Here is a 57,410-nt window from a genome sequence, read left to right as displayed (position 1 = left end):
AGGACAACGACGACGAGCAGTGGCACCGGGTCCTGGACGTCAACGTCCTCGGCATGGTCCGTACGGCCCGCGCCGCCCTGCCCCGGCTGCGGCAATCCGCGCACGCGGCCATCGTGAACACCTGCTCCATCGCCGCCACCGCCGGGCTGCCCCAGCGCGCCCTGTACTCCGCCTCCAAGGGCGCCGTCCTCTCCCTCACCCTCGCCATGGCCGCCGACCACGTACGCGAGGGCATCCGCGTGAACTGCGTGAACCCCGGCACGGTCGACACACCGTGGGTCGGCCGGCTGCTCGACGCGGCCCCCGACCCGGCCGCCGAGCGCGCCGCGCTGGAGGCCCGCCAGCCCACCGGTCGCCTCGTCTCGGCAGCCGAAGTCGCGGGCGCCATCGCCTATTTGGCGAGCCCACTGTCCGGCGCGACCACCGGCACGGCGCTCGCCGTCGACGGCGGGATGCAGGGACTGCGCCTGCGCCCGGTGGGCCAGTGAGCACGCTCGGCAGCAGCGGCGTCGAGGTCAGCGAACTGTCCTTCGGCGCCGCGGGCATCGGCAACCTCTTCACCGCGGTCACCGACGAGCAGGCGTACGAGGCGGTCGACGCGGCCTGGGCGGGCGGCATCCGCTCCTTCGACACCGCACCGCACTACGGCATCGGCCTTTCCGAGCGACGCCTCGGCGCGGCCCTGCGCGAGCGGCCCCGCGCCGAGTACACGGTCTCCACCAAGGTGGGCCGCCTGCTGGAGCCCACGGACGCGGGCGGCGACGACCTGGCCGACGGCTTCGCCGTGCCCGCCACGCACCGCCGCGTCTGGGACTTCAGCGCGGACGGCGTACGACGCAGCCTGGACGCCAGCCTCGAACGGCTCGGCCTCGACCGCGTGGACGTCGTCTACCTGCACGATCCGGACGACCACGCCGAGCAGGCCTTCCGCGAGGGCTACCCCGCCCTGGAGAAGCTGCGCTCGCAAGGCGTCGTCGGCGCGATCGGCGCGGGCATGAACCAGGCCGAGATGCTCACCCGCTTCGTCCGCGAGACGGACGTCGACGTGGTGCTGTGCGCCGGCCGCTACACGCTGCTCGACCACCAGGCGCTGACCGAACTGCTGCCCGCCGCCCAGGACCGCGGCACGTCCGTCGTCATCGGCGGCGCCTTCAACTCCGGTCTGCTGGCCGACCCGCGGCCGGGAGCGACGTACAACTACACGACCGCACCGGCCGAGTTGCTGGACCGCGCCCTGCGCCTGAAGGCCGTCGCCGAGCGGCACGGCATCACGCTGCGCGCCGCCGCCCTGACCTTCCCGGCCGCCCACCCGGCCGTCGCGAGCGTCCTGGTCGGCGCCCGCTCGGCGGACGAAGTCCACGACTGTGTACGGCAGTTCGCGACCCCCGTGCCCTTGGAGTTCTGGAGGGAACTGATCGCGGAAGGACTGCTGCCCGCCACTGCCCCCGTACCCGTACAGGAGCCGTCATGAGAGTCGCGCTGCACACCAAGGTCCGCGCGGACCGCGTCGCCGCGTACGAGGCCGCGCACCGCGAGGTGCCGGCCGAGCTGACCGCCGCGATCCGCGCGGCCGGAGCCAGCTCCTGGACCATCTGGCGCAGCGGCACCGACCTGTTCCACGTCCTGGAGTGCGAGGACTACGGGCGGATGTTCGCCGAACTGGAGAAGCTGCCGGCCAACATCGCCTGGCAGGCCCGTATGGCCGAACTCCTCGACGTCGTCCACGACTACTCCGACGAGGGCGCGGGCGCCGGCCTGCCCGTCGTGTGGGAGCTGCCGTGAGCGTGGACGCGCACCACCATGTGTGGGATCTCTCCGTCCGCGACCAGGACTGGATCACGGGACCCGAACTCCAGCCGCTGCGACGGAACTTCACCCTGGCCGATCTCGAACCGGAGGCGCGGGCCGCCGGGTTCGACCGCACGATCCTGGTGCAGACGATCACCGTGCCGGAGGAGACCCCCGAGTTCCTCGCCCTCGCGGAGGAGAGCGAACTGGTGGCGGGAGTCGTGGGGTGGACCGACCTGACCCGACCGGACGTGGCCGACGAACTGGCGCGGCTGCGGGAGCTGCCGGGCGGCCGGTACCTCAAGGGCATCCGTCACCAGGTCCAGGGCGAGCCCGACCCCGAGTGGCTGCTGCGCGCGGATGTGCGCCGGGGGCTGGCCGCCGTGGCCGAGGCAGGGCTCGTCTACGACCTGGTGGTCGTGCCGCACCAGCTGACGGCCTGCGTCAAGGCGGCTGCGAGCCTGCCCGAACTCACCTTCGTCCTGGACCACTTGGGCAAGCCGCCGATCGCTTCGGGCGAACGCGAACCGTGGGCGTCCGACGTCCGGGCGCTCGCCGCGCTCCCCAACACCGTCTGCAAACTCTCGGGCATGGTCACCGAGGCCGCCCCCGCCGCATGGACGACCGACACACTGCGCCCGTACGCCGACACGGTCCTGGAGGCCTTCGGTCCCGGCCGCCTGATGTTCGGCTCCGACTGGCCCGTGTGCACGCTGGCTGCGACATACGGCCAAGTCGCCGCCATCGCGGGGGAGTTGACGGCAGGTCTCGGCTCCGGCGAGAGCGAGGCCGTCTTCTCCGGCACCGCCGCCCGCGTCTACGGGATCTGCCCCACGCCTCCCTCGGGCCCCAGCCGTGTCGCACGTGCTGGGGGCGGCGGCGCGCCGTGAGGCGGCGCGTGCACCGGGTCACTCCGCACGCCCGCGCGCCGGGGCTGGCTCCGGTGCGGCAGGGCGGATTGAGTGAACCATGCCCTTCACCACAGGCACAGCTCCCGGAGCGGTTCCCGGCCTGGGCCACATATGGCCCCTGATGCGCGGCCCCATCGACTTTCTGACCTCGCTGCCCGAGCACGGCGACCTCGTGGCGATCAGACTCGGGACGACCCGGGTGTACGTGCCGTGCCACCCCGAACTGCTCCGGCAGACCCTGACCGACGACCGCACCTTCGACAAGGGGGGCAAGTACTACGACCGGGCCCGTGCGATGGCGGGAAACGGAGTGGCCACCTGCGCTCACAAGGACCACCGCCGACAGCGCCGCATGCTGCAACCCGCCTTCCAGCACACGCAGTTGGAACACTACGGGGCGGCGATGGAGGAGGAGATCGCCGCCGTGACCGACTCCTGGGGCGACACCCAGGTGATCGACGCGTACAGCTCGCTCTACGCCCTGGCTCTGCGCACCGTGACCCGTACGCTCTTCGCGGCCCGGGTCGACGAGGAGGTCGTGGAGGGCGTCCGGCACTCCTTCGACGTCGCGTTCAGCGGTTTCTTCCGGCAGATGTTCCTGCCGCGCGGCGTCCTGAACCTGCCGTTGCCGGCCAACCGCCGCCACCAGCGGGCACTGCGGCACCTCAACGACACCGTGGAACGGGTCGTCGCGGACTTCCGGCGCGATGAGCACGACGAGCGCGATGGACGTGAGCAGGCGGACGAGCGGAACCTGCTGTCGGCGCTCCTGGCCGCCGACCCGGAGGATCAGGAGATCCACGACCAGGTCATCACCGTGCTGGCCGCCGGCAGCGAAACCGTGGCCTCCACGCTCACCTGGGCCCTCTACCTGCTGTCCCAGAACCCGGCGCAGGAACTCCGACTCCAGCAGGAGGTCGACACCGTCCTCGACGGCCGACCGGGCGGCTGGAGCGACATCCCGCGCCTGCCCGGCGTCCACCGGGCCGTCAACGAGACCATCCGTCTGTATCCCCCGGGCTGGCTGTTCACCCGTGTGACGACGTGCGACGTGGAGCTCGCGGGAACGCGGCTCAAGGCGGGCACCACCGTCGTGATCACTCCCGTTCCGGTGCACCGCAACACCGGCATCTATCGGCATGCCTCGGACTTCGACCCCGAGCGCTGGCTCCCGGACCGTGCCGCCTCGCTGCCGCGCGGCGCCTTCGCGGGCTTCGGCACGGGACCGCGCAAGTGCCCGGGCGACGACTTCGGCGTGGGCGAATGCGTCCTCGCGCTCGCGGCGATCGTGAGCCGGTGGCACATCCGGTGCGAGCCGGACGCGGACACCCGACCGGTACCCCTCGCGGCCTTCTACCGCCCCCGCAGACTTTCCCTGCGACTGACCCGGCGGGAGGCGCGCCATGCCTGACCGCAGGCGCGCGGTGGTCGTGGGCGGCGGCTACGCCGGACTGGTCACCGCCCGCGTCCTCGCCGACCGCTTCGACGAAGTGACCGTCATCGAACGGGACAGCGTCGCCCAGAGCCCGAACCCGGCCCACCGCAAAGGAACTCCGCAGAGTCGCCACCCCCACGCGCTGCTGGCCCGTGGCGCGCGGATCCTCCAAGAGCTGTTTCCCGGGCTGCGCGAGGAGTTGTCCGAGGCAGGCGCACCCCTGTCGGACTTCGGGTGCTTTCCGATGCTCTACCCCACGGGCTGGTCACCGAGCGTCCGCACGGCACTGGCTCTGCAGACCTTCAGCCGGCCCTTGCTGGAAGCCGCGCTGTGCCGCCGGGTGATGGCTCGTCCGACGGTCACCGTGCTCGACGAGACCCAGGTGGAAGGACTGGTCCTCGACCAGCGGCACCGATGCGTCACCGGAGTACGGATCAGTGGGCACACCGTGCGCTCCGCCGATCTCGTGGTCATTGCCACCGGCCGCCATGGGCGTGCGCCCACCTGGCTGACGGACGTCGGGCTGCCCGAGCCCGACATCCTCGGCGTCGACGGGAAACTGTCGTACACCTCCCGCGTGTACCGACGGGATCCGGTCGCCCGGCCGGACCTGCGGGCGTCGGTACAGGCCACCCTCGCGCCGACGGCGCGGCGCGGAGGCGCCGTCACCGCGATCGAGGGCGACCGATGGCTGGTCTGCCTGTTCGGGGCGGACGGCGAGGCGGCCCCCACGGATCCGGAGGGCTTCGGCGCCTACGCCGACTCCCTGGCCAACCCCCATGTCCGCCATGTCGTCCGGGAGTGCGAACCGCTCGGCGAGCTCTACCGATACGGCGGACTCGGGGGACGGTGGCACCGCTACGACCGACTGCGCCCCTGGCCGGGCGGACTCGTCGTACTCGGTGACGCGCTGTGCAGCCTCAACCCCCTGTACGGGCACGGTATGACCGTCGCCGCACTCCAGGCGCAGCTGCTGGCCCGGGCACTCGACGCCGGTGGACACGACCGCCGTGGACTGGACCGGGCCTGCGCGGCCTTCCAGCGCCGCTCGCCCCGCACGCTGCTCCTGCCCTGGTACCTGTCCACCAGCCTCGACCTGGGCTGGCGGACCGGAGACGTACCCCTCGCCGCCGACCTTGCCCGCCGGTACCTGCACCACCTCCTGCGACGGATCCCGGACGATCCCGAGCTGTACCGGAGGTTCCTGAACGTCCAGCACATGGTGGCCACACCGCTCACCCTGCTCGCACCGCCCGTCCGTCTCCGGCGAAGGGGTGCCCGACCATGACCGGCCGTCTCGACGACCTCGACGTACTGGACACCCGCCCCGACCCGGGCCACATCCTCTATGCCTTGCCGTTCCGCGACGCCACCGATCATCAGATACTCGATGTCCTGGCGATCAACTGGGCCGACGGACAAGGTCTGTTGGAGGACCCCGGGGCGCGCGAGCGACTCAGCGGCGCCCGTGTGGGCGACCTGATCGCCCGCTCCTATCCCGGGCTTCGCACGGACCGGGCGGCCACGCTCGCGGGCTGGTTCGCCTGGCTCTTCGTCATCGACGACTACCACGACAGGAGCGAGGACCTGGCACGGAACGACCAGGAAGAGCGCACCCGGCTGTCACGAGGACTCGCGCACCTCTGGCATGGGGTCGCGCCACGGCAGAGCTCATGGTGGCGTACTCGGTTCCTCTCCCATGTCGGGGATTTCCTCACGGCTTTCCGGTACGAGGACATCAACCGGCGCAAAGGATGCGTACCGTCACTCGGCGCATACATGCAGCTGCGCCGTGCGTCGGGCGGCATCACGCCATGTCTCGACCTTCTGGAATACGCCACCGGCCTGGAAGTTCCGCCGGCCCTCCATGACACCGGCATGCTGCGGACGATGTTCGACAACGCCGCCGACGTCGTCGTATGGGTCAACGACGTGGTGTCCCTGAAGAAGGAACTCGCCATGGGGGAGACGAACAACGGCGTACTCGTCGTCCAGCGAGAACTCGATCTGAGCCTGCAAGAGGCGGTGCGTCACGTCTATGGGCGCGTCGCCCGGGACATCCGGGAATTTCTGGAGGCGGAAAGGGAATTGCGGCGCGCCTGCGCGTATGGGGCGGAGGTCTCCGACGGCGAACGCGCCGCGCTCCTCTCGCTGATCATCGGAATGAAGGCATGGATGCGCGGCAATCTCGACTGGTCGACCCGTGCCGAGCGGTACGCGAACCCATAGGGCCGTCTAGCCTCGATCTTGCGTGAGGGTCCCTGGACGGAGTCGGTGGACCCTTTCGCCTTCCAGGGCAGGCCGGTGGCCCGGCTGTCGCGTCGGGTGGGCGCCGGGTTTCCACTGCTCGGGGTGGGGTGGTGCTGCCGTCGGGACGGGAGGTCTGCTGGTCAGCCCGGGTTGGGCAGGAGCGCGAGTCGTTCGAGGGCGGCTGTGATCTCGCCTGTCCAGGGCCAGTGGCGGGTGAAGCGGAGGATGCGGCGCCGGCCGGTGGTGACGAGCTGGGCGGCCGCGGAAAAGAGACGGAACCGCAGTCGGCGGGTTTCCCAGAGCCGGGCTGTGCAAGTCAGGGCGAGCATGGGCATCCGGGCCAGCAGGTCGAGTGCGATCTGAACGATCTCCAGCCAGACCCTGTTCTGCGCGGTGATGTGCAGGGGCAGGTTGCGCAGTCCGGTGGTCCTGGCGGCCCGGATCCGGTCTTCCGCTCGGGCGCGCAGCCGGTGACGGAGCTCGAGCTCAGCGATCGGCCGGTCAGGGGTGTTGGTCGCGAAGCAGGTGATCCGCATGCCGTCCGCGTCCGTGATCCTCAAGTGCCTCCGGCGGTGGCGGGAACAAGGGCCTCAGCAATCCTCATTCTCGCTGGTCAGAGGCACTTTCTGCTTTCTTGACCACCAGTCGGACAGCCCGCCTTGTGTAAGCGCGAGGCTAATTCAGCCGTCAGTTCTTCTTCAGCTCCTCGGCGAGCATCACAAGGATGCCGCTGGGACCGCGGAGGTACGTGAGCTTGTAGACGTCCTCATAGGTCGCCACACCGCGAAGCGGACGGCATCCGTGCTTTGCGGCTGTCTCAAGGGCTTTGTCGATGTCGTCGACTGAGAAGGCGACGCGATGCATGCCAATCTCGTTGGGACGAGTGGGCTTCGACTCGATCGCTTCGGGGTGGATGTACTCGAAGAGCTCAAGGCGACCGTGACCGTCTGGCGTCTGGAGCATCGCAATGTTGGCGTGATTGCCATCAAGGCCGACGGCGGTGTCGGTCCACTCACCACTGACCGTGTCACGGCCGACGACCGTGAGGCCGAGGTCGGTGAAAAAGGAGATCGTTGCTTCGAGGTCGCGAACGGCGATGCCGACGTTCTCGAGTTTGATGGCCATGCGTTGCATGCTACCGAGCCGGGCCGATCGGGTGCTGTGCCCTGGTACTCGGCTGCGTCCTTGCCGGACCTGTCCACCGGCGTCCGGAGCGTGGTTGCCCGCCAGCGACCAGACCCGGTTGCGCACCTCGGACCGTGCGGACCGGATGGCTTGCAGGGCCTTCTCGCCGGAGGCGGTAAGGACGTCGATCAGGGGGGAGACCGTCGGGTCGGAGGCGACCGGGCCGAAGACGGCCGGCTCGCACCGCAGCATCGCGACATCTGCGAGGCAGTCACCGCCGAGCGCGACCGCCAGGGCGACGTCCAGGAGGACCTTGTCCTGCGGACCGTCTCGACCAGCAGTACCGCACCGGCTTGCGAAACCACTCCGCGACCGCCGCCCTCGACGCGGACACGCGGGTGGGGCCCGATACGCTTCTTCATCTGGAAAGCGCCTGCGACGGTGGCGGGAACAAGGGCCTCAGCAATCCTCATTCTCGCTGGTCAGAGGCACTTTTTGCTTTCTTGACCACCAGTCGGAAAGCCCGCCTCGTGAAAGCGCGAGGCTAGGACCGGATGCGACGCTCGGCCTCCGTCTCCAACCGTATCGGCGGCAGGAAGTCACGCACATACGTCCGATGCCAGCACGCGCCGGTCTCCCGCAGCTCGCGCCAGGTCGTGTACCGGTAGCGGAAGAGACGGGCGCGGACGTAGTGGGGCGGGGTGTCGGCGGGGAACGGGGAGCGGCGCAGCAGGCGCAGCGTGTCGCGGTCGTTCTCCAGGAGCCGCTCCACCAGACCCGTGAACCACAAACCGGCGTACGCGGGGGACAGCGCCGCGAACCACATCAGCCAGTCGAGCCGCAGATGGTAGGGCGCGAACTGGCGCGGCCAGTACCGTGGATCGCCCGGCTTGCCCTTGAACTCGTACTCCCGCCACTCCGCCTCCTCGTACGGCATGGCGTCCGTGGTGCCCTCGACGACCACCTCGTAGCGCACCCGGCTGACGCTGCCGAACGCGCCGTAGGTGTTGACCAGATGGAGTGGGTCGAAGGAGCGGTTCATGACCTGGCGCCGGGAGAGCAGATTGCGCGCCGGGCGGTAGCTGAGGGCCAGCAGACCCGTGGCCACGGCGAGGACCACGACCTCGTACCAGAGCGGCGGAGCGGCCACGTGCGGGGGAGTGGTGGGGAACTCGACCGCCGACAGGGCCACCACGATGGTGATCCAGTTCAGCCAGGAGAAGTTGCCGGACAGGACCAGCCACAGCTGGGTGAGGATCATCAGCGAGGCGGCGGCCGTCGCGATGGGCCGCGGCGTGAACAGCAGGACGGGCACCACGAGTTGGGTGAAGTGATTGGCGGCTACCTCGACCCGGTGGAACGGCTTCGGGAGATGGTGGAAGAACCAGCTCAGCGGCCCGGGCATCGGCTGCGTTTCGTGGTGGTAGTACAGACAGGTCAGCTTCCGCCAGCAGGCGTCGCCCCGCATCTTGATCATCCCGGCGCCGAACTCGACGCGGAACAGCACCCAGCGCAGCAGGAACAGCACGACAATCGGCGGAGCCACCTCGTCGTTGCCGAGGAACACCGCGAGGAAGCCCACCTCCAGGAGCAGGGACTCCCAGCCGAAGGAGTACCAGGTCTGGCCGACGTTGACGATCGACAGATACAGCGCCCACGGCACGAGCCACAGCACCATCGCGCTCCACAGCGGCAGTTGCGCGTCCAGGCCGGCGATCAGCGCCACCGACACCGCGCAGCCCGTCCACGCCCAGGCCGCGTAGAAGCGGTCCGAGTAGTGCAGATGGAACACGCTCGGCGCGTCGCGGAACCGCACGCGCGCCACGAAGCGGGGGACCGGCAGCATCCCGCGCTCCCCGGTCAGCGCACGGAACTGCAGCGCCGCGCCCAGGAACGCGACGAGATACACGACGGCCAGCGCCCGCTGGAAGACCAGCCGGCTCAGCCAGTACTCGGGGGCGATGAACCATTCCATGGCGAGTCGCTCCTCTCCCTTCCATTGTGACGCTGGGTGACCGCCTCCGCTTGCGTCAGCCATCTGGCCGACGCAGACAATGGTGGGCGAATTGCCCGGGATGAACGGGAGAACGTGGTGCACAAACCCACCAGAACCCTAGTCACGGCCTGTGTGCTCTCGGCGGCGCTCCTCGTCGCCGGGTGCGGAGGCGACAACCAGAAGGACCAGGTGGCCTCCGGCGGATCCGGCGGTGAGCTCTTCCTCCAGCCCGTCGCCGCCCAGGGCCCCGACCCCTTCACCGAGTCCACGGCGACTACGCCACCCGTCACCCGAATGCCGCAACCGAAGTCCACCGGCGCCGCCCCCGACGCGCGTTCCTTCTCGGGCGCCACGCCGGGCCTCTACGGCGGTACCCAGAACGTCGGCAGCTGCGATGTCGAGAAGCAGATCGGGTTCCTCACCGCGGACCGGAGCAAGGCCCGTGCCTTCGCCCAGGCCTCGGGGATATCCGAGGCCGCCGTCCCGGGCTTCCTGCGCGGTCTGACCTCGGTCGTGCTGCGCGCCGACACGCGGGTCACCGACCACGGGTTCAGGGACGGACGGGCGACCAGCTTCCAGTCCGTGCTCCAGGCAGGCACCGCCGTCCTCGTCGACAACCGGGGCGTACCCCGGGTCCGCTGCGCCTGCGGCAACCCGCTGAACCCGCCCGCCGCGCTCCGGGGGAACCCGGGCACTCAGGGCGAGTCCTGGTCCGGATACCGGCCCGCCGAGGTCGTCGTGGTGACCCCGGCGCCCACCGTGATCACCAACATCACGATCATCAGCGTCGTCAACAACACCTGGATCGAGCGCAGGATCGGCGACGACGGCCACCACGACCACGTCGTCCCGCCGCCCGACGACGGGACGCGGACCCCACGCCCGCACGACTCGTCCTCCGGTGACTCCCCGCGCGAGGCGAGCCCGCGGCCCGACGACTCGGCGTCCGACTGCGCCACGCCCACGGAGACGGTGACCGGCACGCCGGGGGCGACCGAGAGCGCCCCCGGCGAGACCGCGGACTCCGACATCCCGCTGTCCGACACGGCGAGGCTCGAGTCCTCGGCCCACCCGTCGAGGGACTCGGCGGACGAGCCCTTGGCCCACCCGTCGAGGGGCCCGGCCGAAGAACCCTCGAAGTGCGCCACCGCCACCGTCACGGCCCCGCCGACGACGCAGCCCGGGGGCACGCCGGCCCCCTCGGACGGGACCCCGTCGAGCGAGCCCCCTTCGGCCGCGACTCCGTCGAACGAGCCGCCGTCAGCCCAGAGCACCGCTCCGGGGACCGACACGACCGCCCCGGGTGAGGACCGGTCCCCGTCCGGCGAGCCCGCGTCGCCGCTCGACCCGTCGGAGGGGTCGAGCGGCACCGGGAGCGAGGACATCGGCCCCGACACCGTCCCGGAGAGCCCCGACGTACCCGACGGCGGCGGTCTGATCCCCGACGACTCGGCCACCTCGGACAGCATCTTCGACGCCCCGACCGACGTCTTCGACAGCTGAGCTCACGCTCGGCGGGGAGCCCGGAGACGGGCTCCCCAGAAGTCGAATAATCGAGCAAACCCTGGCAAGGTAGCTCCATGGTTGATCGGGGAGCGAGTGCCCTGTCACTCCCGGACGACTGGCCCGCCCACCCGGATCCGATTCTGGCGCTCAACCGCATGGGCAGCTTCGACTGGGACCTGGACACCGGTCTGTTCCATATGGACGCCCTGGCCCACGAGATCTTCGACCTGCGTCGCGACGAATACGACGGTCACCCCGAGAGCCTGGCCGTGCGGGTGCCCCGGCCGGAGGGCTACCGACTCGACGCCGTGGTGTCCCAGGCCATGAAGGACGGCAGCGAGAACTACGGCGCCTACTTCCGCATCCGCCGCCGCGACGGATCCCTGCGCTGGACCCACACCCAGGGCTGCATCCGCCGCGACGAGACCGGCAGACCGCGCCGGATCATCGGCATCGTCCGCGACGCCACCGACGAGCTGAGCGAGAGCGCGGCGCGCCGCGAGCAGACCGCCCAGGCCGAGGCCCGGCGCCAGCAGACCAACGTCGTGCAGATCACCACGGCGGCGCTCGCGCACGCCCGCACCGTCCAGGACGTCATCGACGTCCTGGAGGACACCCACGGCCTGACCCACCTCGGGGCGACGAGCCTGGTCATGGGCCTGGTGGAGGCCGGCCGCATCCGCATGGTCGCCGCGGGCCCCGAGGACAGCTACGTACCCGGCACCCGGGTCACGCGCCTCGACGCGCAATACCCGATGAACGAGGTCGTACGGACCCTCGCGCCGCACTTCATCGAGTCGCCGGAGGAGTTCGCCGCGTCGTACCCCCTGCTGTGGCCGAACATCACCGACCTGCACATCACCTCGGCCGCGTATCTGCCGCTCATCGTGCAGGCCAGGCCCATCGGCGCGATAGGCCTGCTCTACAACGACCGGTACGGCTTCTCCGCGGAGGAGCGCAACGTCCTCGTCGCGCTCGGCAGCAGCATCGCGCAGAGCCTCCAGCGGGCCATGTTCTACGAGCAGGAGAAGGACCTCGCGCAGGGCCTCCAGCAGGCCATGCTGCCGCGCTCCATCCCCGGCGTGCCCGGCGCCGACATCGCCGTCCGCTACCGCTCCGCCTCCCTGGGCCGGGACATCGGCGGCGACTGGTACGACGTGATCCCGTTGCCCGGCGGCCGGGTCGGCGCCGTCATCGGTGACGTCCAGGGCCACGACACGCACGCCGCCGCCGTCATGGGCCAGCTGCGCATCGTGCTGCGCGCCTACGCCGCCGAGGGCCACACCCCCGCCACCGTGATGGCCCGCGCCTCGGTCTTCCTCGACGAACTCGACACCGACCGCTTCGCGACCTGCCTCTACGCGGAAGCCGACATGTCCACCGGAGTGGTCCAGCTCGTGCGCGCGGGCCACATCGACCCGCTGATCCGGCAGACCGACGGAAGCTGCCGCCGACTGGCTGTCGAGGGGGGACTGCCGCTCGGTCTGTCCGCCGAGTTCGACCGCCTCGAATACCCGGTCGACACCGTCGAGCTCGACCCCGACCAGATCCTGCTGTTGTTCACCGACGGCCTCGTCGAGCAGCCGGGCATCGACCTCGACGACGGCATGCACACGCTCAAGCAGCTCATCCGCTCCGGCCCGGACGACGTCCGCGACCTCGCCGACCGGCTCATCGACGTGGCCGAGGAGCGCGGTGGCGACGACGACGTCGCGCTGCTGCTTCTGCGCCGCTGCGGCCTCACCGACCAGCGGTCCGGCGGACGGCTCCAGCAGCACGTCGGCCCCGGCGACCCCGAGGCGCTCATCGAGGCCCGGCACATGATCCGTGCCGCGGTCCGTGCCTGGGGCGCCGGCGAGCGCGCCGACGAGATCGAGCTCGTCGCCGACGAACTGATCACCAACGCCCTGATGCACACCGAGGGCTCCGCCATCGTCACCCTGCGCGTCCTGGCCGGCCCCGACCGCAGGCTGCGCACCGAGGTCGAGGACTCCTCCAGCGCCCTGCCGCGCCGTCGCGAGGCCGGCGAGTCCGGGGTCTCGGGCCGCGGCCTCCTCCTCGTCGACCGGCTGACCGACGTCTGGGGCGTGGAGGCCCGCGGCGGTGGCAAGTGCGTGTGGTGCGAGTTCATCGTCCCGGACCGGGGCTGACCACCGGTGCACCGCGGGTGGTCGGTGGTGGGGGTGGTGTTGTCGGTGCCGGGTGGCACTCTGGACCTATGCCGGAACTGCCCGAGGTCGAGGCGCTCAAGGACTTCCTGACCGACCATCTCGTCGGCCGTGAGGTCGTGCGCGTGCTGCCCGTCGCCATCAGTGTCCTGAAGACGTACGACCCGCCCGTCACCGCCTTCGAGGGGCGCGAGGTCACCGCCGTGCACCGGCACGGCAAGTTCCTCGACATCGAGGCGGACGGCCTGCACTTCGTGACGCACCTGGCCCGCGCGGGCTGGCTGCACTGGAAGGACACGCTGCCCGACGGACCGCCCCGCCCCGGCAAGGGCCCCCTCGCGCTGCGCGTCGCGCTCGCGACCGGCGAGGGCTTCGACCTCACCGAGGCCGGCACCCAGAAGCGGCTCGCCGTGTACGTCGTACGGGACCCGGCGGAGATCCCCGGCGTCGCCCGCCTCGGCCCCGACCCGCTCGCCGACGACTTCGACGAGGTGCGGTTCGCCCAGCTGCTGGAGGGCGAGCGGCGCCACCTGAAGGGCGCTCTGCGCGACCAGAGCCTGATCGCGGGCGTGGGGAACGCGTACAGCGACGAGATCCTGCACGCCGCCAAGATGTCACCGTTCAAGCTCGCCTCCTCACTGACACCCGAGGAGACACGACGCCTGTACGAGGCGCTGCGCGCCACGCTCACCGAGGCCGTCGAGCGCTCCCACGGGCTGGCCGCCGGGCGACTGAAGGCGGAGAAGAAGAGCGGACTGCGGGTGCACGGCAGGGCGGGCGAGCCCTGCCCGGTGTGCGGCGACACCATCCGCGAGGTCTCCTTCAGCGACTCCGCGCTGCAGTACTGCCCGACCTGCCAGACGGGAGGGAAGCCACTCGCGGACCGCCGGATGTCCCGTTTGCTCAAGTAGCCGTGGATCACCGCGCTTTGAGCGTCACCAGGTGCTTGCCGTCCATCGTGCGGACCTCGAACCGGCTGATCTCGTCGGGCTGCAACGCGGCGCCGCCCTGCATGCTGGTGGCCTCGCCGTCGTGCGGGGGCTCCATCCAGCTGGTCACCGTCTGCTCGGAACCGTCCTTGCCGACCGCGACGAGCTGACAGGCATGCGGGCCTCCCGCGTCCTTGACCTGCACATCGACCTCGCTGCCCCAGACCCGGTCCTGCGTGGTGACCTGCGCCCACACGCCGGTCGAGGCGTCGGTCGCGGCGACCTGCGTCGACGCGGAGCCGTCCGCGGTGACGATCGCGATCGCGGGCCCGCCCGCCGCGAACACCACGGAGGCCGCCACCGCGTACAGCCAGCGCCTGCGCCCGGCCCGGTTCCGCGTGGCCACCTCACCGAGCAGCCGGTCGAGAAGCCGCGGCCCGGGGGCGGCGAAGGCGTGCACGGAGCGCGGCGTGGCCCGTCGGTACAGCATCAACTGCCGTGCGGCGGGCCGGAACTCACTCACGTGCGCCGTGCAGCGAGGGCACTCCATGAGGTGGTCCTCGAAGCGGAAGGCTTCCGCCTCGTCCAGCACGCCGAGCGCGTAGGCGCCGACGTCACGATGCCGTTCCAGGGACCTCATACCGAATACCGAATCCTCGTGGCGATGGTGCGGGGTGGGGGTGGTGTTGCTGTTGCCCACCGGTACGCACCAGACCGTCGAATCACTCAAGACCCGGTCGGAATAGCGGCCAAGACATTCGGAGCGGGAGGGCTCGCGGATTGGTGCGAGCACAAGAAAATTGCTCGGAGGCGTGGTTCGGACCTTCGGTCAGAACAGGTGGATCGCCAGATGCCCCAGCGGCAGCCCCAGCCGCCAGGCCGGCGTCCACACCTTCGGACCGTCGTCCTCGCCCGGAACCGGTCCGCCACCGGGCACCGCGTCCAGGTCGGGGGCGAGCAGCTCGGTCTCCTCCAGCCAGCGCCAGGCCGCCACCGCCAGCTCCAGGTCCGGAGCGGGAGCGCCGGATGCGGCGGCCTCGGCCGCGAGCCGCGCCATGTGCTCGCGCACCCAGTCCTGCCACGGCTGGTCGTACGCCGTCAGCGAAAGCCAGGTCTCCAACTGGGTGACGACCCGGATCCCGGAGAGTTCTCCGCCGCTGTCGGAGAGGAAGATGGTCAGCGCGAGGGCGTCGCGCCCGGCGCGGAACTCGAAGGACGTGGGCGGCATCAGGTCGCCGGTCCGCAGCAGCTCGTCGGCGATGTACTCGGCGTACAACCACGCCATGGGGACGGTGAGTTCCCCACCGCCGGTGCCGTCCGTGCTCTCTTGACCTCTGTGCAGCATCCCTTCCTGCCTTCCTCCGGTGCGTGCGCGTCGCCCGACCCCGGGCCCCCAGTCCGGAACACGGATGAGGCAAGCTGATTGCTCAACCATGGTCCTCAGCAAGGCGCTTTACGGAGGTTTGACTCGGCCTCCGGTTTCACCGCAGGTCGGCCGCGTATCCCGGAAGAACCCGGCGCAGGGCGCGCAGCGCGTAGTACGCGCGAGACTTCACGGTACCGGGCGGAATTCCGAGGGCCGCGGCGGCCTCCGCCACACTCGCCCCCTGGAAGTACACCTGCACCAGGACTTCACGGTGCTCGGGAGTGAGTGTCTTCACAGCCTCCCGTACATCGAGCATCGCCGCGGACCGTTCGGCGTGATCGGCACAGACGCGCGCGCTTTCCAGCACCGCGTCGCCGACCTCCGCGGGGCGCGCCTGGCGGGCCCGCCGCGCGTCGATCGCGAGCCGCCGACCGACGGTGAGCAGCCAGGGGCGTACGGAGTCGAAGTCATCGGCGCGCAGCGCCTCGGGATGCTGCCAGGCGCGGACGAACGTCTCCTGCACCAGGTCCTCGGCGCGCTGCCGGTCGCCGTCGGACAGGCGCAGCAGCAGCGCGAAGAGGGGCCGGCCGTGCTCGCGCTGCAGCGCGGCCAGCTCGTGCTCGGCGGTCGTCCCGTGCGTCATGGTGGTGGTTCCGGCCGTCATGGCGTGTATGCCAGCGGGTGCCGCTCCGCGGGGACAGGGGCGCGGCGCGGGTCTGCGGTGGGCGGTCGAAGCCGTCGGTGAACGGTGCGATGAACGGTCCGCCGGGGTGGGGTCCTCTGTCGCCGGGGGCTGTCCTCGTTCGCCCTAACGGGCTCGTCCTCGCACGCCGGACGGGCTAACGGTGTCGTTGCGCCTTGACTCTTGGCACCCCTTGTATGTGGATTTCTCCTGATTAATGGGAAAATCAGACCGCATTGGGGACCGCTGATGATCACACGCAGGCGACAGGCCAGCATCGCCCTCGCGGCCGTACTCATCGCGGCGGCCGCCTGCCAGGCCCAGGACCGGCCGGGGCCGTCCCGGCCCAGCGGACAGCCCGCCGCCCCCGCTCCTTCCGCCGCCCACGGCTTCACCCTCGTCGCCTCCGGCGACGTGCTGCCGAACAGCTCGATCATCGAGCGGGCGAAGTACGACGCGGGCGGCTACGGATACGACTTCCGGCCGATGTTCGCGGGGGTCCAGCCCCTGGTGTCCGGAGCCGACCTGGCGATCTGCCACATGGAGACCGTGTTCGGCGAGGTCGGCGACTACACTGGCTCCCCGGCCTTCAAGTCCCCGCCCCAGGTCGCCGATGGACTCGCCGCGACCGGCTACGACGCCTGCTCCACCGCCTCGAACCACGCCCTGGACGACGGCGCCTTCGGCATTCAGCGCACCCTCGACGCCCTCGACCGCGGCGGCGTGCGGCACGCGGGAGCGGCGCGCACGGTGGACGAGGCGAACGGCGTCAGCCTGATGCGCGTCGGCGCCGCCCAGGTCGCGCATCTCGCGTACACCTACGACACGAACGGGATCCCGCTTCCGCAGGGGCAGCCCTGGGCCGTCAACCTGATCGACCCCGACCGGATCGTCGCGGACGCCCGCGCCGCCCGGAAGGCGGGCGCCGATGTTGTCGTCGTATCCCTGCACTGGGGCACCGAATGGCAGGACAAGCCGAACGAGCAGCAGCTGCGGCTGAGCAAGCAGCTGACCGCCTCCCTGACGAACGGGCGGCCCGACATCGACCTGATCCTCGGCACCCACGCGCATGTCCCGCAGGCGTACGAGAAGGTCAACGGCACCTGGGTCGTCTACGGCATGGGCGACCAGATCGCCGGCGAGATGTTCAACCAGCAGGGCGTCCGGGACCTGCGCGGCAACGAGAGCACCGTCGGACGGTTCACCTTCGCCCCGCCCGCGCACCAGGGCGGGCGCTGGCAGGTGACGAAGGCCGAGTTCATTCCGCAGGCCTTCGACCTCGACGCCGGCCGGGTCGTCAATCTCAACGTCGCCCTCGACCAAGGGGCCGACGTCGTCGGCGCACGCGACCAGATCCGGAACGTCGTCTTCAGCCGGGGCGCGGCCAAGGACGGGCTCGTCATGGGGAAGTAGCCGTGGTGTCCTTCGCCAGCTGCGAGTGCTTGTACGCGTACCCGAAGTAGATGGCGCAACCGATCACGAACCACACCGCGAACCGCACCCACGTCTGCCACTGCAGGAACGTGATCAGCCAGATGGAGAAGACCACGCCCAGGGCGGGTACGAACGGCATCCACGGGGTGCGGAAGGTACGCGGCAGGTCCGGCTGCCGGTAGCGCAGCACGATCACCGCCACGCACACCACGGCGAACGCCAACAGGATCCCGATGTTGGTGAGTTCGGCCGCCTCGCCGATCGGCAGGAACCCGGCGACGGCGGCCGACGCGAACCCGACGATCCACGTCACACGCGTCGGTACGTGGCGCGTCGGGTGCGTCTTCGCGAACCACTTGGGGAGGAGCCCGTCCCGGCTCATGCTGAACCAGACGCGGGTGACGCCCAGCATGAACGTGAACATGACCGTGAGGATGCCGATGATCGCTCCCACCGCGATGACATCCGCGAGACCGCTCAGGCCCACCGACTTGAACGCCGTCGAGAACCCGCTCTCCTTGTCGATGTCCTTGTAGTCCTGCATGCCCGTCAGGACCAGACAGGCGGCCACGTACAGCACCATCGAGATCGCCAGGGAGTAGAGGATCGCCTTGGGCATGTGGCGCTGGGCGTCCTTCGACTCCTCGGCCGCCGTCGACATGGCGTCGTACCCGAAGACCGCGAAGAAGACGGTCGCCGCGCCCGTGAACGCCCCACTGATCCCGAAGGGGAAGAAGGGGGTGTAGTTGTCGGTGTTGATGTGGAAGACACCGACACCGATGACGAGCAGTACGACCAGCACCTTCAGGACGACGACGACCGTCTCGAAGCGGGCCGCGCTCTTGATGCCCAGGTTCAGCAGCCAGGCGATGAGCAGGCACAGCACCGCGGCGAACAGGTCGACCCGGTGGCCGTCGCCGGTGCCGGGCGCACCCAGCATCCAGTTCGGCAGGTCGGCGCCCATCTCGCCGATCAGGAAGCCGAAGTACCCGGAGATGCCGATGGCGACCACCGCCACGATCGCCGTGTACTCCAGGAGCAGGTCCCAGCCGATGAACCAGCCCGCGAACTCGCCGAGCACCGCGTAGCCGTAGGTGTAGGCCGAGCCGGCCTTCGGGATGAGGCCGGCGAACTCCGCGTACGACAGCGCGGCCGCGGCGCTCGCGACGCCCGCGATGAGGAACGACACGACGACCGCGGGCCCGGCCGTGCCGTTCGCGACCGTCCCGGCCAGCGTGAAGATGCCCGCGCCGATGATGCCGCCGACACCGATCGCGGTCAGTTGCCACAGGCCGAGCGATCGGTCGAGTCTCGTGCCCTCGGCGATCTCCGTCTCTTCGATGTGTTCGATGGGTTTGCGGCGGAGAATGCCTTCGCCCATTCGGAGCCCGGCCATGAGCCTCACCTCTTCGCAGACGGTAATCGGCTGACGGCGGATCATGATGGCGCAGAGGCGGTGGCGACGGAAGACGGCGCGCACACTCCGGGCGGCCGGGCTACGGCACGACAGGGACGGGCGGGGTGACGGCGCGATCCCGAGCGGCAGGGCTCGCGACCCTGAGCGGCCGGGCCAGGGGGCTTCTGCCCCTAGGGCACGACCGTGACCGGCCAGCGCCCCGCCTTCACCAGCCGGACCGCCACCGACCCGATGATCCGGTGTCCCGCCTGCTCGGAGGCGCCGACCACCACGGCGTCGGCCTTGAGCTCGTCCGCGGCCTTCACCAGACCGTTGTAGGGGTCGCCGCGGAAGGTGTGGAACTCCCAGCGCAGATCGAATATCCCCTTGACCCGCTCGGCCGCTTCCCGGATCTGCGCGACGAGGTCCTCGGCGATCTCGTCAGTCGTCTCGGCGACCGGCACCCCGAGCGCCGCCCCCGCCGCCATCACCGGCTGGACGTACACGACAGCGAGCAGCGCGTGCTGCCGCCGGGCCAGGCCGCCGGCATATGCCGCGGCGCGCAGCGAGGAGTCGGAGCCGTCCACCCCGACGACGATGACCTTGGGACCGTCCGTGCCCCGCTCGAACCCGTGCGAGTGCTGCTGTTCCGTCACGTCTGTGAGGCTATCGGAAACCGCAGGTCCGGCCCCCCGTGGGGGAGAGGGGAACCGCTCGACGGGCGGACACGCGCCGCTCTTCCTACAGTCGAAACCATGAGTGCCACCGTGGAGGCCCGCGCACCGAAGGACGTCACCGGCCCGATACGGCCGTCCCGGGGCGGCTTCCTCAGCAAGGTGCCCGAGGGCTTCGCGGCCTTCTTCGGCGCTCTCGGACTGCTCTGCGCCCTGCTGGCCTTCATCGAGCCCCTGCGGCGGCTGCTGCGCCCCGTCGTGCGCTTCCTGGACCTGCTGACCGTCCCCGTCAGCGCCAACCTCGCGTACGCCGTCTTCCTCTTCCTGCTCGCCGCTGCGACCGCCGCCCGCAAGAAGGTCGCCTGGTGGCTGGTCGTCGTCTACCTCGGTGTCCTCGTCCTCGGCGACATCCTCGGCGTCGCACTGGGGCTGTACGCCGAGTCGGTCCCGTCCCTCATCGTCTGCGCACTCGCGCTGGTGCTGCTGATCGTGGCCCGCAAGGAGTTCTACGCGGCCCACCGGCGCGGCGCCGTCTGGCGGTCCCTGGCCGTGCTGCTCGCCGGGCTCGGCGTGGCGATTCTGGTCGGCTGGGGCCTGGTCGAGCTGTTCCCGGGCACGCTGCCGCCCGGCCAGCGGCTGCTGTGGGCGGCCAACCGGGTCTGCGGCGGCCTGGTCTCCGGGCGCTCCTTCGACGGGCGCCCGCCGCGTGCCCTGTCCTTCGTCCTCGGCCTGTTCGGCGCCCTCGCCCTGCTCAACGCCGCCGCCACGCTCTTCCGCTCCCAGCGCATGGAGGCGGCCCTGCACGGCGACGAGGAGCCCCGCATCCGCGCCCTGCTCCAGGCGTACGGCGCCGACGACTCCCTCGGCTACTTCGCCACCCGCCGCGACAAGGCCGTCGTCTTCTCGCCCAGCGGCAAGGCCGCCGTCACCTACCGCGTCGAGGCCGGTGTCTGCCTCGCCAGCGGCGATCCGGTCGGCGACCGGGAAGCCTGGCCGCACGCCATCGGCGCCTGGCTGGACGTGGCCCGCCGCCACGCCTGGGCGCCCGCCGTGATGGGCGCCTCGGAGGACGGCGCGAAGGCGTTCGCGCGCTCCGGGCTCGGCGCGCTCCAACTCGGCGACGAGGCGATCCTGTATGTCGCCGGCTTCGACCTGGACGGCCGCGACATGCGCGTCACCCGCCAGGCCGTCCACCGTGTCAGGCGCATCGGCGCCACCTGCCGCGTACGCCGCCACGCCACCCTCACCGACGAGGAGATGGAGGAGATCGTCGCCCGAGCAGACGCCTGGCGCGACACCGAGACCGAGCGCGGCTTCTCGATGGCCCTCGACCGGCTGGGCGATCCCGAGGACGGCGACTGCCTCCTGGTCCAGGCGATGGGCGCCGACGGCAAGCTCCTCGCCCTGCTCTCCTTCGTGCCCTGGGGCCAGGACGGCATCTCGCTGGACCTGATGCGCCGTGACCGCAGCGCCCCCAACGGGGTCATGGAGTTCATGGTCGCGGAGCTGTGCGCGGTCGCCGGGAAGTTCGGCGTACGGCGCATCTCGCTCAACTTCGCGGTGTTCCGCTCGGTCTTCGAGGAAGGCGCGCGCATCGGCGCCGGGCCGGTGCTCAGGCTCTGGCGCCGGCTGCTGCTGTTCTTCTCCCGGTGGTGGCAGTTGGAGGCCCTGTACCGGTCCAACGCCAAGTACCACCCCGAGTGGTTCCCGCGCTTCATCTGCTACGGCGAGACCGGCTCCCTCGCCCGCATCGGCCTCGCGTCCGGCATCGCCGAGGGCTTCGTCTCCGTCCCCTCGCTGCGCAAGCTCTGGGGCAAGGGTCACGCGAAGAGCGGACCCAAACCCGCCAGTACCGAGGGCCTGCCGTCGCTGTCGGCCCTCGGCCTCGACGCAAGGGAGGAGGCCGGGGCCGTCGACCCGACCGCCGGTCTGCCTGAGCAGGTCCGCATCCGGCACCGCAAACTCGACCGGCTCCGCGCCGACGGCACCGACCCGTACCCGGTGGGCATCCCCCCGCGCACCCACGCCCTCGCCGAGGTCCGCGAGGGCGACCACGTGACCGTCGCGGGGCGCGTCATCCTCGTCCGCGACTTCGGCGGCATCCTCTTCGCCGTGCTGCGCGACTGGTCCGGCGACCTCCAACTCGCCCTCACCCGCGAGGAATCCGGACCCGCGCTCGACCGATTCCGGGCGGACATCGACATCGGCGACCACCTCATCGCCGACGGTCTCGCGGGCGTCAGCGACAAGGGCGAGCGCACCGTCTTCGTCACCGCCTGGCAGCTCACCGGCAAATGCCTGCGCCCGCTGCCCGACAAACGCCGGGGCCTCGCCGACCCCGAGATGAAAGTCCGCCGCCGCTCTGTCGACCTGGTATCCAGCCCCGCCGCCCGCGACGTCGTACGGGCCCGCTCCACCGCCGTACAGGCCCTGCGCCAAGGCCTCCTGGACCGCGGCTTTCTGGAGGTCGAGACCCCGATGCTCCAGCAGATCCACGGTGGCGCCAACGCCCGCCCCTTCACCACCCACATCAACGCCTACGACCTGAACCTCTATCTGCGCATCGCCCCCGAGCTCTACCTCAAGCGGCTGTGCGTCGGCGGTCTGGAGAAGGTCTTCGAGATGGGCCGCACCTTCCGCAACGAGGGCGTCTCCTACAAGCACAACCCCGAGTTCACGATGCTCGAGGCCTACCAGGCCTTCGCCGACTACGACGTGATGCTCGACCTGACCCGTGAACTGATCCAGGGCGCCGCGACCGCCGCCTTCGGCGCCCCCGTCGCCCGCAAGGACGGCACCGAGTACGACATCTCCGGACCCTGGCCCGTCAAGACGGTGTACGGCGCGATCTGCGAGGCCCTGGGGGAGCACGTCGACGCCGACACGCCGCTGGAAGCGCTGCACGGGCTGTGCGACCGCGCGGGCGTGCCGTACACGGCGGACGACGGACGCGGCGACGTCGTCCTGGAGATGTACGAACGGCTGGTCGAGGAGAGGACCCAGCTGCCCACGTTCTACAAGGACTTCCCGACCGACGTCTCACCGCTGACCCGCCAGCACCGCGCCGACCCGCGGCTCGCCGAGCGCTGGGACCTCGTCGCCTTCGGCACCGAACTGGGCACCGCTTACTCGGAGTTGACCGACCCGGTCGAACAGCGCCGACGGCTGACCGCACAGTCGCTGCTCGCCGCCGGGGGAGACCCCGAGGCGATGGAACTGGACGAGGACTTCCTCGACGCGCTGGAGTACGCCATGCCGCCCACCGGAGGGCTCGGAATCGGCGTCGACCGGCTGGTCATGTTCCTCACCGGGCTGACGATCCGTGAGACATTGCCGTTCCCCCTGGTGCGCCGCCGCTGAAGTGGTCCCATCGGGTGCTTTCGTGGGTCCGTACCGGTGTTGCCCAGCTGCGCCGCCCCTCCATTGGGTGACTGATGAGTCATGAAAAAGGATCAGCTGCTCACCCGGCGCCGGGCGTTGATCGCCGGCGCCGCCGTCCTGGGGGCGGCCGGGGCGGCGGGCACAGCCCGCGTCCTGACCGGCGAACCGGCCACCCAGCCGGTGCGGGGCACCCCGCCGGTCTCGGGCCCGCAGGTGCGCCGCGCCCTCAAGCCCTCCGCCTACCGCCTCCAGCCGATGGCCGGATACGGCCCCCCGCGCAGCAGGCCCGCGCGGACCGTCGTCCGGCACGAGCCGTTCCTGCGCGTGTCCGGTCGCGGCCACCGCATGGTGCTGACCTTCGACGACGGCCCCGACCCGCACTACACGCCGGACATCCTGCGCACCCTGCGCGAGTACGACGTGCGCGCGATGTTCTTCGTGTGCGGGGAGATGGCCGCCGACAACAAGGACCTGCTGAGCGAGATGGCCGACGACGGACACGTCGTCGGCAACCACACCTGGACCCACCCGCTGCTGACCCAGCTCTCGCGCTCCGCGATCCACTCCGAGATCGAGCGCACCTGCGAGGTCATCGACGACGCCTACGGCGAGCCGCCCGTCTGGTTCCGCGCACCGTACGGGGCCTGGAACCGGGCCACCTTCCAGATCGGCGCCGAACTGGGCATGGAACCCATGGCCTGGACGGTCGACACACTCGACTGGACGACCCCGGGCACCGGCACCATCGTCGACCGGGTCGAGAGTGGCGCCGCCCCGGGTGTCGTGATCCTCTCGCACGACGCGGGCGGCGACCGCTCGCAGAGCGTCCGGGCGCTGCGCGACTATCTGCCACACCTGCTGGATTCCGGCTACCACATCACCGTGCCACGCCGGCGATTCGCGTAGCCTCCTCGGCAGGCTTTCGCCCGCCCGGCCGGGGAACGCTCAGCGAACCTCGACCAGGCGGGCGAACACGACGACGTTCCCGTCGTAGCCGTGCTGCTTGGAGAAACCGCCCCCGCAGGTGATGACCCGCAATTCGGGAGTGCCCTTGCTGCCGTACACGCGGTCGCCGGGGAAGTTGTTCTTCGCGAAGACCTCGAGGCCGTAGATCTCGAATGCCGCGGTCTTGCCGTCCTTGCGCACGACGTCGATCCGGTTTCCTTTCTTGAGCGCCCCCAGCCCGTAGAAGACGGCGGGGCCCCGCATGTTGTCCACATGGCCGACGATCACGGCCGTGCCCTTTTCACCGGGCGAGACCGCGCCGGTGAACCATCCCGCGAGATTCGGGTCGTCGGGCGGCGGCGCGGCGACCCACCCGTCGATGTCCAGGCCCACCGGCATGACCGGGGCGTCGACCTGGATCGCCGGGATCCTGACCCGGTCGGCCACGGAGTACGGCAGCGGGGCCGCCGCGCTCGAGAAGGTGCCGCCGGACGTGCGGCTGTCCGCTGCCGCCGCCGAAGCAGGCTGCGGAGGGCCCACGTCGAACTCACCGGAACCATTCCGGATGAGTGCGAGGCCGGTCAGCAGAACTAGCGCTATCACGCCCCACGGGGCGCGCCTTCTCTGCCGCTCCTCCTCTTCGGCCAGCTCGGACGCAGACATTCGCAATCCCCTCTCGACGCGGCCGTCGCCGCGTCACTCGCGCATATGAGAACGCTAATTGCAGCATGCCCGGCGGGCGACGGGGCGCGGGCGAACGGGTGGCGGAGTACATCCGTCGTGAGCCATCCGAGTTGCCACGAGCAGGAATTTTCTGACGGACCGTGACCTGCGGCAATATCCGATTGTGTGGAATTCTCTCGGCGTGTCCTCTCACCAGGACGGACCATTCTCGAAATGCGGCCCTGTGCATGGCATCTGAGGGTCTGTCTGGGAGGCGCTTTCTCGCCGATCTACCGGGGACGGTTCCCGGGGCGTCTTCCGCGGAGGATCACATGCGAAACTCACGTGCCCTGGCGGGCGCGGCCACTGTGGTCGCTGTCCTCGGGCTCGCCACCCCCGCGGCCGTCGCGGACGGCATGGGCGGGGCGGGCGGTCAGAGCAACAACAATGACTCGGGCAACGTCGTGGTTGTGCCGGGCACCAATGGGATTGGGTCGGGCACCGGGATTGTGCCGGGCACCGGGATTGGGCCGGGCGGGATTGGGCCCGGCGGGATTGGGCCGGGCGGGGTTGGGCCGGGCAACAACAACGGATTCGGGCAGGGCAACAACCACGGGGGTGGTCCGGGCAACAACGGATTCGGGCAGGGCAACAACAACGGGGGTGGTCCGGGCAACAACGGGTTCGGGCAGGGCAACAACAATGGGTTCGGGCCCGGCAACAACGGGTTCGGGCAGGGCAACAACAATGGGTTCGGGCCGGGCAACAACGGGTTTGGGCCGGGCAACGACAACGGGTTCGGGCCGGACAACGACCACGGGGGTATTTCGAGGAACATCGTCGCCACGCCCAGCGTCATCGCCGCCGGCGGCCAGTTGACGGTGACGGTCGACGGGTGCCGGAACGGCGGCACGGTGACCTCGCCCGCGTTCCGGCGCACGTCCCTCTCGCGGGTCCCCGGCACCAACGACACGTCGAGCGGACGGGCGACCGTCGACCGCGACGCACGCCCCGGCTCGTACGACATCACGGTCAACTGCGTCGGTTCGGGCTCCCTGACCCGCCCCAATGCCTTCACTGTCATCGGCGGTGTCCGCGGTGGTTTCGGCGGCAGCAGGTCCACGGGCGCCACGCCCACCGACATGGCGATCGGCGGAGGTCTGGTGGCCCTGGCCTTCATCGGCGGCGGAGTGTTCTGGATGCGCCGCAGGTCCGAGAAGAGGATCTGACCCGGCCGCCCTTTCGGAAACCAGCCCTCCCCTTCAAGGACAGGAGCTCCCCCTCCGGGAACCGCACGCGACAGCGCTTCGCCCCGAACTGAGCGGGTCCGGGGTGAAGAGCTGCGCCGCTCCGTCACGAGTCGTCGGCCGCGTCGTGGCGGCGCGCCAAGTACCACGCCACGCCGATGGAGCCGGCGACGAGAGCCGTTCCGAGGCCGATCTCCTTGGGGTCGAAGCCGTCGACCGTGCCGCCGACACCGGCATTGACACCCCGTTGTGCGGGGACCTGGACAACTGTCGGGTTGTCGGAGCGACCGCTGCCGATGGTGAGTCCGGTGTGACCGCTCACCCCGTCGCACCTGAACGTCACCTCGTACACGGCACCCGCTCTGGCGTCGACGTCGACCGCGGTCCTGGCCGAGGACTGACCGGCCCGAAGGGTGACGGTGTCGAAGACGCCGGAGGAGACCGTGGCGATTCCCTTGCACCTTCCGTCGTCTCTGTTCAGGAGCAGTGAGACCTGGCCACCCGCGACGATGGTCGACGGCTGAACGCTGAACCCGAACGGGGTGACGTTGTTCTCGTCCGCGACACTGGCGGCGGCGAGGGGTGCGGTGAAGGTCAGGGCGGTCACGCCCAGCAGTGCGGCCGAAGCGACGCGTATCGCGTGCATGGTGAGCCTCCAGGTCCCCGAGGAGCCTTGCCGCGGACCGGTTCCGCTTGCGCCACACATGCGCCTCGGTGATCGAAACGCTAGGGAAGGGTGCGCGCGGGCGCGATCGCAGTCGCGCGAATGGGGCAACTGTGTGGGCCGCACAGGGGACGGCGTGCGTGCGACCGGGGGACGGGCGCGGCGTGGCACCCGTCCCTTTGCCGCCGGGCGCCTCCTGAGGAGCCGTCACCCGGAGAGGTGCGGGAACAGCGCGGTGAACGGTTCCGCCGAGGCGGTGATCCCCCGGCTGTAGGGCGCGTCGAAGTCCCAGATCAGGAAGAGCAGGAAGGCGATCAGGGCGGAGAACAACCCGGCGAGGATCAGCTCGCGGGTGGTGCGCCGGATCTGCAGCGCGAAGACCATCCCGACGGTGACCAGGGCGCCGGTGATCAGCCCGAACCACACCACGCCCGGCATGGTCGCCCCCGTCGAGTCGGCGCGGGCGCTGCGCGCGGCGTCGGCCGCCGTCACCTGGTCGACGAGCGGCTGGTACGCCTGGGCCTCGAAGTCCGTCTTCGGCTGGTAGTCGGTGACGTCCTGGCGGATGCGGCCGAAGAGTCGGCCCCCCTGGGCGGTCACATGGCCGTCGTCCGCCATGGTCTGCCACTCGGTGGTGACGACGTGGCTGACATACGCGTTGACGTCGCCGCGGACGTGGTCGCGCACATCGGGTGGGTAGACGCGGACCCGCTCCGAGATCTCGTGCAGGGCCTGGGCCTCGGTCTGCACATGGTCCTGGGCGACGCCGCGGGCCTCCCAGACACCCGCGATGGCCAGGCCCAGCACGATGGCGTACACCACGCCGATCATCATGGTCATGTACTCGATCACGTCGGGGGTCTCGGACGGATCCTCGTCCTCGCGGGCCCTGCGATGGCGTACGAGTGTCACGATGAGGACGACGACACACGCGGCCGCCATCGCGAGGACGAGAACAAGCCATTCCGACAAGGATCCTCCAGGGTTCAGCGCGGGCGCAGCGCCGCGACGGCGAGCACCGCGGGCGCGGTGATGAGCAGGGTGAGCGAGACCAGCGACGGGCCACTGCGGGGCGGGTGCCTGCGCGGAGGGGTGTCGTACGCCGGATAACTCACCGGGGACGGCGACGGCTTGGGGCGCTTCTTCGGGTGATTGGGGTGTGCACTCGGCGTCGGCGTGAGGGTGGGCCGCGGCGCCACGGGCCGCGGTGTCGGCGGGGGAGGCGGCGGGGCCGGGGGAGACGGGGGCTCGGGTCTCGGTGCGTACGTGGGGGTGGGAGTGGGCGCCGGCTTCGGGGTGGGTTCCGGCGGCGTAGGAGTAGGAGTCGGGGTGGGCGTCGGTGTCGGGCAGGGCGGCGATGGTGTGGGGGTCGGGCACCAGGTGGTGTCCCCGGCGGTCGCCACCGCGCCGCTCCCCGCCACGGCCACCGCCGTGGTGCCGTCGCCTTCCGGGCCGACGGAGGCGTACGCGCAGGCGTCGGCGATCGCCGGCCCCTGCCCGGCGCCGCCGAGGATCCAGGTCAGCGTCAGCACCGCGAACACCCGTATGGCGAGGGCGGATCGAGTCCGTTCGGGTCCATGCACGACGAAGATCATGGGGCGCGCGGCGCCCGCGTATGCCGCAGTGCCGGGGGATTGCCCACGAAGGGGGTACGTGCGCCTCCCGACCGTTTGACGGGCCGTGCGTCACACGCCGGTGCGTGCGCACACATGCGCGAACCGCGCGGTCCGCGTCACAGGTTCCGGAAAGAAATTTGTGAGCCGGTTGAACACTCCCGCCACTGCCGCCCGTACCTAGGGCCATGCGCGGCGCAGCAGGGCGCTGCAACACCAATGCGAACAGCGGGAGTTACCAATGAAGACCTCCTGGCGGAGCGCCTCACTCGTAGCGACAGCTGCGGCCGTGCTGGCGCTCACGACGGCGTGCGGTCAGGAACAGGGCACCCAGTCGACGGGCAGCCAGAACGTGGGTGCCACCGCGGCCGCCGGTGACTATGGAGCGAGCACCAGCCCGGGCAATGGCTACGGTGCCGATTCCGGGACCCAGCAGAGCGCCGCGGCCCAGGCGGAAGCCGCAGGTCAGCTCGCTGTTGCGGAAAGCGCGAAGCTCGGCAAGGTGCTGACCGACAGTGCCGGATTCACCCTCTACCGCTTCGACAAGGACACGGCCGAACCGCCGAAGTCGAGCTGTGACGGCGACTGCGCGAAGGCCTGGCCGCCCGTGCCCGCCGAGGGTGCCGAGGCCGCCACCGGTGTGGATAAGACGCTTCTTGGCGAGGTCACCCGGTCGGACGGCACGAAGCAGCTGACCATCGGCGGCTGGCCGATGTACCGCTATGCGAAGGACACGAAGGCCGGAGACACCAACGGCCAGGGCGTGGGCGGCACTTGGTTCGCATCCGCCCCCAATGGCAAGAAGGCGACCCTGGCCGACCTGCCCGGCCTGTCGGTCCGCAATGACCCCAAGCTCGGTGAGATCGTCGTCGACAAGAACGGCATGACCGTCTACCGCTTCATGAAGGACCAGGCCTGGCCCGTCTCGAAGTCGGCCTGCACCGGCGCCTGCCTGGAGAAGTGGCCCGCCGTCGCGCCGGTCTCCGCGGACGACACCAAGGGCGTCAAGAAGAAGGGCCTCATGGGCTTCACCCGCCCGGACGGCGTCAAGCAGATGACGGTCAACTGCTGGCCCATTTACACCTTCTCCGGTGACACGGCTCCCGGGGACACCAACGGTCAGGGCGTGGGCGGCACGTGGTACGCCGTTTCGCCCGACGGAAAGCCGGTCGGCGCGTCGGAGTAGAGGATCACCTCCCCAGGGTTGATCGCCTCGTCGAGAGAGCAACGGAACGCGGAAGGGAGTGGACACAGACAGGCACGTATGCCGGACGAATGGAACAACGCGCGCGACCCAGGGTCCGCCCCCTCCGCACCGCACGGAGGGGGCGGGCTGTTTGGCGTGCCCGGGCGCGAAGGCCCTTGGTGACCCGCGGCTGTCGAGTCGTGAATGATCTCGGCGACCCGCGGCTGTCGAGTCATGAATGATCTCGGCGACCCGTGACGGTTGAGTCCTGAATGACCTTGGCGCACCGCGGCGGTTGAGCCATGAATGACCTTGGCGACGCTACGGATACCGTGGCCACCCTTCGTAACGCTCCGGAGCTTTTTGGAATGCTTCGGAGCGATTTCGCAGGGGCGGCCAGAGGCGTGTTCGGGTGGCGTACGCGGGGCGCCAATTCGGCACTTGCCGGAGGCAGTGACCGGGAACGGATGGTCAATTTCCGTTTCGGCTCGCTCCTTTGGCGGGCGATCAGTAGCCTCAGCTCGAACACCGGATCGCCTACACCGTCGACAACGCCTTGGAGAGATAGATGGAGCGTCCCGCCTGGGCCCCCCGGAGCATTGACATCACGGTTCCGAGCGTGTCCCGTATCTATGACTACTACCTGGGCGGTTCGCACAACTTCGAGGTCGACCGGGAAGCGGCACGCAAGGCGATGGAGTTCATGCCGGGACTTCCCAAGATCATGCAGGCGAACCGCGCGTTCATGCGCCGCGCCGTGCGGTTCGCGGCCAGCGAGGGCATCTCCCAGTTCCTGGACATCGGTTCGGGCATCCCGACCTTCGGAAACGTCCACGAGGTCGCCCAGCAGGCCAAGCCGGGCGCGCACGTCGTGTACGTCGACCACGACCCGGTGGCCGTCGCGCACAGCGAGGCCGTCCTGCGGGACAACGAGGGCGCGGATGTCGTCGCCGCCGATCTCCGAAAGCCCCAGGAAATCCTGGCGAGCCCCCAGGTTCAGCGACTGATCGACCTGAACCGGCCGGTTGCCCTCCTCCTCGTTGCCATACTGCACTTCGTGGAGGACGCGGACGACCCGCACCGAGCGGTGGCGGAACTGCGCGAGGCGCTCGCGCCGGGCAGCCTGCTCATCCTCACGCATGCCTCGTACGAGGGAATTCCGCTCCCGCCGGAGCGGGCCGCGGGCACGGTTGACGTTTACAAGAACATCCGCAACCCGCTGATCATGCGCTCGCGTGACGAGATCGCGCGGTTCTTCGAAGGGTACGACATGGTGGAACCCGGGCTGGTGCCGATGCCGAACTGGCGGCCCGACACGGCACCCGAGGACGAGGATGCTTATGCCTTCTCCGGGTTCGCCGGCGTGGGGCGCACCGCGTGACCGCCGAGCCGGACGGGCCGGAGGACAGACTGCGCCGGTTCGCGACGATCTGGAGCCGGGCGGTCTTCCCGGTCACCTCGACGTCGCTGACCCGGCCCGAGTTCGAGCAGCAACTGGTGCCGCTCGCCCGGCGGTTGAGCGACGCACTGCGGGCCAGGACCTTCGACGCGGCCGAGGGCCAAGCCGTCGGCGCCGCGCTCATCGCCGCGCACTGCACCGACCCGAAGGCGCTGAGCCGCACCCTCGACTGCGTGGACGCCTATCTGGTGCTCTACTGCGGCGAGGACGGGCCCCAGGAGGCGCTGCGGACCAGGTCGGCGCGGCTGCAGCACGCCATGGCCGCCGGATTCGCGCAGGCCCTGCGGGAGCGGACGCTGGCCGAGCAAGAGGCCATCTCCCAGGCGGCGTTGAACGCCCGCAGCGCGGTGGCCGAGGCGCTGCACGCCAGCGAGGCCCGCTTCCGCGCGGTGTTCGAGGGCGCGGCCATAGGAATCGGCATCGCCGACCTCGAAGGCAACATCCTCCAGGTCAACGGAGCCCTGCTGCGCATGTTCGGCGGCTCCGAGCAGTCGATGCGCGGCCGCAAGGTCCCCGAGTGGACGCACCCGGAGGACGCTCCTCAAGTGTGGCGGCTGTACGAGGAGTTGGTACGCGGCGAGCGCGAGCACTACCACGTCGAAAAGGCCTTCTACCGTCCCGACGGCACGGCCCTGTGGACCAATCTGACGGTCTCGCTGCTGCGCGACCCGGACGGCGAACCCCAGTACCAGCTCGCGCTGATGGAGGACACCACCGAGCGCCGGCTGCTCAATCTGCGGCTGCGGTACGAGGCCACGCACGACGCGCTCACCGGACTGCCGAACCGGACCCTGTTCTTCGAGCGCCTGGAGAAGGCGCTGTCCGCGGGGGAGGGCCAGCGCTTCGGGCTGTGCTACCTCGACCTCGACGGCTTCAAGACCATCAACGACAGCCTCGGGCACGCGGCCGGCGACCGGCTGCTGGTCGAGGTCGCCGACCGGCTGCAGTCCTGTGCGACGGCCCCCGGCGAGATGGTCGCCCGGCTCGGCGGCGACGAGTTCGTGGCCCTGACCACCGGCACCGACACGGAACGAGAGGTCGACGCGCTGGCCGACCGCATCATGAACGCCCTCGTCACTCCGGTCCGCATCGACGGCCGCGAACTGACCGTGCGCGGCAGCATCGGCATCGTCGAGGGCCCGGCGGGCGAGCGCGGCCCGGCGGAGGTGCTGCGCAGCGCCGACATCACGATGTACCGGGCCAAGTCCGCGGGCGGCAACCGCTTCGAGCTCGCCGACCCCGAGGCCGACGCCCGCGCCATCACCCGGCACGGACTCACCACGGCACTGCCGGCGGCGCTCGACCGGAACGAGTTCTTCATCGAGTACCAGCCGCTGGTGCACCTGGGCGACGGAAGCGTACGCGGTGCCGAGGCCCTGGTCCGCTGGCTGCACCCGCAGCACGGTGTCCTCGGCCCCGACCGCTTCATCCCGCTCGCCGAGCACACCGGACTGATCGTTCCGCTCGGCCGCTGGGTTCTGGAGCAGTCGGTGCGCCAGGCCCGCGCGTGGCAGGAACGACACGCCAACGCGGGCCCGCTGCGGATCAACGTCAACCTCTCGCCGTGCCAGCTGACCCATCCCGGCCTGGTCCAGGACACGGTCGACATCCTGGAGCGCGAGGGGCTCGACGCCGACGTGCTGTGCCTGGAGGTCACCGAGTCCGCGCTGATCGGCGCCGACGACGACCTGCTCAAGCCGCTGCGCCGACTGGCCGAAATGGGCGTCGACATCGCCCTCGACGACTTCGGCACCGGATACTCCAACCTCGCCAATCTGCGCCGCCTGCCGGTCAGCATCCTCAAGCTGGATCGATCCTTCACCCAGGGTATGCAGCAGTTCCCCGCGGACCCGGTCGACCTGAAGATCGTCGAGGGCATCGTCTCCCTTGCCCACAGCCTCGACCTCGCGGTCACCGTCGAGGGCGTGGAAACGGGCGCCCAGGCCGAGCAGTTGCGGATACTGGGCTGCGACACGGCGCAGGGCTGGTACTACGCCCGGCCCGGACCGCCGGAGCGGCTGCACGAGCTGGCGCTGGTGGACGCCACGGGCTGACGGCGGGACGGGCGTTCGGGACGCGACCCCGCACGGCGTGACGCAAGCGCGGGGCGCGGGCCCGGACCGTTGGTACGGGCCCGCGCCCCGCTGGTCCGCCGCGTATTGGGGCGTACCCGCGCGGGAGACCCGTACCGGCGAGGTGGGTCTCCTTCTTCCTGCTGTACGGGTCACTATGGGACGCGATGGACGACTTCACCGCCGTGTGCGTCGACGCCCTGCGGGCCCATGCCCGCCGGTACGGCGGTGAGCCGGCCGCCAACGGAATCGAGCGCCGCGTCACCTGGTCGCCCGTGGCCGATGCACGCACCGTCTGCACGGTGGTCTGGGCCCTCATCGGCGCGGTGAGGACGGCCGCGGGGTGAAAGCGGTCCTGGTCAGGCCGAGCACCCGGTCCCCCTCCCGGCGAAAATGTCTGCCCCGCACCGGCGATGCCGCCTACGGTGTCCCGGTGAAGAACGATCGACGCCTTCGTCGCCTCGTCGTGGCTGACACTACGTGGCTCTGGACCGTCCGCCAGCGGGTCAAGCCCGCCTACGAGGAGTGCCGAGTGACGCTCTCCCTCTACCCCGAGGGCACGCGGCGACGGCTGGCGCTGGTCTTCCGTCCGCGTGAGGACCGGATCATCTCGAACTGCTACTTCGAATCGGGGTCCTTGGTACGCCTCCCGGACCGCAGCTACCTCAATCTCTATGAACCCGGCACGGTCCGCCGCCTCTTGGAAGCGGCCCTGCCGACCCTGGATCTCTTCGGGGCCGAGCTGGTGATCGAAACGGACGGGTGGCCGTACTTCGACGCGGTCGTGGAACCGGTCACCACCGCTTAGGACTCTTCCGGGCGATCATGTGGGAGCTGATAGAGGCAGAACGGCACGAGAGACGGGACGGGATGTCGGACGACGAGCCCGAAGCGTGGGTCATATGGGGTGAGGGGACCGTGTTCCGGCGGCCCGCCAACAACGGCATGTTGGTCAACGGTCCTGTCTCTCCGGACATGGAGCGGTTGTTCGCCGGCATTGCCGCGGTGGATCCTGGCTGGACACCGCCGCCCCCCGAACCCGATGTCGAGGTGTGGTGGGGGGACCCTGTGGTGGTGGACGGGCCATGGGTGATCTTCACCTCTGGCACCGAACGGGAGATCCGAGCGCACGTGGACCGCTACGAGGACATACGCGGAATGCTGCGTGCATCCAGCGTGCGGCGGTGATCGAGATCCTCGGTCCGGCCTGCACCCCACGCCCCACACGCGCTGATCGAACCAGGATGCTCGTGCCCGTACCCGGCGATACCGTGACTGGAACGCGGGGGAGAAGTGGCCGGATGGCGGACGTGCAGCCGATCGTCGGACGGGAGACGGAGCTCTCCGAGCCCTCCCGGCTCGTCGCGTCGCCCGAGGGCCGGGCCCTGCCGGCGGAGACCGGGCTGCCGTTCGGTCTTCACCAGGTGTTCGACACCGCGCCGCCCAGTTCCGCGACGGCTTCGGCAACGCGCTGCCGCCGGCCGAGTCCAACGATCTGCACGCACGCCTGACCATCCCCTCTCCGGGACCGCCGCTGTTCGAGGCCCCGCTCGCCACGTCGCCCGTTGGCCGGCAACGCCGACCACGGACCGCTGCTGATGATCTCCGGCCAGGCCGACCACACCGTTCCCGACGTCGTGACCCGCTCGGCGTACAAGCCCTACGCGCTTCGCGCGCCTGACGGGACATACATCACATCGGCGCCCGGTGAACCGGGTGCCCAGCGAAGGAGTTGAGAAGGATGAGCACGGAACTTCAGGGCAGGACCGCGGTGGTCACTGGTGCCAGCAAGGGCATCGGACTCGCCGTCACCGTGGCGCTGGCCGAGGCGGGCGCGACGGTGATCGCGGGATCCCGCACCAGCACGCCGGATCTGGACGCGCTGGTCAAGCAGGGCACCGTCACCTGGGTGCCCGTCGACCTCGCCGAGCCCGGTGCGGCCGAACGGCTCGTCGAGGCCGCGAACGGGCGGATCGACGTCCTGGTCAACAACGTCGGCTCGGCCCCGGCCCGTACCGGCGGCTTCCTCTCGGTGACCGACGAGGACTGGCAGCGCACCGTCGACCTGAACCTGCTGACGGCCGTACGGGTCACCCGGGCCGCCCTCCCGCTGATGCTGGACGCGGGCCACGGCTCGGTGGTGACGATCGCCTCGGTCAACGCCACCCTGCCGGACCCCATGGTGATCGACTACAGCGCGGGCAAGGCCGCCCTGGTCGCCTTTTCCAAGGCGCTGTCGAAGGAGGTCGGCCCGAAGGGCATCCGGGTCAACACCGTCAGCCCCGGCCCAGTCGAGACGGAGCTGTGGCTCGGCGGCGACGGAGTGGCGGCAACCGTGTCGGCCGCCGCCGGGATCACCCCCGACGAGGTGGTGGCAGGCGCCGCCGGCGCCACGGTCACCGGCCGCTTCTCCCAGCCCCAGGAGGTCGCCGAACTGGTCCTCTTCCTGGCCGGCGACCGCGCCCGCAACATCACCGGCAGCGACCTGGTCATCGACGGCGGCTTCATCCCCACGCGGTGACGAGCACAGAGCCTGCCCGCAGCACGACGGCCGCATGAGCACCGTAAACCCTCGCAGGTGCACCCGGCCTCGGGGCTGAGCTCGGGGTGGGTGCGCTTACCTGCGCTTACAGGGTGCCTCCCCCAAACTCTTCGAGCAGGGGGTACCCCCAGCGCCCATCCGTGCCGCCTGGGGGTCCCCCACGCCGTTAAGGCAGTGGGGGAGGCACGATTGCCCGTAGCGGGGAAGGCCCGGCCCGTACGGTCCGCAGCCGCTCACCGGCGTGAGGGGACGTGCCGGAACGTCCGCCCGCAGCGGATGGCGCGTCACCGCCGGATCCCTCGGAACCCGACCGATTCCGCGCCAGACCGAGGACGGATGCTCCGGCACGGCCCCGACCCCGAACCGACGGCATGCGAACCGGCAGCGCAGGCGACGACGGGCGATGCGACGGACGGCGAACCGCCCCCGACGGCCTCCCTCGCACCCGTCAACGCTCCAGCAGCATCCGCTGCAGCTCCCGAGCCGCCCGCGGCGGAGCCACATCGCTGCGGTGCGCCAGCGCGATCGTCCGGTCGAGCCCGGGCCGGGCCAGCGGCGTCACCCGCAGCCCCCGCCCGGACCGCGTCGCGACCATGCGCGGTACGACGGCCACACCGAGCCCCGCCCGGACGAAGCCGAGGACGGCGTCCATCTCGCCGCCCTCGACGGCGAAGTCGGGCTCGAACCCCTCGGCGCGACACGCGGCGACCGTCAGTTCGCGCAGGTCGTAGCCGTGCCGGAACATGACCAGGCGTTCCCCCTCCAGGTCGGAGATCCGCACCGTGCGGCCACGCCCCGGCACCGGCGCGCCCGGCGACGACACCACGACCAGGTCCTCGCGCAGCAGCTCCACCGTGGTCAGCGCGGGCGATGGCGTGGGCAGCGGAAGGACGACCAAGGCAAGATCGAGAGCGCCGCGCGCGAGTTCCCGTACGAGATCGTGCGAACCGCCCTCCTCGATCAGCAGCCGGATCCCCGGATAGCGGTCGTGGAAGGCGCGCAGCACGTCCGGGAGCAGACCGGTACACACGCTCGGGGTCGCCCCGAGCCGGACCCGGCCGCTGCGCAGCTGGGCCAGCTCCTGCACCTCGTGGCGGGCCGTGTCCGCGTCAGCGAGGATGCGCCGGGCCAGCGGCAGCAGCGCCTCACCCGCGTCCGTGAGCGTGATGTTCCCGCGCGCCCGCAGGAACAGATCCGCCCCCAACTCCCGCTCCAGCGCCTTGATCTGCTGGGACAGCGACGGCTGGGCGACATGGACCAGATCGGCGGCCCGGGTGAAGTGCCGGGTCTCGGCGACGGCGACGAAGTACTGGAGCTGCTGGAACTGCACCTTTCGACAATAGCCCACGCCTATGGAAACCAGCCGGACCATGTCTTGGACCGATCGGCCCCTTGACCCCTAGCGTCCTGTGGCATGGCTCTGGCAACGCGGACGGACCGACGGCCGTCCATGGCACGCACCGTGTGGGACAGCTCCGTCGGCAAGAAGACCGTGATGGCCGTCAGCGGACTGATCATGGTGCTGTACCTGATCGCCCACATGATCGGCAATCTGAAGATCTACTTCGGGGCGGGCGAGTTCAACCACTACGGGCACTGGCTGCGCACCGTGGGCGAACCCTTCATGCACTACGAGTGGACGCTCTGGCTGATCCGCGTGGTGCTGGTCGTCGCCGTCGTCGCGCACGCTGTCTCCGCCTACCAGCTGAGCCGCCGCGACATCAAGGCGCGCCCCAGCAAGTACGTCCACAAGAAGCCGCGGGCCAGCTACGCGACGCGCACCATGCGCTGGGGCGGGATCATCCTCGGCCTGTTCATCGTCTGGCACCTCCTGGACCTGACGACCGGCACCGTGCACTCCGGCGGCTTCCAGGAGGGCCACCCGTACCAGAACGTCGTGGACACCTTCTCCACCTGGTACGGCAACGTCATCTACATCGTCGCGATGCTCGCGCTCGGTCTGCACATCCGGCACGGCTTCTGGAGCGCGGCACAGACCCTGGGCGCCGGCAGCCGCACCCGCGACCGCGCCCTCAAGACCGTCGCCAACGTCCTCGCGCTGGTGCTGACCGCGGGCTTCATCTCCGTACCCGTCGGTGTCATGACTGGAGTGGTGAGCTGACATGACCGCATACACCGAATACGCGACCGGTGCGCCGGTCGTCGACGGCAAGGCCCCGCAGGGCCCGATCAACGAGCGCTGGGACACCCGCCGTTTCGAGGCCAAGCTGGTCAACCCTGCCAACCGCCGCAAGCACACGGTGATCGTCGTCGGCACCGGCCTCGCGGGCGGTTCGGCCGGCGCCACGCTCGCCGAACAGGGCTACCACGTCGTCCAGTTCTGCTACCAGGACTCGCCCCGCCGCGCCCACTCGATCGCCGCGCAGGGCGGCATCAACGCGGCGAAGAACTACCGCAACGACGGCGACTCCATCCACCGGCTCTTCTACGACACCGTCAAGGGCGGCGACTTCAGGGCGCGCGAGTCCAACGTCCACCGACTGGCGCAGATCTCGGTGGAGATCATCGACCAGTGCGTCGCGCAGGGCGTGCCGTTCGCCCGCGAGTACGGCGGTCTCCTCGACACCCGCTCCTTCGGCGGCGTCCAGGTGTCCCGGACGTTCTACGCCCGAGGCCAGACGGGCCAGCAGCTCCTGCTCGGCGCGTACCAGGCGCTGTCCCGGCAGATCGCCGCGGGCAACATCGAGATGCACCCGCGCACCGAGATGCTCGACCTGATCATGGTCGACGGGCGGGCCCGGGGCATCGTGGCCCGCGACCTCATCACCGGCAAGATCGACACGTACTACGCGGACGCGGTGGTCCTCGCGAGCGGCGGATACGGCAACGTCTTCTACCTCTCGACGAACGCCATGAACTCCAACGCCACCGCGATCTGGCGGGCCCACCGGCGCGGCGCCTACTTCGCCAACCCCTGCTTCACCCAGATCCACCCCACCTGCATCCCGCGCACCGGCGACCACCAGTCCAAGCTCACCCTGATGAGCGAGTCGCTGCGTAACGACGGCCGCATCTGGGTCCCGAAGGCGAAGGGCGACACCCGCCCGCCGAACGAGATCCCCGAGGACGAGCGCGACTACTACCTGGAGCGCATCTACCCCTCCTTCGGCAACCTCGTGCCCCGTGACATCGCCTCCCGCGCCGCCAAGAACGTCTGCGACGAGGGCAGGGGAGTGGGCCCCGGCGGCCAGGGCGTCTACCTGGACTTCGCCGACGCCATCCAGCGGATGGGCCGGGCGAAGGTCGAGGAGAAGTACGGCAACCTCTTCGACATGTACGCGCGGATCACCGCCGAGGACCCGTACACCGTCCCGATGCGGATCTACCCCGCCGTGCACTACACGATGGGCGGACTGTGGGTCGACTACGACCTGCAGACCACCATCCCGGGCCTGTTCGCGATCGGCGAGGCCAACTTCTCCGACCACGGCGCGAACCGCCTCGGCGCCTCGGCCCTGATGCAGGGTCTCGCCGACGGCTACTTCGTGCTGCCGTCGACGATCAACGACTACCTCGCCCGCAACCCGCACCATGACGAGGTGACCGACGAACACCCCGCCGTGCAGGAGGTGTTGGCCGAGACCGAGGACCGGCTGCGGCTGCTCCTGGCCGTCGACGGCGACCGCACCCCGGACTCCTTCCACCGCGAAGTCGGCGAACTCATGTGGGAGTTCTGCGGCATGGCCCGTACGGAGACCGGGCTGCGCAAGGCACTTGAGCGCATCCCGCAGATCCGCGAGGAGTTCTGGCGGCGCATCAAGGTGCCCGGCACCGGCGAGGAGTTCAACCAGTCCCTGGAGAAGGCCAACCGCATCGTCGACTACCTGGAGCTCGCCGAGCTGATGTGCCTCGACGCGCTGCACCGGGCCGAGTCCTGCGGCGGCCACTTCCGCGAGGAGTCCCAGACCCCGGACGGCGAGGCGGCCCGCAAGGACGACGAGTTCTCCTACGCGGCCGCCTGGGAGTTCACCGCCACCGGTGACGCGCCCGTCCTGCACAAGGAAGACCTGGTCTTCGAGTACGTCCACCCCACTCAGCGGAGCTACGCATGAAGCTCACCCTGCGCGTCTGGCGGCAGAAGAACGCCGACGCCGACGGAGCGATGTCCACGTACGAGGTGGACGACATCTCGGCCGACATGTCCTTCCTGGAGATGCTCGACACCCTCAACGAGGAGCTCATCCTCAAGGGCGAGGACCCGGTCGCCTTCGATCACGACTGCCGCGAGGGCATCTGCGGCGCGTGCTCGCTCGTCATCAACGGCGACGCGCACGGACCGGAGCGCACCACCACCTGCCAGCTGCACATGCGGTCCTTCAAGGACGGCGACACGATCGACATCGAGCCCTGGCGCGCCTCGGCCTTCCCGGTGGTGAAGGACCTGGTGGTGGACCGGTCGGCCTTCGACCGGATCATCCAGGCCGGCGGCTACATCACCGCCCCGACCGGCGCCGCGCCCGAGGCACACGCGACGCCCGTGCCCAAGCCGGACGCCGACTTCGCCTTCGAGCACGCCGAGTGCATCGGCTGCGGTGCGTGTGTGGCGGCCTGCCCGAACGGTGCGGCGATGCTCTTCACTTCCGCGAAGATCAACCACCTCAATGTGCTGCCACAGGGCGCGCCCGAGCGTGAGACCCGTGTGCTCGACATGGTGGCGCAGATGGACGAGGAAGGCTTCGGCGGCTGCACTCTCACCGGCGAGTGCGCCACCGCCTGCCCGAAAGGCATCCCGCTGTTCTCCATCACCAGCATGAACAAGGAGTGGATGCGGGCTACGCGCAAAACGGGGCGGCGTTAGCGCTCCGCTGGTTGGGCGGCTGTTCGCCTGCGGGCCGACTGTGGCTGGTCGCGCCCACGCGGCGGAGTCGCAAAATGTCACAGCCCCGCGCCCCTATAGGGGCGCTCCCGCTGAGGTCACTTGTTCAGAAGACGTTCGCCGTAAGGGTGCGGACGGGCGGGACCGGAAGTGGTGCTCACCCCGGTCCCGCCAAGCACCCCACGGGCCGCTGTTCGGCCGCCGCGCCGGCCTGGCCGGCGGCCTGCTGTTCGCCCTGATTCCCGGGGTGAGCCGGGTCCGCCGGCGTTCGCGGTGGTGGCCGGGGCCGGGCTCGCCGCCGGGGCACGCTCCCGGCGGTTCTCGCCTCGGTCCTGGCGGTTCTCGCTCTGCTCACGCTGCCCGAGCAGCAGGCATTGCGGGAGCCGCTCGCGCACTAGGTGGGCGGCCGACTCGGCGAGGAACGACCTGCTGTCGACCGACGGCCCGAAGCCGGAGCGGCGCCTGCCGGGCGAGAAGCGGAGCCGGCAGGTGGTGATGGGGAACCAGAGGGATCCGCTGAGCGGGCTGCCCCCGGCCAGGCGGCGGCCCCACGCGCACACATCGCGTCCGGCGCGGAACGTCCCGGCGGGCTGACCGTGGCTCTCCCGGTGCGCAGCCGATAGCGCCGCCTTCCGGACACCGATCCCGGGCATTCAACATCCCCACATCCCGTCTCCTGGCCACGGTCACGCGCACGCCAACCGGCATCGGAAGAACAGGAGCGCGCAGACCGCACCGATCCGGTCGGTCTGCGACCGCACCGCCGAACCGGCCCGTGACCAGGAGAGTGCCATGACCGGCGTTTCCACGCTCGACCGTCCCCCGCAGCCCGCGGCACCCACCCGCTACACCGTCTCCCTCGCCCGCGACGAGGCCGACGTCCGGGCCGCGCAGCGGCTGCGCCACGACGTCTTCGCCGGGGAGATGGGAGCCCTCCTGTCCACCCCGCAGCCGGGCCTGGACATCGACGCCTTCGACGCGTACTGCGACCACCTGCTGGTCCGCGACACGGTGACCGGCCAGGTCGTCGGCACCTACCGGCTGCTGCCGCCCGAGCGTGCCCCGATCGCCGGACGACTGTACTCGGAGAGCGAGTTCGACCTCGGCCCGCTGGCCGGAATCCGCTCCGGGCTGGTCGAGGTCGGCCGCTCCTGCGTGCACCCCGACCACCGCGACGGCGCGGTCATCGGGCTGATCTGGGCCGGGATTGCCCGCTACATGGTCGACGGCGGCCACGAGTGGCTCGCGGGCTGCTGCTCCATCCCGCTCGCCGACGGCGGCGCGCTCGCCGCGGGCACCTGGGACCGGGTCCAGGCCAAGCACCTGGCGCCCGAGGAGTACCTGGTACGTCCGCTGCTGCCCTGGGAGCCGCCCGCGGGCGCCGCCCCGCAGGGCGGCACCGAACTGCCCCCGCTGCTGCGCGGCTACCTCCGGCTCGGCGCCTGGGTGTGCGGCCAGCCCGCGCACGACCCCGACTTCGGCGTCGCCGACCTGTACGTGCTGCTGTCGATGCGCCGGGTCAACCCGCGCTATCTGCGGCACTTCCTCTCGCTCGTGCCGTGATGAGCAACCCTCGCCTCGTGGTGTCGCGTCGCCCCCGGCCGCGGGGGGCGGCGCAGGCCGGCCCGGGCTCGGCGGTGCTTCCCACCGCCGGAGCCGTTCCGACGCCGCGGCGGCCCCGCGCGGCCGGCGCCGCGCCGTCGCCCAGCGCGTGGCTGCCCACCGCACCCTGCTCCCCGCGCGGCTGCGTGGAGTTCACGGCGTCCTGGGGCGCCGTGCCCCGCGCGGTGGTGCGGCTCGCCTCCGTCCTGCTCCTGGTCCTCGCGGGTGTCGTACTGTGCCCGCTCGTCGGGCGGCTGCGGGCGGCGGCGCGCGACCGGTGGATCCGCCGCTGGTGCCGGGCCGTCGTGCGGGCCACCGGCGTACGGGCCCGGATCACGGGAGCGGCCGCGCCCACCGGGGGACTGCTGATCGTCGCCAACCACATCTCGTGGCTGGACATCCCCCTCCTCGCGGCCGTCCGCCCGGCGCGGATGCTCGCCAAGACCGAGGTCCGCGCCTGGCCCGTGGCGGGCCCGCTGGCGGCCGGGGGCGGCACCCTGTTCATCGAACGCGACCGGCTCCGCGCCCTGCCCGCCACCGTGGACCGCATCGCCGAGGCCCTGCGCGGCGGCGCGGCCGTCGTCGCCTTCCCCGAGGGCAGTACCTGGTGCGGCCGGGCCCAGGGGCACTTCCGGCGGGCCGTCTTCCAGGCCGCGCTCGACGCCGGCGTGCCCGTCCAGCCGGTGCGCATCCGCTACCGGCTCGCCGGGGGAGAGGCGAGCACCGCGCCCGCCTTCGTCGGCGACGACCCGCTGCTCGTGTCGCTGTGGCGGGTGGCGGCGGCGCGCGGACTGGTCGCCGAGGTCGAGGTGCGGCCGGCGCTCGCGGCCCACAGCCATGCCGACCGGCGCGCGCTCGCCGACGCCGCGCAAGGGGGTTCGCACCGCGCGTGTTCACCGGCCGGCGCACACCCCTGACATTCCGTCAGTTGCGCGGGGTACCGTCCCGGCATGTATCCCGGAGCGTACGACCCCGCCAGGCCGGCCGTCGTCACCGCGGACGGCGGCCGGACCCTCACGTACGGACAACTGGAGGAACGCTCGCTGCGGCTCGCGGACCATCTGCGGTCCATGGGCCTGAGCCGGGGCGACCACGTCGCCCTCCTCTGCGACAACGACCCACGCGTCCTGGAGGTCTACTGGGCGACCCTGCGCTCCGGCCTCTACCTCACCGCCGTCAACCATCACCTGACCGCCGACGAGGCGGCGTACATCGTGCGCGACTGCGGGGCGTCCGCGCTGATCGTCTCGGAACGCCTCGGTGAACTCGCGTCGCACGTCGGCGCGTTGATGCCGGACGCGACGCTCCGCCTGGACAGCTCGTACGAGACCGCCCTCGCCGCCGCCTCACCCGAACCGCCCGCGCACCAGCCGCGCGGCGCCGACATGCTCTACTCCTCCGGGACCACCGGCCGCCCCAAGGGCATCGAGCCGGCGCTTCCCGACGGCGACGTCCGCGAGGTGCCGAGCACCTTCCAGCTCCTCTTCCAGCCCATGTACGGCTTCGACGAGCACACGGTCTATCTGTGCCCGGCGCCCCTCTACCACGCGGCGCCCCTGCGCTTCTGCTTCGTCGTCACCGCCACCGGCGGAACCGTCGTCCTCATGGACTCCTTCGACGCGCAAGGCGCGCTCGTGGCGATCGAACGCCACCGGGTGACGCACAGCCAATGGGTGCCCACCATGTTCGTACGGATGCTGAAACTCCCGTCCGACGTACGGGAGTTGTACGACGTGTCGTCACTGAAGGTCGCCATCCACGCGGCCGCGCCGTGCCCCGTCGAGGTCAAGCGGCGGATGATGGAGTGGTGGGGGCCGGTCCTGTACGAGTACTACGCGGCGACGGAGGCCAACGGGATCACCTTCATCGGGCCCGAGGAATGGCTGCGCAAGCCGGGGTCCGTGGGGCGCGGCGGCCTCCTGGGCGTACCGCGGATCTGCGGTGAGGACGGCAAGGTGCTGCCCGTCGGCGAGACCGGAACGGTCTACTTCGAGCGCGACGAACTGCCCTTCCGGTACCACAACGACGACGCCCGCACCCGTGAGGCGCAGCACCCCGAACACCCCGAGTGGACCACGACCGGCGACATCGGACACCTCGACGAGGACGGCTATCTCTTCCTCACCGACCGTAGGGCGTTCACGATCATCTCGGGCGGCGTGAACATCTACCCGCAGGAGACAGAGGACTGTCTGACCCTGCATCCGAAGGTCGCCGACGTGGCGGTGATCGGCGTTCCGGACGCCGAGATGGGGGAGGCGGTCAAGGCGGTGGTGCAGCCCGCTCCCGGTACGCCGCCGGGGCCCGAACTGGAGCGTGAGCTGCTCGACTTCACCCGGGAGCGGATCGCCCGCTACAAGGCCCCGCGCAGCGTGGACTTCACGGACGCGCTGCCACGCACGCCGACGGGCAAGCTCGCCAAGTCGGCCCTCAGGAAGGTCTATTGGTCCTGATGAGGGCCCTGTCGACCCCGGCAAAGGCTTATGGGGCCTGGCGGAGGGTGCGGGTCAGGTAGGGAGCCGTTCGGCTCCCGGCTGCCCGTGCCACCTCCGTCGGCGGGCCGGCGGCGACGATCCGCCCGCCTGCCTCACCCCCGCCCGGGCCCAGGTCGATCACCCAGTCGGCGCCCGCGACGACCGTCATGTCGTGCTCGACGACCACGACGGTGTGGCCCGCGTCGACCAGACCGTGCAGTTGGCGCATCAGCACCTCGACGTCGGCGGGGTGCAGTCCCGTCGTCGGCTCGTCGAGCAGATACAGGGTGTGGCCGCGCCGCACCCGCTGCAACTCGCTGGCCAGCTTGATGCGTTGGGCCTCGCCGCCCGACAACTCCGTGGCGGGCTGGCCGAGTCGCAGATAGCCGAGGCCCACGTCGAGGAGCGTGGTGAGGCTGCGGGCGACGGCCGGGGTGTCCGTCCCGGCGAAGAACCGCGCCGCCGCCTCCACCGTCAGGTCCAGGACCTGCGCGATGTTCCGTCCCCGGTACGTCACTTCGAGGGTCTCGGGGTTGTAGCGCGCCCCGCCGCAGTCCGGGCACGGCGCGTAGGTGCTGGGCAGGAACAGCAGCTCCACGCTGACGAAACCCTCGCCCTGGCAGGTCTCGCAGCGTCCGCCGGCGACGTTGAAGGAGAAGCGTCCCACGCCGTAGTCACGCCTTCTGGCCTCCTCCGTCACGGCGAAGACCTTGCGCACGACGTCGAAGAGCCCGGTGTACGTCGCCAGATTCGAGCGCGGGGTGCGTCCGATGGGTTTCTGATCGACGCTGACCAGCCGACCTACACCCTCCAGGTCCTCCGTCACTTCGCCGATCAGCGTGGACTTGCCGGAGCCGGAGACACCGGTGACCGCGGTGAACACGCCGAGCGGGAACTCGGCGGTGACCCCGCGCAGGTTGTGCCGCGTGACCGGCCCGATCTTCAACTGGCCGCTCGGCGCCCGGACTTCGCGCACCGGAGCGGGGGAGCGGTCGAAGAGGAAGCGCGCCGTCGCGGACTCGGCCACCCGCTCCAGCTCCGCGACCGGACCGCTGTGCAGCACGCGCCCGCCGTGCTCGCCGGCGCGCGGACCGACGTCGACGAGCCAGTCGGCGCCGCGCACGACATCGAGGTGGTGCTCCACGACGAACACCGAGTTGCCCGCCGACTTCAGCCGCGCCAGGACGGTGAGCAGGGCCTCCGTGTCCGCCGGGTGCAGTCCGGCGGACGGCTCGTCGAGGACGTACACGACCCCGAAGAGCCCGGAGCGCAGCTGGGTTGCCAGACGCAGCCGTTGGAGTTCGCCCGCGGAGAGGGTGGGGGTGGCCCGGTCCAGGCTGAGATAGCCGAGCCCGAGCTCGGCGACGGGCGCGATACGGGCCTTCAGATCCTCGGTGAGGACACGGGCGGTCTCCGAATCGGCTGTGAGGGACTGTGCCAGCTGCACCAACGGCAGCGCGGCCAGCTCGGCGATGTTCCGCCCCGCGAACGTCACCGCCAGCGCCTCGGGACGCAGCCGGCTGCCGCCGCACACCGGACACGGAGCGGTGGTGAGGAACCGCTCGGCCTTGGCCCTGAGCGTCGGGCTCTTCGTGTCGGAGAAGGTCTTCATGACATAGCGCCGGGCGCTCATGTACGTGCCCTGGTAAGGGCGTTGGATCCGCTCGGCGTCCCGCACCGGATGCACGGTCACGACCGGCTGCTCGTCCGTGAAGAGGATCCACTGCCGCTCCTCGGCGGGCAGTTCCCGCCAGGGCCGGTCCACGTCGTACCCGAGTGTGTCGAGGATGTCCCGCAGGTTCTTGCCCTGCCAGGCACCCGGCCACGCGGCGATCGCCCCCGCACGGATCGACAGCGACGGATCCGGGACGAGCAACTCCTCGGTCGTACCGTGCACTTGGCCGAGACCGTGGCATGCGGGGCAGGCCCCGGCCGCCGTATTGGGCGAGAAGGCATCCGAATCGAGCCGCTCGGCGCCCGGCGGATAGTCGCCCGCCCGCGAGAACAGCATCCGTAGCGAGTTGGAGAGATTGGTGACCGTACCGACGGACGAGCGCGAGGTGGGTGCCGAGCGGCGCTGCTGGAGCGAGACCGCGGGCGGCAGCCCGGTGATCTCCCCGACCTTCGGCGCCCCCACCTGGTGGATCAGCCGCCGCGCGTACGGGGCGACCGACTCGAAGTACCGCCGCTGCGCCTCCGCGTAGATCGTCCCGAAGGCCAGCGAGGACTTGCCGGAGCCGGAGACACCGGTGAAGACCGCGAGGACGTCACGCGGGATGTCGACGTCCACGCCCCGGAGGTTGTGCTCACGGGCGCCCCGGACGCGGACGTACGGGTCGTGGGGGCTGTGCATCGGCGGGACTCCTGTGGGCGGCCAGGGGCCTGGACATCAGTGGGGCTGGGGGCAAACCCCACGATTCTAGGTCGTGGTCAGTCCCGCGAGCCGGGCGAGTCTCCGGTAGGAGTCCACAAGGGCGTCCCGGTCGTACGTACTCGTCGTGACCAGCACTTCCTGGGCACCGGTCTCCTTGATCACCGTTTCCAGTTCGTGGGCGACCTGCTCCTCGGTGCCCACGATGTGGCCGGTGAGGCCGGACTTGTAGAAGCCGCGCTCCTTGGCGGTCATGGTGAGGGCCTCGACGCGCTCGGCGGGCGGCAGGGGCGGGAACGTGCCGTGCGTGCGGGAGTACGCCATGGACCAGGCCTCCGGGAGCAGCAGACGGCGTGCCTCCTGCGGGCTCGCCGCGACCGCGACGGTGCCCGAGATGACCACGTACGGCTCCCGCGCCCAGTCGGAGGGGCGGAAGGTCGCGCGGTAGTGGTCGATGCCGCGCAGCATCTTCTCCCGGTTCCTGAGATCCCCGATGACCATCGGCAGGCCCGCCCGCGCCGCGATGGTGGCGCCCTCGCCCAGGGCGAGCACGAAGGGCGGCACGGTGAGGCCCTCCGTGGGGCGCGCGTGCACGCCGGTCGGGGATGTCCCTCGGAACCAGTCGAGGAGTTCGGCGAGCTGGGCCGCGAAATCGTCGGCATCGTCCTTGTCCCGCCCGAGCGCCCTGCGCACGCCGTCCGTGAAGCCGACGGAGCGGCCCAGACCCATGTCGATCCGTCCCGGGAACAGGGACTCCAGGACCCCGAACTGCTCGGCCACGACGAGAGGTTGGTGGTTCGGCAGCATCACGCCGCCGGTCCCGACCCGGATGGTACGGGTGGCGGCGGCGAGCGCGGCGGCCAGCACGGTGGGTGCGGGTCCGGCGACTCCTGGCACGCCGTGGTGCTCCGAGACCCAGATCCGGTGGTAGCCGAGGGCCTCCAGATCCCGGGCCAGCCGTACGGTGTCGCGCAGGGCCTCGGGAGCCTCGTGCCCCTCGCGGGTGCGCGAGCGGTCGAGTACGGAGAAGCGGGTTGCCGCGATCACAGAGCTCACAGGGGGTTCAACGCGTGCGGGGCGCCAGGATTCCCGGACCCGCGGCTTGAGCCGGGGGAGCGGGGCGTGGTCAGCCGGTGTGACCGGTGCGGAAGTCTCCCGGGGGCATGCCCGTGTGGTGGGTGAAGTACTTTCCGAAGTTGGTGGCCTCGGTGAATCCCAGGCGCTGGGCGATCGCCGCGGCCGTGAGATCGGTGTGGGCGAGGAGGCGTTTGGCCTCCAGCACGACCCGGCGGTCGACGACCTGCTTCGCGGTGTGCCCGGTGGCCGCCTGACAGGCGCGGTTGAGGGTCTTGGCGGAGTAGCCGAGGAACTGGGCATAGTCCTCCACCTGGCGGGTGCGGTGGAAGTGCTGCTCGACCTCCCGGCGGAAACGCAGATAGGTCTCGTCCGGCACGGCGCCGGGCTCGGCCGCTCCGGGCGGCGTGGGCAGGGCGGCGATCCGCAGGAGCAATACGGTGAGCTGGTGGCGCAGCAGTTCGATGCCGAGCGGCGGTGTGGCGGTCGTGTGCCCCGCGGGTACGGACATTCCGCAGGCGGTGGCGTAATCCTCGGCGAGCTGTACGACCGTCGCGGTGAGGGTGCGCAGGGCCTCCGGCGCGTCAAGGTGCCACACGGCCGTCTCGTACTGGTCCTCCAGGAGCCCGCGGAGCACCTGTGACGGCGGCAGGAACGCCGGGGTGAAGAGGACGGCATGGCCATCGAGCCCGGGCGCCGCGGCGTTCTCCTGGACCTGGTTCGGGCGCAGCCACAGCAGGGTGCCCGGACCGCACTCGTGGTCCACGAAGTCCACGGTGTACCGCCCGTGTCCCGATGTGATCAGGAAGATCTGGTGGAAGTCCAGCCGCTGCGGCTGCGCCAGCGCCGCTGCCGGGACCCGCCGCCGCAGCTCCGCCAGGGCGAAAGTCTCCACGCTGAGCCCGGGCCGCACGGGATTGCGGAAGTCCACCTCCTTGATCGCAGCCCGGTCCGGCTCCTCGATCGCAACCCGACCCGGCTCCTTGACCCCACCATGGCCCAGAGGGCCCGCATGTCCCGTTTCCACCATGACGACTCCTGAAATGACCTCGTGTCCCATCCTGCACCCGTACACGCTGGAACACGCCCGAGAAGTCCCGGCACGGATGCCCGGAGGCTCTCGCAGCGCGGCGCGCGGTCCTGCGGGCGCCGCGCCGCTGAGGTCGCGCGCCGACCCGTACGGGCACACGATGCGAAGACGACTGCCGCACACTTCTCTGGAGTCCCCATGGTCTGGATCCCGCAGATCACCGACCTCGCCGACCGACTCGGCGCCGCCGACCTCGCCGCCGCCCTGCGCGACCCGAGCGAGGCCACCGTCCGCGTCGCACTCGACGACCCGGGAGCCGGCCGTATCAGCGGCGTGGCCGTCCTCGCCGCCTGGCTCGCAGAGCAGGAGAAATGGCGCGCGGAACGCCGGGTGGACATCGAGCCGGTCGCGACCACCGTCACCGAGAAGCGGGCCGTGGGCGAATGGGTCGTGCACCTGAACGGCCCGGACGGCAGGCGCATCGGGCTCCCCGTCGCCGTCGCCGTGGAGCCCGCGTCCACGCTGCCCGTCCGGATCTACCACTCCCGCTGGCCGCTGCTCGGCCATCACGTCGTACGTCCCCCGCTGCTGCCCCACGACCCGGACGCGCACGCCTCGGATGTGGTGGGCGCCTACAAGGCGGCCCTCGGCGCGGGGGACACCGACGGTGTCGTCGCCACCTTCGCGGCCGACGGCTACTTCCGCGAGCCGTCCGGCGACGCCTACCGATATGTCGGCACCCATGTGCTGTCCGACTTCTACAAGGGTTTCTTCTCCGCGGGCGGCGGTATCCCGCTCAAGCTGTGCACCGTCACGGAGGACGGCACCCGCAGCGCGTTCGAGTACATCTGCGACCGCTGGGGCGACACCGACCTGCCGCCGCAGGCGGGCCTCGCCGTCTACACGCGGGGCGCCGACGGCCTGATCGCCGCCGCGCATGTGTACGACGACGTGGAAGGCCCCGTGGAGTAGGGCTTCGCGGCGCTCGTCGCGGGCAGGTTCAAGTCGTCGGAGTGCACCGCCCCACCGCCAGCGAGAGCAGGAGAGCGCATGCAGCACGTGAAGCTCGGTTCGACGGGCCTGGATGTCTCCCGGATCTGCCTGGGCTGCATGAGTTTCGGCCTTCCCGATCGCGGCGTCCATGAGTGGACCCTCGACGAGGAGGCGTCACGGCCCTTGATCCGCCAGGCGCTGGAGGCCGGGATCAACTTCTTCGACACGGCGAACGTGTACTCCGACGGCACCAGCGAAGAGATCGTCGGCCGGGTGCTCGCCGACCTCGCGCGCCGCGACGAGATCGTCATCGCCACGAAGGTGAACGGCGCGATGCACGACGGCCCGAACGCGCGTGGTCTGTCCCGCAAGGCGATCATGACGGAGATCGACAACAGCCTGCGCCGGCTGGGCACCGACTACGTCGACCTCTACCAGATCCACCGCTTCGACCCCGCGACCCCCGTCGAGGAGACGATGGAGGCCCTGCACGACGTGGTCAAGGCAGGCAAGGCCCGCTACATCGGGGCGAGTTCGATGTACGCCTGGCAGTTCTCCAAGGCCCAGTACACGGCCCGGCTGAACGGCTGGACGCGGTTCGTGTCGATGCAGAACCATTACAACCTCCTCTACCGCGAGGAGGAGCGCGAGATGCTGCCGCTCTGCGCGGACCAGAGGGTCGGTGTGCTGCCCTGGAGCCCGCTCGCCCGCGGCCGCCTCACCCGCGACTGGGACACGGCCACCGCGCGCAGCCGGACCGACGAGTTCGGCAAGAACCTCTACCAGGAGGGCGACCGCGAGATCGTCGGCGCCGTCGCCCGCATCGCCGCCGAGCGCGAGGTGCCCCGCGCGCGGGTCGCCCTCGCCTGGCTGCTGCACCAGAGCACCATGACCGCACCCATCGTCGGCGCCACCAAGCCGCTGCACGTCGAGGACGCGGTCGCCGCCCTCGACGTACAGCTCACGGACAAGGAGATCGAGGAGCTGGAGCGGCCGTACACGCCTCGGGCGATCAGCGGTCACTGACGGCAGGATGGGGAGCGCTTCCCAGTCCGCTCTCGAGAGCGCTCCCAATGCGACGAGTTCCGGACAGTTCGTCTGGCCGAGTGTTTCTCAATTCCCTTTGCTGGGACCCTGCTGACGTTCAGTCAATATCCGGGCTCGCGACGGAAAGGGAAAACTCCGAGATCGCTTGTTCCGGCTCGGTTCCCTGTGCAAAGGTGTGCCGTGTCGGCGTACAGGTAAACTTTCAACTTTCCTCTGTGCGCATACGGTGCGCCCGTGCACCCCTCGCTTCAAAAGAGCTGTCAGAGGCGGTCGTTCGCGGCGCAACCCCCCATGGGTAGTCCCTCCGCTTCATCGGGCGGGCTACATACCCATTGGTATGGACTAATTCCTGTGTTGCCTTTGGGAGGAAAGCGGACGTGAATGACGCAAGGCTGTCTCATTCCCCAAGCCTCGCTCGCCTGTTCGAGGTTTCGGATGAGCGGCTCGCGGCCGACCTGAAGAAGAGCTCGGGGAACACGCCCGCGCACTATCCCGTCGGAGAACTCCTGGACCGCCACTGGGAAGCGGTCTTCTCTTACGCACGCCTGTGCACCGACGGTGTACGTCCGGCCGGAATGCTCACGACCGCCTCATTCACGCGCATGTTCGGGGAATCGCTGCGGCAGACCGGGCCGTCGGCGGCATGGCGGCCGCAGTTGCTGGTCACCGCGCGCCGCATAGCGGCCGAGTGGCTCACGGACCAGCGGCGCGAGTTGCTCCATCCCGGGCTGCTCGCCGACTCGGACCGTGAGGACCGGGCCGCGGCGCGCCTCCTGCCGCCGGAGGGCAGACGCCTGCTGACCCGAGCGTTCCAGCGGCTTCCCGAGCCCGCCCGCTGCCTGCTGTGGCACACGGAGGCCGAGGCCGAGCAACTGGAGGTGCCCGCCGCCCTGTTGGGCCTGACCGTCGAGGACGCTACGGCAGAACTCGGCCGGGCCCGCGAACGCCTGCGCGAAGGCTGCCTGGAAATCCATCGCGAACTGGCCCCCGAGCAGGAGTGCCGCCGCTACAACCGCATGCTGGACGTGTCCCTGCGGCGCGGCGGCGTCGACCTCGACCCCGATCTGCGGCGTCACATGTCCAGATGCGGCCACTGCCGGTACGCCGCAGACCAGTTGAACCAGTTCAACGGCCAACTCGCCCTCGCGCTCGCCGAAGCCGTGCTCGGCTGGGGTGCGCGCGCGTACCTCGAATCCCGACCGGGGCGCGCCACCGCCATCGTGGAGGTGACACAACCGCCCGAGGCCGCCGGGATCGCCGCCGCCGGGGACACGACGACTGAACTGGCCGACCCGCACGGAAAGTTCCCTTCTCCGGCAGCAGCCCCACGCCCGCCGAGTGTTCCCCCTCGAACGGCACCGCGCGCTCAGTCGCCCGCCGACTCCCGCCCGCCGACACGCAAGGCCGCGACGCACAAGACCACGACGCAGAAGATCGCGGCGCAGAAGGCCACAGCGCACAAGGCCACAACGCACAAGGCCACGACGCACAAGGCCCCTCGGCGCGCGCCGCGCCGCCGGAACGTGGCCCTCGGCGTGCTGACCGTGAGCACGCTGATCCTGGTCCCGCTGGTCCTGTGGGCGGCCGGTTCGGGCTCCGACCGCGAGGGCGGTACGGCCGACGGCACCGGCTCCTCGGAAGGGCCCAGCTCAGGCTCGGGCACGGTGCCTGGCGCCAACCCGTCCTGGATCGGGGCCGGCGACGCGTCGAACGGCACCGTGCGCGGCCGGCTGCGCAACGCCGCGACCGGGCTGTGCATCGGCATCGTCGGCAAGAAGCCGGTGAAGGGCGCGGAGACCGAACTCACCTCGTGCACCTCGAAGTCGGCCCAGCAATGGTCGTACGAGGCGGACGGGCTGCTGCGCAACGTGGCCGACCCCGACCTCTGCCTCGACTCCCACCTGGGCTACTCGGTCCAACTGGCCCCCTGCTCGGGCGAGTCCCAGCCGGGCACCAAGAACGTGCGCTACGACTTCACCCTCCAAGGCACGCTGGTGCCGCGCTGGAACCAGGACCTGGCTCTCGCGCCGGCCTCCGGCAAGGGCGAAGCGGCGCTCGTCCTCAAACTCCGCAAGGACGAGGCGGCCCAGCGCTGGACCCTCGACACCTCCTCGCCCTCGCTCCAGCTGGAGGTGGTCAATTGGGACTCCACGCGTGAATCGACGGTGTCCACGGCCTCCGCCCTTCCCCAGGCCTCGAAGACACCGTCGCCGACCACCACGCACAAGTCTTCCGCGACGCCGACGACTCCGCGGCCGACCCCGTCGACCGCCTATCCGACGTACGGCTACTGCTACTACCCGTATTACCACTGTCCGGGAGACGGGCAGTACGGGTCCGGCTCCGGGTACGACTACGGGTACGACTACGGATACGGCGGATACGGATACGGCGGATACGGGTACGGATACGGCGGCTCCGGCTCCGGATATGGGGGAGGCCACGGAGGCGCCCGTTGAGCCGTCAGGACGCGGTCGCGCCCGACGATGAAGCCGCCGTGCCCAGGAATTCCGCCCAGCCGCCCAGCGGTGACTGGCCGGGGCTGAGCGTGCGCAGCTTCCGCAGGACCGCCGGGTCCTGAGCCTCCAGCCACTCCACGAGCTGACGGAAGGAGACCAGGCGGACGTCGTCGTGCGTGGCGATCTGGGTGATGGCCTCCTCGACGGCGTCCATATAGATGCCGCCGTTCCACCGCTCGAAGTGGTTGCCGATGAAGAAGGGGGCCCGGTTGCTCTCGTAGGCGCGACGGAAACCGGCGAGGTAGCTGTCGCGGGCCTGGGTGCGCCAGGCGTCGTACTGGGAGCGGTCGCCGAGCGGGTTGGCGTTCGACTGGTTGGCCATCAGGTTGTAGTCCATCGACAGGACCTGGAAGGAGTGGCCGGGGAAGGGGATCGACTGGAGCGGGAAGTCCCAGATCTTTCCGCCCTGCACCTTGCCGGGCCAGATCTGCAGGCCGCCGGGGGAACTGGCGTCGTACTTCCAGCCGAGCGAGGCGGCGGTGGGCAGCAGGTTGGACTGGCCCTCCAGGCACGGAGTGCGGCCGCCGATCAGTTCCTTGTCGTAGTCGAAAGGGAGCGGTTCGAGGTCGGTGAAGCCGGTGTTGGTCTTCCACTCGGTGACGAACTTCTTCGCCTGGTCGATCTCGCTGCGCCACTCGGCGGCCGACCAGCGGCGGACCCCGTCCGTACCGCAGAAGTGGCCGTTGAAGTGGGTGCCGATCTCGTGCCCCTCCAGCCAGGCCGCGCGTATCTGCTGGAGCGTGGCGTGGATGTGCCGGTCGGAGAGATAGCCGATCGCGGAGGCGCCGACGGGGTGCTGCGGCGGGCGGTAGAGGTTCTTCTTCGACTCGGGCAGGGTGTAGATGCCGCTGAGGAAGAACGTCATGGACGCGCCGTGATCGGCGGCGACCTTGCGGAACCGGGAGAACAGCTTGTTGCTGAGCTCCCCCGCGCCGTCCCAGGAGAAGACGACGAACTGCGGTGGGCGTTCGCCGGACTTGAGCCGCTCCGCCTTCGGCTGCTTGGGCTGGGCTCCGGTGTCGGCGGTCGACCCGTCACCGATCAGCTTGGTCCGCCGGGTCTGCCCGTCGTTCCCGTCCCCCTTGCTGCCCACGGACCAGCCGTCGGTGGAGCAGGCGGAGAGTGCGCCCAGGGCGCTCGCCGACGCCGTCGCGGCCAGCAGGCGCCTGCGTGAGATACCGCTCATGATCATCCCCCGATTTCTCGGTACGGCTCCCGCTCTGCGGCCGGAGCTTCCGTTCCTGCGACGCGCCGTTCTGCGCGGTGCGTCAAACGGTGGGATGCGCGAAATTCTGGAAAGGGTCGTGTGAAGCAGGACACGTAGCCGTTCCGTGACAAACCCCGCCAACCTGCGGGGCAGATGGCGGGGTAGAGGGGAGTGGGGCCGGTGGGGTCAGACTCCGGCGCCGGCTCGGACGACCGTCAAGAACACCGACGAGGCGTTGCCTGAAACGGGAACCTTGCCCTGCGTCCATGTCACTTTGAGCGGGTCCTTCTCGTCGGGCGGCGTGACGATCAGTGCGGTGGGCGTCGCCGTAGCGGCCCCGCTGATCTCGGGGTTGGAGAACGTCAGGCCGGCCCACGCGCTCTGCCCGGGCGCCAGCGTGACGGTCGTCGGCGTGCCCGAGGAGCGCTTCGGGTCGGGGCCCAGCTGCTTGCCGGACGCGTCGACGAATGCCGCGCCCGGGTAGCCGCGCAGGGTGCAGGTGCGCCCGGAGCTGTTGGTCAGCACGACGGGGAAGTTCTCCTGTCCCGCGCCCGGGTCGTTGTTCCCGACCGACGCGCGCAGCTCGGAGGTGTGGCAGCGGGTGCCGCCTGAGCCGCTCCCGGACGAGGCGGAGGCCGTACCGGATCCGGTTGCGGTGGCGCTTTCGGTCGGGGCGGCCGTGGGGCTCGAACCGGCATCCGTGGTCCGGTCACCGGAGGCCGGCTCGGCCGTACCGGACAGCTTCTGCGGCGTACTGGCCGGCCCGTTGTCGGTACCGCACGCGGTGAGCAGCCCCAGCAGCGCGACACCCGCGAGCAGCGCCGCCCGCCGGGCGGGAATCGACGTGCGGGATGCGGGTACCGCGTCGAGCCGGTCCGTGTCCGCCGCGCCGCGCCGGAAGGTCGCCATGTCACCACTCCTTGAGAGTCACCGAGAATCACGCACGTGCCCTGACGCGTGCGCACGGCGCGTTGTGCCCCGTCATCAGTCTCGGATGCACCGGAGCACGGAAAAGTTCGCGGGATCGGCCGAAAAGAGCTGTCGGCTGAAAGAGCTGAGGAGACGCCTCGGGCTCGACCTCTACAGATCAGGCTCCGAACCGCAGATCTACGGATTCAGTCTCCGACCCGTACGGAGCCGAGGACGCGGTCGGTCGCGTCGTCGCCGCCGTCCTGGCGGATCTGCACATACACCTGGGGCTGCTCGGCGCCGCCCGTCGGAGTGAGCCCCGCCTCGGTGAGGGAGCCGCCGCTGCCCGGACAGTCGTTCCAGGTCCGTATCAGACCGTGCCAGTGCGCGCCGGTGTAGGTGCGGCTGCCGTCGTAGTGGCATCCGGTGTGCGCGATCGCGCGCACCTTGGCCGTGACGTCGCCGTGCTCGCTCAGGCCGATGAAGGCCCCACTGACGCCCGAGCGGAGGTCCTGCCACCGCGCGAGGTCGTCCGCGACGGCCAGACCGGGTTCCTTCGCGTCCTTCAGGCCCAGGGTGCGCGGATTCCATCCGGAGTCGCGCAGCTGGTGGCCCCATGCGGCGGGCACCTCGGCCGTGACCCGACCGGTGCTGTCCTCGACCCGGACGATCTGCGCGGCGGGCCCGCGCGTCACGACCGCGGCGGTGACGCCGACGGCGCCGGCCACGACCGCGGCGGCGAACGCCGTGATCAACGCTCGCCGACGGCGCCGGGGCCTGGGGGCCGCGCCGCCTGACGCCCGCTCGGCCAGCCGGTCGAGTTCCGTGGCGAAACCGGCCGCGGAGGGCCAGCGCCGCTCGCGGTCGGGTTCCATGGCACGCAGCAACGCCCGCTGGATGTCCGGGGCCACATCCGTACGGAGCCGATCGGGGCGTACGACCTTCCCGGGCGGGCCGGGGACCGAGCCGGTGACCAGGTGGTAGCCGAGGGCGCCCAGGCTGTACACGTCGGCCCGCGCGTCGATCCCGGAGCCGGGCTCGGCCTGCTCGGGCGGCGTGTAGCCCGCCGAACCCGCCGCCATGGTGAGCCCGGACGCCTGGGCGAGGCTCTTGGCCAGACCGAGGTCGGCGAGGAGGACCCGGTCGACTCCGCCGGGCGAGGTCCGCACCAGCACGTTGGACGGCTTGATGTCGCGGTGCACGATGCCGGCTTCGTGCAGCGCGGCCGCTCCGCGGGCGGCGAGGGCCGTCAGCCGCAGGGCCTCGGCCACGGGCAGCGGTCCGGCCTCGACCCGGTCGGCGAGGGTGCCCCCGTCGGCGTACTCCATGACGAAGTACGGCCTGCCGTCCGGGAGTTCACCGATGTCGTAGACCTGGACGACCCGGTTCGAGTCGGCCTTGCGCAGTAGCCGCGCCTCGGAGAGGAAGCGCTCCCGGATGTCGAGGTGGTCGACCCAGTTCTCGGACAGCACCTTCACCGCGACGGCCGCCTCCAGCACGTCGTCGTGGGCGAGCCAGACCACGCCGAAGCCGCCCGCGCCCAGGCGCCGTTCCAGACGGTAGCGGCCGATCCGCTCCAGGGAGTGCATACGACTATCATGCATGGCCTCTGATCGACACCGAGGGGAGCACCCAGTGCAGGACGCGGCGGAGACCGAGGAGCTCGCTCTGCGCGCGGCCGCCGGTGACGGGGCGGCGCTGAACGCGCTGCTCCAGAAGGTCCGGCCCGAGGTCGTACGGCGCTGCGGACGCTTCCTGCCCTGTCGCGAGGACGCCGAGGAGGCGGCCCAGGACGTCCTTCTCCAAGTGGCCCGGAAGATCACCACGTTCGAGGGCCGCAGCCGCTTCAGCACCTGGCTGTACACGGTGGTCGCCAACTGCGCCCGACAGAAGTACCGCGAGCTGAAGCGTCGCG

The 57,410-nt window shown here is 70.6% G+C and carries 48 protein-coding genes and 2 pseudogenes (2 of these 50 running past the window's edge); 32 read left to right on the top strand and 18 right to left on the bottom strand.

The window, feature by feature from the left end:
* The 7 genes from ACFY0T_RS01585 to ACFY0T_RS01555 form a co-directional block, all read left to right on the top strand.
* Window positions 1-488, top strand: the 3' portion of a protein-coding gene (locus tag ACFY0T_RS01585; protein ID WP_388863730.1) for an SDR family NAD(P)-dependent oxidoreductase. 268 nt of this gene lie to the left of the window's left edge; the window shows 488 of its 756 coding nt (coding positions 269-756); its start codon lies off the left edge, out of view; it ends in the stop codon at window positions 486-488.
* Window positions 485-1,471, top strand: a complete 987-nt coding sequence (locus tag ACFY0T_RS01580; protein WP_388863728.1) for an aldo/keto reductase — start codon at window positions 485-487, stop codon at window positions 1,469-1,471. Before ACFY0T_RS01585 ends, ACFY0T_RS01580 begins: the two co-directional genes overlap by 4 nt.
* Window positions 1,468-1,782 carry an L-rhamnose mutarotase gene (locus tag ACFY0T_RS01575; protein WP_388863726.1) on the top strand — a complete coding sequence of 105 codons (315 nt, stop codon included), beginning with the start codon at window positions 1,468-1,470 and terminating at the stop codon, window positions 1,780-1,782. Before ACFY0T_RS01580 ends, ACFY0T_RS01575 begins: the two co-directional genes overlap by 4 nt.
* Window positions 1,779-2,678, top strand: coding sequence for an amidohydrolase family protein (locus ACFY0T_RS01570; RefSeq protein ID WP_388863724.1), 900 nt, complete (start codon window positions 1,779-1,781; stop codon window positions 2,676-2,678). Before ACFY0T_RS01575 ends, ACFY0T_RS01570 begins: the two co-directional genes overlap by 4 nt.
* Window positions 2,679-2,757: 79 nt before the next feature.
* Window positions 2,758-4,110, top strand: a complete 1,353-nt coding sequence (locus tag ACFY0T_RS01565) for a cytochrome P450 (RefSeq protein ID WP_388863722.1) — start codon at window positions 2,758-2,760, stop codon at window positions 4,108-4,110.
* Window positions 4,103-5,422, top strand: coding sequence for an FAD-dependent oxidoreductase (locus ACFY0T_RS01560; protein ID WP_388863720.1), 1,320 nt, complete (start codon window positions 4,103-4,105; stop codon window positions 5,420-5,422). The genes ACFY0T_RS01565 and ACFY0T_RS01560 overlap by 8 nt, the downstream gene beginning before the upstream one ends.
* Window positions 5,419-6,363 carry a hypothetical protein gene (locus ACFY0T_RS01555; RefSeq protein ID WP_388863718.1) on the top strand — a complete coding sequence of 315 codons (945 nt, stop codon included), beginning with the start codon at window positions 5,419-5,421 and terminating at the stop codon, window positions 6,361-6,363. Before ACFY0T_RS01560 ends, ACFY0T_RS01555 begins: the two co-directional genes overlap by 4 nt.
* 161 nt (window positions 6,364-6,524) lie before the next feature.
* On the opposite strand, the pseudogene ACFY0T_RS01550 reads toward ACFY0T_RS01555, so the two are convergent.
* Window positions 6,525-7,931, bottom strand: a pseudogene (locus tag ACFY0T_RS01550) (transposase).
* Window positions 7,932-8,053: 122 nt separating this feature from the next.
* Entirely contained in the window at window positions 8,054-9,484 is a 1,431-nt protein-coding gene (locus ACFY0T_RS01545; protein WP_388863716.1) for a lipase maturation factor family protein, read from the bottom strand.
* Window positions 9,485-9,601: 117 nt separating this feature from the next.
* On the opposite strand from ACFY0T_RS01545, the gene ACFY0T_RS01540 reads away from it, so the two are divergent.
* From ACFY0T_RS01540 to ACFY0T_RS01530, 3 genes are all read left to right on the top strand, one after another.
* Entirely contained in the window at window positions 9,602-11,008 is a 1,407-nt protein-coding gene (locus ACFY0T_RS01540; protein WP_388863714.1) for a DUF6777 domain-containing protein, read from the top strand.
* 77 nt (window positions 11,009-11,085) lie between these two features.
* A complete protein-coding gene (locus ACFY0T_RS01535; RefSeq protein WP_388863712.1) occupies window positions 11,086-13,161 on the top strand; it encodes a SpoIIE family protein phosphatase in 2,076 nt (691 codons plus the stop codon).
* Between the two features lie 68 nt (window positions 13,162-13,229).
* Window positions 13,230-14,090 carry an Fpg/Nei family DNA glycosylase gene (locus ACFY0T_RS01530; protein WP_388863710.1) on the top strand — a complete coding sequence of 287 codons (861 nt, stop codon included), beginning with the start codon at window positions 13,230-13,232 and terminating at the stop codon, window positions 14,088-14,090.
* 7 nt (window positions 14,091-14,097) lie between these two features.
* Here the strand turns inward: ACFY0T_RS01530 and ACFY0T_RS01525 are convergent, their stop codons facing one another.
* From ACFY0T_RS01525 to ACFY0T_RS01515, 3 genes are all read right to left on the bottom strand, one after another.
* Entirely contained in the window at window positions 14,098-14,748 is a 651-nt protein-coding gene (locus tag ACFY0T_RS01525) for a zf-HC2 domain-containing protein (protein ID WP_388863708.1), read from the bottom strand.
* Between the two features lie 189 nt (window positions 14,749-14,937).
* Entirely contained in the window at window positions 14,938-15,453 is a 516-nt protein-coding gene (locus ACFY0T_RS01520) for a hypothetical protein (RefSeq protein ID WP_388863706.1), read from the bottom strand.
* A gap of 136 nt (window positions 15,454-15,589) precedes the next feature.
* Entirely contained in the window at window positions 15,590-16,138 is a 549-nt protein-coding gene (locus ACFY0T_RS01515; RefSeq protein ID WP_388863704.1) for a sigma-70 family RNA polymerase sigma factor, read from the bottom strand.
* Window positions 16,139-16,405: 267 nt separating this feature from the next.
* Between ACFY0T_RS01515 and ACFY0T_RS01510 the strand changes: the two genes are divergently transcribed.
* Window positions 16,406-17,569: a CapA family protein gene (locus ACFY0T_RS01510; RefSeq protein ID WP_388863702.1), complete on the top strand. Its 1,164-nt coding sequence runs from the start codon at window positions 16,406-16,408 to the stop codon at window positions 17,567-17,569.
* Here the strand turns inward: ACFY0T_RS01510 and ACFY0T_RS01505 are convergent.
* A complete protein-coding gene (locus tag ACFY0T_RS01505) occupies window positions 17,556-18,986 on the bottom strand; it encodes an amino acid permease (protein WP_388863700.1) in 1,431 nt (476 codons plus the stop codon). The genes ACFY0T_RS01510 and ACFY0T_RS01505 overlap by 14 nt on opposite strands.
* 191 nt (window positions 18,987-19,177) lie before the next feature.
* Entirely contained in the window at window positions 19,178-19,642 is a 465-nt protein-coding gene (locus tag ACFY0T_RS01500; protein WP_388863698.1) for a universal stress protein, read from the bottom strand.
* Window positions 19,643-19,741: 99 nt separating this feature from the next.
* On the opposite strand from ACFY0T_RS01500, the gene lysX reads away from it, so the two are divergent.
* The gene (lysX, locus tag ACFY0T_RS01495; RefSeq protein WP_388863696.1) at window positions 19,742-23,020 is read left to right on the top strand and encodes a bifunctional lysylphosphatidylglycerol synthetase/lysine--tRNA ligase LysX; all 3,279 of its coding nucleotides are present in this window, start codon (window positions 19,742-19,744) and stop codon (window positions 23,018-23,020) included.
* A gap of 81 nt (window positions 23,021-23,101) precedes the next feature.
* Entirely contained in the window at window positions 23,102-23,947 is an 846-nt protein-coding gene (locus ACFY0T_RS01490; protein ID WP_388863694.1) for a polysaccharide deacetylase family protein, read from the top strand.
* A gap of 39 nt (window positions 23,948-23,986) precedes the next feature.
* Here ACFY0T_RS01490 and ACFY0T_RS01485 read toward each other — a convergent pair whose 3' ends face one another.
* A complete protein-coding gene (locus ACFY0T_RS01485; RefSeq protein ID WP_388863692.1) occupies window positions 23,987-24,649 on the bottom strand; it encodes a class F sortase in 663 nt (220 codons plus the stop codon).
* 833 nt (window positions 24,650-25,482) lie between these two features.
* Here ACFY0T_RS01485 and ACFY0T_RS01480 point away from each other — a divergent pair.
* Window positions 25,483-25,878 (top strand): annotated as a pseudogene (locus tag ACFY0T_RS01480) (hypothetical protein); the annotation flags it as partial.
* Window positions 25,879-26,002: 124 nt separating this feature from the next.
* Here ACFY0T_RS01480 and ACFY0T_RS01475 read toward each other — a convergent pair.
* The 3 genes from ACFY0T_RS01475 to ACFY0T_RS01465 form a co-directional block, all read right to left on the bottom strand.
* Window positions 26,003-26,542: a hypothetical protein gene (locus tag ACFY0T_RS01475; RefSeq protein WP_388863690.1), complete on the bottom strand. Its 540-nt coding sequence runs from the start codon at window positions 26,540-26,542 to the stop codon at window positions 26,003-26,005.
* A 225-nt stretch (window positions 26,543-26,767) separates the two neighbouring features.
* The gene (locus ACFY0T_RS01470) at window positions 26,768-27,532 is read right to left on the bottom strand and encodes a hypothetical protein (protein WP_388863688.1); all 765 of its coding nucleotides are present in this window, start codon (window positions 27,530-27,532) and stop codon (window positions 26,768-26,770) included.
* 14 nt (window positions 27,533-27,546) lie between these two features.
* Entirely contained in the window at window positions 27,547-28,143 is a 597-nt protein-coding gene (locus ACFY0T_RS01465) for a hypothetical protein (protein ID WP_388863686.1), read from the bottom strand.
* 271 nt (window positions 28,144-28,414) lie between these two features.
* Here ACFY0T_RS01465 and ACFY0T_RS01460 point away from each other — a divergent pair, with 271 nt between their 5' ends.
* The 8 genes from ACFY0T_RS01460 (at window position 28,415) to ACFY0T_RS01425 (ending at window position 35,411) form a co-directional block, all read left to right on the top strand.
* Window positions 28,415-29,359 carry an SCO0930 family lipoprotein gene (locus ACFY0T_RS01460; protein ID WP_388863684.1) on the top strand — a complete coding sequence of 315 codons (945 nt, stop codon included), beginning with the start codon at window positions 28,415-28,417 and terminating at the stop codon, window positions 29,357-29,359.
* A 568-nt stretch (window positions 29,360-29,927) separates the two neighbouring features.
* Complete coding sequence (locus ACFY0T_RS01455) at window positions 29,928-30,740, top strand: SAM-dependent methyltransferase (RefSeq protein ID WP_388863682.1); 813 nt, start codon at window positions 29,928-29,930, stop codon at window positions 30,738-30,740.
* A complete protein-coding gene (locus tag ACFY0T_RS01450; RefSeq protein WP_388863680.1) occupies window positions 30,737-32,872 on the top strand; it encodes a putative bifunctional diguanylate cyclase/phosphodiesterase in 2,136 nt (711 codons plus the stop codon). Before ACFY0T_RS01455 ends, ACFY0T_RS01450 begins: the two co-directional genes overlap by 4 nt.
* Window positions 32,873-33,057: 185 nt before the next feature.
* Entirely contained in the window at window positions 33,058-33,237 is a 180-nt protein-coding gene (locus ACFY0T_RS01445; protein WP_388863678.1) for a hypothetical protein, read from the top strand.
* A 119-nt stretch (window positions 33,238-33,356) separates the two neighbouring features.
* The gene (locus tag ACFY0T_RS01440; protein ID WP_388863676.1) at window positions 33,357-33,698 is read left to right on the top strand and encodes a hypothetical protein; all 342 of its coding nucleotides are present in this window, start codon (window positions 33,357-33,359) and stop codon (window positions 33,696-33,698) included.
* Window positions 33,699-33,760: 62 nt separating this feature from the next.
* Window positions 33,761-34,078 (top strand): hypothetical protein, encoded by a 318-nt coding sequence (locus ACFY0T_RS01435; RefSeq protein WP_388863674.1) that lies wholly within the window; start codon window positions 33,761-33,763, stop codon window positions 34,076-34,078.
* Between the two features lie 113 nt (window positions 34,079-34,191).
* Complete coding sequence (locus tag ACFY0T_RS01430; RefSeq protein WP_388863672.1) at window positions 34,192-34,401, top strand: hypothetical protein; 210 nt, start codon at window positions 34,192-34,194, stop codon at window positions 34,399-34,401.
* Between the two features lie 230 nt (window positions 34,402-34,631).
* Window positions 34,632-35,411 (top strand): oxidoreductase, encoded by a 780-nt coding sequence (locus ACFY0T_RS01425; protein ID WP_388863670.1) that lies wholly within the window; start codon window positions 34,632-34,634, stop codon window positions 35,409-35,411.
* A gap of 469 nt (window positions 35,412-35,880) precedes the next feature.
* Here the strand turns inward: ACFY0T_RS01425 and ACFY0T_RS01420 are convergent, their stop codons facing one another.
* On the bottom strand, window positions 35,881-36,762 hold the full coding sequence (locus tag ACFY0T_RS01420) for a LysR family transcriptional regulator (protein WP_388863668.1): 882 nt from the start codon (window positions 36,760-36,762) through the stop codon (window positions 35,881-35,883).
* A gap of 120 nt (window positions 36,763-36,882) precedes the next feature.
* On the opposite strand from ACFY0T_RS01420, the gene ACFY0T_RS01415 reads away from it, so the two are divergent.
* The 6 genes from ACFY0T_RS01415 (at window position 36,883) to ACFY0T_RS01390 (ending at window position 44,324) form a co-directional block, all read left to right on the top strand.
* Window positions 36,883-37,554 (top strand): succinate dehydrogenase, encoded by a 672-nt coding sequence (locus tag ACFY0T_RS01415; protein WP_388864194.1) that lies wholly within the window; start codon window positions 36,883-36,885, stop codon window positions 37,552-37,554.
* Window position 37,555: 1 nt separating this feature from the next.
* Complete coding sequence (locus tag ACFY0T_RS01410) at window positions 37,556-39,505, top strand: fumarate reductase/succinate dehydrogenase flavoprotein subunit (RefSeq protein WP_388863666.1); 1,950 nt, start codon at window positions 37,556-37,558, stop codon at window positions 39,503-39,505.
* Complete coding sequence (locus ACFY0T_RS01405; protein WP_388863664.1) at window positions 39,502-40,251, top strand: succinate dehydrogenase/fumarate reductase iron-sulfur subunit; 750 nt, start codon at window positions 39,502-39,504, stop codon at window positions 40,249-40,251. The genes ACFY0T_RS01410 and ACFY0T_RS01405 overlap by 4 nt, the downstream gene beginning before the upstream one ends.
* Before the next feature lie 810 nt (window positions 40,252-41,061).
* Window positions 41,062-41,832, top strand: coding sequence for a GNAT family N-acetyltransferase (locus ACFY0T_RS01400; protein WP_388863662.1), 771 nt, complete (start codon window positions 41,062-41,064; stop codon window positions 41,830-41,832).
* Window positions 41,832-42,788 (top strand): lysophospholipid acyltransferase family protein, encoded by a 957-nt coding sequence (locus ACFY0T_RS01395; RefSeq protein ID WP_388863660.1) that lies wholly within the window; start codon window positions 41,832-41,834, stop codon window positions 42,786-42,788. Before ACFY0T_RS01400 ends, ACFY0T_RS01395 begins: the two co-directional genes overlap by 1 nt.
* 33 nt (window positions 42,789-42,821) lie before the next feature.
* Complete coding sequence (locus tag ACFY0T_RS01390) at window positions 42,822-44,324, top strand: acyl-CoA synthetase (RefSeq protein ID WP_388863658.1); 1,503 nt, start codon at window positions 42,822-42,824, stop codon at window positions 44,322-44,324.
* A 28-nt stretch (window positions 44,325-44,352) separates the two neighbouring features.
* Here ACFY0T_RS01390 and ACFY0T_RS01385 read toward each other — a convergent pair whose 3' ends face one another.
* The 3 genes from ACFY0T_RS01385 to ACFY0T_RS01375 all read right to left on the bottom strand — a co-directional run bounded on the left by ACFY0T_RS01385 (window position 44,353) and on the right by ACFY0T_RS01375 (window position 48,820).
* Complete coding sequence (locus ACFY0T_RS01385; RefSeq protein WP_388863657.1) at window positions 44,353-46,698, bottom strand: ATP-binding cassette domain-containing protein; 2,346 nt, start codon at window positions 46,696-46,698, stop codon at window positions 44,353-44,355.
* A 66-nt stretch (window positions 46,699-46,764) separates the two neighbouring features.
* Window positions 46,765-47,772 carry an LLM class flavin-dependent oxidoreductase gene (locus ACFY0T_RS01380; RefSeq protein ID WP_388863655.1) on the bottom strand — a complete coding sequence of 336 codons (1,008 nt, stop codon included), beginning with the start codon at window positions 47,770-47,772 and terminating at the stop codon, window positions 46,765-46,767.
* Between the two features lie 70 nt (window positions 47,773-47,842).
* Window positions 47,843-48,820 carry a helix-turn-helix domain-containing protein gene (locus ACFY0T_RS01375; RefSeq protein ID WP_388863653.1) on the bottom strand — a complete coding sequence of 326 codons (978 nt, stop codon included), beginning with the start codon at window positions 48,818-48,820 and terminating at the stop codon, window positions 47,843-47,845.
* A gap of 198 nt (window positions 48,821-49,018) precedes the next feature.
* On the opposite strand from ACFY0T_RS01375, the gene ACFY0T_RS01370 reads away from it, so the two are divergent.
* From ACFY0T_RS01370 to ACFY0T_RS01360, 3 genes are all read left to right on the top strand, one after another.
* Window positions 49,019-49,792 carry a nuclear transport factor 2 family protein gene (locus ACFY0T_RS01370; RefSeq protein ID WP_388863651.1) on the top strand — a complete coding sequence of 258 codons (774 nt, stop codon included), beginning with the start codon at window positions 49,019-49,021 and terminating at the stop codon, window positions 49,790-49,792.
* Between the two features lie 78 nt (window positions 49,793-49,870).
* Window positions 49,871-50,839, top strand: a complete 969-nt coding sequence (locus ACFY0T_RS01365; protein WP_388863649.1) for an aldo/keto reductase — start codon at window positions 49,871-49,873, stop codon at window positions 50,837-50,839.
* A 398-nt stretch (window positions 50,840-51,237) separates the two neighbouring features.
* Window positions 51,238-53,319, top strand: a complete 2,082-nt coding sequence (locus ACFY0T_RS01360) for a ricin-type beta-trefoil lectin domain protein (protein ID WP_388863647.1) — start codon at window positions 51,238-51,240, stop codon at window positions 53,317-53,319.
* A 4-nt stretch (window positions 53,320-53,323) separates the two neighbouring features.
* Here ACFY0T_RS01360 and ACFY0T_RS01355 read toward each other — a convergent pair whose 3' ends face one another.
* The 3 genes from ACFY0T_RS01355 to ACFY0T_RS01345 form a co-directional block, all read right to left on the bottom strand.
* The gene (locus ACFY0T_RS01355) at window positions 53,324-54,565 is read right to left on the bottom strand and encodes a hypothetical protein (protein WP_388863645.1); all 1,242 of its coding nucleotides are present in this window, start codon (window positions 54,563-54,565) and stop codon (window positions 53,324-53,326) included.
* Window positions 54,566-54,772: 207 nt separating this feature from the next.
* On the bottom strand, window positions 54,773-55,495 hold the full coding sequence (locus ACFY0T_RS01350; protein WP_388863643.1) for a DUF4232 domain-containing protein: 723 nt from the start codon (window positions 55,493-55,495) through the stop codon (window positions 54,773-54,775).
* Between the two features lie 206 nt (window positions 55,496-55,701).
* Window positions 55,702-57,084 (bottom strand): serine/threonine-protein kinase, encoded by a 1,383-nt coding sequence (locus ACFY0T_RS01345; RefSeq protein WP_388863641.1) that lies wholly within the window; start codon window positions 57,082-57,084, stop codon window positions 55,702-55,704.
* Window positions 57,085-57,130: 46 nt separating this feature from the next.
* On the opposite strand from ACFY0T_RS01345, the gene ACFY0T_RS01340 reads away from it, so the two are divergent.
* Window positions 57,131-57,410, top strand: the 5' portion of a protein-coding gene (locus ACFY0T_RS01340) for an RNA polymerase sigma factor (protein WP_388863639.1). The gene runs 272 nt beyond the window's last position; the window shows 280 of its 552 coding nt (coding positions 1-280); it begins with the start codon at window positions 57,131-57,133; the stop codon falls past the right edge of the window.

Origin of the sequence: Streptomyces sp. NPDC001530, assembly GCF_042894545.1 — a bacterium.
Lineage (GTDB): Bacteria > Actinomycetota > Actinomycetes > Streptomycetales > Streptomycetaceae > Streptomyces.
The sequence above is the reverse complement of the archived record's forward strand: the minus strand, read 5'-3'. Positions and strand labels throughout refer to the sequence as shown.

Coding starts and splice junctions, on each gene's coding strand:
- ACFY0T_RS01575 (WP_388863726.1), top strand. CDS start 1,468: ATGAGAGTCGCGCTGCACACCAAGGTCCGCGCGGACCGCGTCGCCGCG.
- ACFY0T_RS01565 (WP_388863722.1), top strand. CDS start 2,758: ATGCCCTTCACCACAGGCACAGCTCCCGGAGCGGTTCCCGGCCTGGGC.
- ACFY0T_RS01560 (WP_388863720.1), top strand. CDS start 4,103: ATGCCTGACCGCAGGCGCGCGGTGGTCGTGGGCGGCGGCTACGCCGGA.
- ACFY0T_RS01555 (WP_388863718.1), top strand. CDS start 5,419: ATGACCGGCCGTCTCGACGACCTCGACGTACTGGACACCCGCCCCGAC.
- ACFY0T_RS01545 (WP_388863716.1), bottom strand. CDS start 9,484: ATGGAATGGTTCATCGCCCCCGAGTACTGGCTGAGCCGGCTGGTCTTC.
- ACFY0T_RS01535 (WP_388863712.1), top strand. CDS start 11,086: ATGGTTGATCGGGGAGCGAGTGCCCTGTCACTCCCGGACGACTGGCCC.
- ACFY0T_RS01530 (WP_388863710.1), top strand. CDS start 13,230: ATGCCGGAACTGCCCGAGGTCGAGGCGCTCAAGGACTTCCTGACCGAC.
- ACFY0T_RS01525 (WP_388863708.1), bottom strand. CDS start 14,748: ATGAGGTCCCTGGAACGGCATCGTGACGTCGGCGCCTACGCGCTCGGC.
- ACFY0T_RS01520 (WP_388863706.1), bottom strand. CDS start 15,453: ATGCTGCACAGAGGTCAAGAGAGCACGGACGGCACCGGCGGTGGGGAA.
- ACFY0T_RS01515 (WP_388863704.1), bottom strand. CDS start 16,138: ATGACGGCCGGAACCACCACCATGACGCACGGGACGACCGCCGAGCAC.
- ACFY0T_RS01510 (WP_388863702.1), top strand. CDS start 16,406: ATGATCACACGCAGGCGACAGGCCAGCATCGCCCTCGCGGCCGTACTC.
- ACFY0T_RS01505 (WP_388863700.1), bottom strand. CDS start 18,986: ATGGCCGGGCTCCGAATGGGCGAAGGCATTCTCCGCCGCAAACCCATC.
- lysX (WP_388863696.1), top strand. CDS start 19,742: ATGAGTGCCACCGTGGAGGCCCGCGCACCGAAGGACGTCACCGGCCCG.
- ACFY0T_RS01490 (WP_388863694.1), top strand. CDS start 23,102: ATGAAAAAGGATCAGCTGCTCACCCGGCGCCGGGCGTTGATCGCCGGC.
- ACFY0T_RS01485 (WP_388863692.1), bottom strand. CDS start 24,649: ATGTCTGCGTCCGAGCTGGCCGAAGAGGAGGAGCGGCAGAGAAGGCGC.
- ACFY0T_RS01475 (WP_388863690.1), bottom strand. CDS start 26,542: ATGCACGCGATACGCGTCGCTTCGGCCGCACTGCTGGGCGTGACCGCC.
- ACFY0T_RS01460 (WP_388863684.1), top strand. CDS start 28,415: ATGAAGACCTCCTGGCGGAGCGCCTCACTCGTAGCGACAGCTGCGGCC.
- ACFY0T_RS01455 (WP_388863682.1), top strand. CDS start 29,928: ATGGAGCGTCCCGCCTGGGCCCCCCGGAGCATTGACATCACGGTTCCG.
- ACFY0T_RS01445 (WP_388863678.1), top strand. CDS start 33,058: ATGGACGACTTCACCGCCGTGTGCGTCGACGCCCTGCGGGCCCATGCC.
- ACFY0T_RS01435 (WP_388863674.1), top strand. CDS start 33,761: ATGTCGGACGACGAGCCCGAAGCGTGGGTCATATGGGGTGAGGGGACC.
- ACFY0T_RS01430 (WP_388863672.1), top strand. CDS start 34,192: ATGGCGGACGTGCAGCCGATCGTCGGACGGGAGACGGAGCTCTCCGAG.
- ACFY0T_RS01425 (WP_388863670.1), top strand. CDS start 34,632: ATGAGCACGGAACTTCAGGGCAGGACCGCGGTGGTCACTGGTGCCAGC.
- ACFY0T_RS01415 (WP_388864194.1), top strand. CDS start 36,883: ATGGCACGCACCGTGTGGGACAGCTCCGTCGGCAAGAAGACCGTGATG.
- ACFY0T_RS01410 (WP_388863666.1), top strand. CDS start 37,556: ATGACCGCATACACCGAATACGCGACCGGTGCGCCGGTCGTCGACGGC.
- ACFY0T_RS01405 (WP_388863664.1), top strand. CDS start 39,502: ATGAAGCTCACCCTGCGCGTCTGGCGGCAGAAGAACGCCGACGCCGAC.
- ACFY0T_RS01400 (WP_388863662.1), top strand. CDS start 41,062: ATGACCGGCGTTTCCACGCTCGACCGTCCCCCGCAGCCCGCGGCACCC.
- ACFY0T_RS01395 (WP_388863660.1), top strand. CDS start 41,832: ATGAGCAACCCTCGCCTCGTGGTGTCGCGTCGCCCCCGGCCGCGGGGG.
- ACFY0T_RS01390 (WP_388863658.1), top strand. CDS start 42,822: ATGTATCCCGGAGCGTACGACCCCGCCAGGCCGGCCGTCGTCACCGCG.
- ACFY0T_RS01385 (WP_388863657.1), bottom strand. CDS start 46,698: ATGCACAGCCCCCACGACCCGTACGTCCGCGTCCGGGGCGCCCGTGAG.
- ACFY0T_RS01375 (WP_388863653.1), bottom strand. CDS start 48,820: ATGGTGGAAACGGGACATGCGGGCCCTCTGGGCCATGGTGGGGTCAAG.
- ACFY0T_RS01370 (WP_388863651.1), top strand. CDS start 49,019: ATGGTCTGGATCCCGCAGATCACCGACCTCGCCGACCGACTCGGCGCC.
- ACFY0T_RS01365 (WP_388863649.1), top strand. CDS start 49,871: ATGCAGCACGTGAAGCTCGGTTCGACGGGCCTGGATGTCTCCCGGATC.
- ACFY0T_RS01355 (WP_388863645.1), bottom strand. CDS start 54,565: ATGAGCGGTATCTCACGCAGGCGCCTGCTGGCCGCGACGGCGTCGGCG.
- ACFY0T_RS01350 (WP_388863643.1), bottom strand. CDS start 55,495: ATGGCGACCTTCCGGCGCGGCGCGGCGGACACGGACCGGCTCGACGCG.
- ACFY0T_RS01345 (WP_388863641.1), bottom strand. CDS start 57,084: ATGCACTCCCTGGAGCGGATCGGCCGCTACCGTCTGGAACGGCGCCTG.